The organism is Gordonia caeni, from assembly GCF_039537105.1.
Taxonomy (GTDB): domain Bacteria; phylum Actinomycetota; class Actinomycetes; order Mycobacteriales; family Mycobacteriaceae; genus Gordonia; species Gordonia caeni.
The window spans coordinates 170,741-214,897 of sequence record NZ_BAAAZW010000009.1; the positions used below are offsets into that span (position 1 = coordinate 170,741).

General features: G+C 69.9%; 45 protein-coding genes, 1 tRNA gene and 1 pseudogene (1 of these 47 running past the window's edge). 13 read left to right on the top strand and 34 right to left on the bottom strand.

The window, feature by feature from the left end; genetic code table 11:
- Both ABD732_RS15465 and ABD732_RS15470 read right to left on the bottom strand, forming a co-directional pair.
- A protein-coding gene (locus tag ABD732_RS15465) for a hypothetical protein (RefSeq protein ID WP_344785333.1) crosses the window boundary here: on the bottom strand, window positions 1-96 show its 5' portion. 561 nt of this gene lie to the left of the window's left edge; the window shows 96 of its 657 coding nt (coding positions 1-96); it begins with the start codon at window positions 94-96; its stop codon lies beyond the left edge, outside the window.
- Between the two features lie 56 nt (window positions 97-152).
- Window positions 153-620, bottom strand: coding sequence for a M15 family metallopeptidase (locus ABD732_RS15470; protein WP_344785424.1), 468 nt, complete (start codon window positions 618-620; stop codon window positions 153-155).
- A gap of 264 nt (window positions 621-884) precedes the next feature.
- On the opposite strand from ABD732_RS15470, the gene ABD732_RS15475 reads away from it, so the two are divergent.
- Window positions 885-1,694: an ABC transporter ATP-binding protein gene (locus ABD732_RS15475; RefSeq protein WP_344785335.1), complete on the top strand. Its 810-nt coding sequence runs from the start codon at window positions 885-887 to the stop codon at window positions 1,692-1,694.
- Window positions 1,695-1,715: 21 nt separating this feature from the next.
- On the opposite strand, the pseudogene ABD732_RS15480 reads toward ABD732_RS15475, so the two are convergent.
- Window positions 1,716-3,306: pseudogene (locus ABD732_RS15480) on the bottom strand (ATP-dependent DNA ligase).
- A gap of 105 nt (window positions 3,307-3,411) precedes the next feature.
- On the opposite strand from ABD732_RS15480, the gene ABD732_RS15485 reads away from it, so the two are divergent.
- From ABD732_RS15485 to ABD732_RS15495, 3 genes are read left to right on the top strand one after another with little or no spacing between them, the layout of a single operon-like run.
- Window positions 3,412-4,245: an alpha/beta fold hydrolase gene (locus tag ABD732_RS15485; protein WP_344785337.1), complete on the top strand. Its 834-nt coding sequence runs from the start codon at window positions 3,412-3,414 to the stop codon at window positions 4,243-4,245.
- A 29-nt stretch (window positions 4,246-4,274) separates the two neighbouring features.
- Entirely contained in the window at window positions 4,275-5,045 is a 771-nt protein-coding gene (locus ABD732_RS15490) for a uracil-DNA glycosylase (protein WP_344785338.1), read from the top strand.
- Complete coding sequence (locus ABD732_RS15495; protein ID WP_344785340.1) at window positions 5,042-5,407, top strand: DUF488 domain-containing protein; 366 nt, start codon at window positions 5,042-5,044, stop codon at window positions 5,405-5,407. Before ABD732_RS15490 ends, ABD732_RS15495 begins: the two co-directional genes overlap by 4 nt.
- On the opposite strand, the gene ABD732_RS15500 is transcribed toward ABD732_RS15495, so the two are convergent.
- A complete protein-coding gene (locus ABD732_RS15500) occupies window positions 5,367-5,882 on the bottom strand; it encodes a hypothetical protein (RefSeq protein ID WP_344785342.1) in 516 nt (171 codons plus the stop codon). The genes ABD732_RS15495 and ABD732_RS15500 overlap by 41 nt on opposite strands.
- A 74-nt stretch (window positions 5,883-5,956) precedes the next feature.
- On the opposite strand from ABD732_RS15500, the gene ABD732_RS15505 reads away from it, so the two are divergent.
- A complete protein-coding gene (locus ABD732_RS15505; protein WP_344785344.1) occupies window positions 5,957-6,358 on the top strand; it encodes an NUDIX hydrolase in 402 nt (133 codons plus the stop codon).
- Window positions 6,359-6,400: 42 nt separating this feature from the next.
- Here the strand turns inward: ABD732_RS15505 and thiD are convergent, their stop codons facing one another.
- Window positions 6,401-7,225 carry a bifunctional hydroxymethylpyrimidine kinase/phosphomethylpyrimidine kinase gene (gene thiD, locus ABD732_RS15510; RefSeq protein WP_344785346.1) on the bottom strand — a complete coding sequence of 275 codons (825 nt, stop codon included), beginning with the start codon at window positions 7,223-7,225 and terminating at the stop codon, window positions 6,401-6,403.
- A 116-nt stretch (window positions 7,226-7,341) separates the two neighbouring features.
- On the opposite strand from thiD, the gene ABD732_RS15515 reads away from it, so the two are divergent.
- Window positions 7,342-7,788 carry a VOC family protein gene (locus ABD732_RS15515; protein WP_344785348.1) on the top strand — a complete coding sequence of 149 codons (447 nt, stop codon included), beginning with the start codon at window positions 7,342-7,344 and terminating at the stop codon, window positions 7,786-7,788.
- 49 nt (window positions 7,789-7,837) lie between these two features.
- Here the strand turns inward: ABD732_RS15515 and ABD732_RS15520 are convergent, their stop codons facing one another.
- Window positions 7,838-8,965 (bottom strand): PQQ-dependent sugar dehydrogenase, encoded by a 1,128-nt coding sequence (locus ABD732_RS15520; RefSeq protein WP_344785350.1) that lies wholly within the window; start codon window positions 8,963-8,965, stop codon window positions 7,838-7,840.
- A 141-nt stretch (window positions 8,966-9,106) separates the two neighbouring features.
- Here ABD732_RS15520 and ABD732_RS15525 point away from each other — a divergent pair, with 141 nt between their 5' ends.
- Both ABD732_RS15525 and ABD732_RS15530 read left to right on the top strand, forming a co-directional pair.
- Complete coding sequence (locus ABD732_RS15525) at window positions 9,107-9,766, top strand: HEAT repeat domain-containing protein (protein WP_344785352.1); 660 nt, start codon at window positions 9,107-9,109, stop codon at window positions 9,764-9,766.
- Complete coding sequence (locus ABD732_RS15530) at window positions 9,753-10,760, top strand: HEAT repeat domain-containing protein (protein ID WP_344785425.1); 1,008 nt, start codon at window positions 9,753-9,755, stop codon at window positions 10,758-10,760. The genes ABD732_RS15525 and ABD732_RS15530 overlap by 14 nt, the downstream gene beginning before the upstream one ends.
- 9 nt (window positions 10,761-10,769) lie before the next feature.
- On the opposite strand, the gene ABD732_RS15535 is transcribed toward ABD732_RS15530, so the two are convergent.
- Together ABD732_RS15535 and ABD732_RS15540 are read right to left on the bottom strand one after the other, a co-directional pair.
- A complete protein-coding gene (locus ABD732_RS15535; protein ID WP_344785354.1) occupies window positions 10,770-12,314 on the bottom strand; it encodes a fatty acyl-CoA synthetase in 1,545 nt (514 codons plus the stop codon).
- A gap of 80 nt (window positions 12,315-12,394) precedes the next feature.
- Window positions 12,395-13,168: a YggS family pyridoxal phosphate-dependent enzyme gene (locus tag ABD732_RS15540; protein WP_344785356.1), complete on the bottom strand. Its 774-nt coding sequence runs from the start codon at window positions 13,166-13,168 to the stop codon at window positions 12,395-12,397.
- A 73-nt stretch (window positions 13,169-13,241) separates the two neighbouring features.
- Here ABD732_RS15540 and ABD732_RS15545 point away from each other — a divergent pair, with 73 nt between their 5' ends.
- The gene (locus ABD732_RS15545) at window positions 13,242-14,414 is read left to right on the top strand and encodes an alkaline phosphatase family protein (RefSeq protein WP_344785358.1); all 1,173 of its coding nucleotides are present in this window, start codon (window positions 13,242-13,244) and stop codon (window positions 14,412-14,414) included.
- Window positions 14,415-14,433: 19 nt separating this feature from the next.
- On the opposite strand, the gene ABD732_RS15550 is transcribed toward ABD732_RS15545, so the two are convergent.
- Entirely contained in the window at window positions 14,434-15,702 is a 1,269-nt protein-coding gene (locus tag ABD732_RS15550; RefSeq protein WP_344785360.1) for a helix-turn-helix domain-containing protein, read from the bottom strand.
- 290 nt (window positions 15,703-15,992) lie between these two features.
- Between ABD732_RS15550 and ABD732_RS15555 the strand changes: the two genes are divergently transcribed.
- Entirely contained in the window at window positions 15,993-16,820 is an 828-nt protein-coding gene (locus ABD732_RS15555) for a siderophore-interacting protein (protein ID WP_344785362.1), read from the top strand.
- 73 nt (window positions 16,821-16,893) lie between these two features.
- Here ABD732_RS15555 and ABD732_RS15560 read toward each other — a convergent pair whose 3' ends face one another.
- Both ABD732_RS15560 and ABD732_RS15565 read right to left on the bottom strand, forming a co-directional pair.
- A complete protein-coding gene (locus ABD732_RS15560) occupies window positions 16,894-17,097 on the bottom strand; it encodes a cold-shock protein (RefSeq protein WP_344785364.1) in 204 nt (67 codons plus the stop codon).
- Window positions 17,098-17,278: 181 nt separating this feature from the next.
- Window positions 17,279-18,307, bottom strand: a complete 1,029-nt coding sequence (locus ABD732_RS15565; protein ID WP_344785366.1) for a fused (3R)-hydroxyacyl-ACP dehydratase subunits HadA/HadB — start codon at window positions 18,305-18,307, stop codon at window positions 17,279-17,281.
- Between the two features lie 184 nt (window positions 18,308-18,491).
- Between ABD732_RS15565 and ABD732_RS15570 the strand changes: the two genes are divergently transcribed.
- Together ABD732_RS15570 and ABD732_RS15575 are read left to right on the top strand one after the other, a co-directional pair.
- Entirely contained in the window at window positions 18,492-19,772 is a 1,281-nt protein-coding gene (locus tag ABD732_RS15570; protein WP_425553067.1) for a lipase family protein, read from the top strand.
- A gap of 63 nt (window positions 19,773-19,835) precedes the next feature.
- Window positions 19,836-20,327 (top strand): hypothetical protein, encoded by a 492-nt coding sequence (locus tag ABD732_RS15575; RefSeq protein ID WP_344785368.1) that lies wholly within the window; start codon window positions 19,836-19,838, stop codon window positions 20,325-20,327.
- Between the two features lie 2 nt (window positions 20,328-20,329).
- Here the strand turns inward: ABD732_RS15575 and ABD732_RS15580 are convergent, their stop codons facing one another.
- The 13 genes from ABD732_RS15580 to ABD732_RS15640 form a co-directional block, all read right to left on the bottom strand.
- A complete protein-coding gene (locus ABD732_RS15580; protein WP_344785370.1) occupies window positions 20,330-20,932 on the bottom strand; it encodes a class I SAM-dependent methyltransferase in 603 nt (200 codons plus the stop codon).
- 4 nt (window positions 20,933-20,936) lie between these two features.
- On the bottom strand, window positions 20,937-22,148 hold the full coding sequence (locus ABD732_RS15585) for a cytochrome P450 (protein WP_344785372.1): 1,212 nt from the start codon (window positions 22,146-22,148) through the stop codon (window positions 20,937-20,939).
- Between the two features lie 129 nt (window positions 22,149-22,277).
- Window positions 22,278-23,114 (bottom strand): helix-turn-helix domain-containing protein, encoded by an 837-nt coding sequence (locus tag ABD732_RS15590; protein ID WP_344785374.1) that lies wholly within the window; start codon window positions 23,112-23,114, stop codon window positions 22,278-22,280.
- Window positions 23,115-23,157: 43 nt separating this feature from the next.
- Entirely contained in the window at window positions 23,158-23,319 is a 162-nt protein-coding gene (locus ABD732_RS15595; RefSeq protein WP_344785376.1) for a hypothetical protein, read from the bottom strand.
- Between the two features lie 8 nt (window positions 23,320-23,327).
- Window positions 23,328-23,404: transfer RNA gene (locus ABD732_RS15600), tRNA-Pro, on the bottom strand.
- 67 nt (window positions 23,405-23,471) lie between these two features.
- Window positions 23,472-23,738, bottom strand: coding sequence for a GlsB/YeaQ/YmgE family stress response membrane protein (locus tag ABD732_RS15605; protein ID WP_344785379.1), 267 nt, complete (start codon window positions 23,736-23,738; stop codon window positions 23,472-23,474).
- 30 nt (window positions 23,739-23,768) lie between these two features.
- Window positions 23,769-25,211, bottom strand: a complete 1,443-nt coding sequence (gene der, locus ABD732_RS15610; protein ID WP_344785381.1) for a ribosome biogenesis GTPase Der — start codon at window positions 25,209-25,211, stop codon at window positions 23,769-23,771.
- Window positions 25,204-25,896 (bottom strand): (d)CMP kinase, encoded by a 693-nt coding sequence (gene cmk, locus ABD732_RS15615; RefSeq protein WP_344785383.1) that lies wholly within the window; start codon window positions 25,894-25,896, stop codon window positions 25,204-25,206. Before cmk ends, der begins: the two co-directional genes overlap by 8 nt.
- On the bottom strand, window positions 25,893-26,927 hold the full coding sequence (locus ABD732_RS15620) for a pseudouridine synthase (RefSeq protein ID WP_344785385.1): 1,035 nt from the start codon (window positions 26,925-26,927) through the stop codon (window positions 25,893-25,895). Before ABD732_RS15620 ends, cmk begins: the two co-directional genes overlap by 4 nt.
- A gap of 11 nt (window positions 26,928-26,938) precedes the next feature.
- Window positions 26,939-27,694: an SMC-Scp complex subunit ScpB gene (gene scpB, locus ABD732_RS15625; RefSeq protein ID WP_344785387.1), complete on the bottom strand. Its 756-nt coding sequence runs from the start codon at window positions 27,692-27,694 to the stop codon at window positions 26,939-26,941.
- Window positions 27,691-28,557 carry a segregation and condensation protein A gene (locus ABD732_RS15630; RefSeq protein WP_344785389.1) on the bottom strand — a complete coding sequence of 289 codons (867 nt, stop codon included), beginning with the start codon at window positions 28,555-28,557 and terminating at the stop codon, window positions 27,691-27,693. Before ABD732_RS15630 ends, scpB begins: the two co-directional genes overlap by 4 nt.
- Before the next feature lie 9 nt (window positions 28,558-28,566).
- Window positions 28,567-29,463, bottom strand: coding sequence for a ParA family protein (locus tag ABD732_RS15635; protein ID WP_344785391.1), 897 nt, complete (start codon window positions 29,461-29,463; stop codon window positions 28,567-28,569).
- A 126-nt stretch (window positions 29,464-29,589) separates the two neighbouring features.
- The gene (locus ABD732_RS15640) at window positions 29,590-31,155 is read right to left on the bottom strand and encodes a class I adenylate-forming enzyme family protein (protein ID WP_344785393.1); all 1,566 of its coding nucleotides are present in this window, start codon (window positions 31,153-31,155) and stop codon (window positions 29,590-29,592) included.
- A 152-nt stretch (window positions 31,156-31,307) separates the two neighbouring features.
- On the opposite strand from ABD732_RS15640, the gene ABD732_RS15645 reads away from it, so the two are divergent.
- A complete protein-coding gene (locus ABD732_RS15645; protein WP_344785395.1) occupies window positions 31,308-32,738 on the top strand; it encodes a serine/threonine-protein kinase in 1,431 nt (476 codons plus the stop codon).
- A gap of 32 nt (window positions 32,739-32,770) precedes the next feature.
- Here ABD732_RS15645 and xerD read toward each other — a convergent pair whose 3' ends face one another.
- From xerD to ABD732_RS15695, 10 genes are all read right to left on the bottom strand, one after another.
- Window positions 32,771-33,697, bottom strand: coding sequence for a site-specific tyrosine recombinase XerD (gene xerD, locus ABD732_RS15650; RefSeq protein WP_344785397.1), 927 nt, complete (start codon window positions 33,695-33,697; stop codon window positions 32,771-32,773).
- A gap of 7 nt (window positions 33,698-33,704) precedes the next feature.
- A complete protein-coding gene (locus tag ABD732_RS15655; RefSeq protein WP_344785399.1) occupies window positions 33,705-34,331 on the bottom strand; it encodes an NUDIX domain-containing protein in 627 nt (208 codons plus the stop codon).
- A gap of 14 nt (window positions 34,332-34,345) precedes the next feature.
- Window positions 34,346-36,079 carry a CTP synthase gene (pyrG, locus tag ABD732_RS15660; RefSeq protein WP_344785401.1) on the bottom strand — a complete coding sequence of 578 codons (1,734 nt, stop codon included), beginning with the start codon at window positions 36,077-36,079 and terminating at the stop codon, window positions 34,346-34,348.
- Between the two features lie 83 nt (window positions 36,080-36,162).
- A complete protein-coding gene (locus ABD732_RS15665; RefSeq protein WP_344785403.1) occupies window positions 36,163-37,089 on the bottom strand; it encodes a copper transporter in 927 nt (308 codons plus the stop codon).
- Entirely contained in the window at window positions 37,089-38,273 is a 1,185-nt protein-coding gene (gene steA, locus ABD732_RS15670; RefSeq protein ID WP_344785427.1) for a putative cytokinetic ring protein SteA, read from the bottom strand. The genes ABD732_RS15665 and steA overlap by 1 nt, the downstream gene beginning before the upstream one ends.
- 108 nt (window positions 38,274-38,381) lie before the next feature.
- Window positions 38,382-40,145, bottom strand: coding sequence for a DNA repair protein RecN (gene recN / locus ABD732_RS15675; protein ID WP_344785405.1), 1,764 nt, complete (start codon window positions 40,143-40,145; stop codon window positions 38,382-38,384).
- A 7-nt stretch (window positions 40,146-40,152) separates the two neighbouring features.
- Window positions 40,153-41,124 carry an NAD kinase gene (locus tag ABD732_RS15680; protein WP_344785407.1) on the bottom strand — a complete coding sequence of 324 codons (972 nt, stop codon included), beginning with the start codon at window positions 41,122-41,124 and terminating at the stop codon, window positions 40,153-40,155.
- Between the two features lie 26 nt (window positions 41,125-41,150).
- Window positions 41,151-41,975 (bottom strand): TlyA family RNA methyltransferase, encoded by an 825-nt coding sequence (locus tag ABD732_RS15685; protein WP_344785409.1) that lies wholly within the window; start codon window positions 41,973-41,975, stop codon window positions 41,151-41,153.
- Between the two features lie 24 nt (window positions 41,976-41,999).
- On the bottom strand, window positions 42,000-42,251 hold the full coding sequence (locus ABD732_RS15690; RefSeq protein WP_344785411.1) for a hypothetical protein: 252 nt from the start codon (window positions 42,249-42,251) through the stop codon (window positions 42,000-42,002).
- 27 nt (window positions 42,252-42,278) lie between these two features.
- A complete protein-coding gene (locus ABD732_RS15695; RefSeq protein ID WP_344785412.1) occupies window positions 42,279-44,036 on the bottom strand; it encodes an HAD-IIA family hydrolase in 1,758 nt (585 codons plus the stop codon).
- Between the last annotated feature and the right edge of the window lie 121 nt (window positions 44,037-44,157).

Sequence of the window (44,157 nt, forward strand, 5' to 3'; positions counted from 1 at the left end):
CGCGATCGCCGAGAACGCCGCGCCGATGCGTGCTTCGGTGACCGCTACTTCGAAGAAGTTGCGTCCGAACTCCTCGTACGACACATACTCAGGCACCGGTCCATCCTTCCGCATCGCTCATCGATTGACGAAACATCACTGAAAGTGGCCGATCAGCGGCGCGGCACCGAGGCATCGGGGACACGCGGCGGGCACGCGGTGCCCGGAAAGGTCGACAGCTCGAAGTGCCACCACTCGTTGTCGAAGGTCCGGCACAACCCGTAGCGGTGGCCGTTGCGCTGCAGCCACGCGGCACCGGCCCGCGGCCCGACGTCGACGGCCTCGCCGGTGACGTGGGTGGATTCGCTGGGCGGAAGCACCCAGCGCCGTGCCGCCGCCGGGCTGCCGTAGGTGGCGACGCCCTCGCGCCAGAGCGCCGCCTGCTCGGCCCGGCTGCGTTTGCCCGAGTTGATGCGCAGGGGCACTCCCGCCGCCCGAGCATCTCGCGCCGCCACGGTGTACGCCACGGCGAGTTCGGTCTTCAGTCCGGAGGTTCCCGGCGCCAGCGGAATGCCGAGCACCTGCGCGCGGGAACCGGCCGGTGCGGCCGCTGCGGTCGGGGCGGTGACGGCGGGAACCATCACCGCTGCGGTGGCGCAGAGCCCTGCCGCGGCGACGGCGAGCCGGCGCCGCGTGGCCGGCGTGGTGGCGGTGTTCAGCACGATTCCCTCCGAATGCTCCCTTGCGCCGTACTTCTGCCCGGATCTCGTTCCGGCGATGACGCGTCAGGGACTCATTCTGCCAGCCCGGGCACCGCACGACCGCCGGAGAGTGCCCTGCCGGGCGCGCGCTTCGCCCGATTGATCCCGATGTCGCCGCGGCGGACTGCTCGCTACGGTGATCCCGTGTCCATCCCTGTCGCTGCCGATCGGCCCGCCGTCCTCGAGTTCGAGGAGGTCGACTTCGTCCGGAACGGCCGCACAATCCTGTCCGGGGTCGACTTCACCGTCCGGGCCGGCGAGCACTGGGCGCTGATCGGCCCGAACGGCGCAGGCAAGAGCACCATCCTGAGTATCTGCGGTGCCGCCGCCCATCCCACTCGCGGCAGCGCGGCGGTCCTGGGCCGGCGACTGGGCGCGGTCGACCTGCGTGAACTGCGGCATTCGATCGGCCACGTGAATCCCCGCCACCCGCTGCGCTCACCGCTCACCGTCTTCGAGGTGGTGCTGACCGGTGCCACCGGCAGCAACGACCTGGTCCCCCGCTGGACCCCGCCCCCGGCGACGGTGGCGCGCGCCGAGGACCTGATCACCCGCCTCGGACTCGACCCGATCCGGGAGGCCTTGTGGCCCAACCTCTCCCAAGGTGAGCGCGGACGGGCACTGATCGCCCGGGCCCTGCTCCCCGACCCGGACCTGCTACTGCTCGACGAGCCGACCACCGGGCTCGACGTCGCCGCCCGCGAACACTTTCTGCGCACCGTCGACCAGCTCCACGACACCCATCGCGATCTCGCCACGGTGCTGGTGACGCACCACCTCGAAGAGCTGCCGGTCAGCACCACCCACGCCATGCTGATCGGCGACGGGCGACTGCTCACGTCCGGACCGGCCGATCAGGTGCTGACCACCGCGAACATCAGCGACTGTTTCGATTACCCGATCGAGATCAGCCGGCACGACGGGCGTTGGCAGGCACGCGCTTCGAGCGAGTGAGGGTGGTGCGGCAATGATCGATCAGCGAGATGGCCGTTCGCCGGGCAGGCGGCTGCGCAACTGGTCCACGGTGTCGGCATCGCCTGCCGGTTTGCCGTGGTCACCGGTGCGGTAGCGCTTCACGCGAGCGAACCTCAGCGCCACTCCGGCCGGATACCTGCTCGACCGCTGCACCCCGTCGATCGCGACCTCGACCACCACCTCGGGCGCCACCGACATCACGTACCCGTCGTCGGCGGTGGCGATGGTCGGAAAGAACTCGGTCTGCCAACGCAGCAGGTCGTCGGTCAGGCCCTTGAACGTCTTGCCGACCATCACGAATCCGCCGGGCTCACCGAACCGCCCCTCCGGATCCCGGGCACCCAGGTGCAGGTTCGACAACCAGCCCGAACGGCGTCCTGAACCGCGTTCCACCGCCAGGACCACCAGGTCGTAGGTGTACACCGGCTTCACCTTGACCCAGTCCGCCCCGCGGCGGCCGGCCGCGTACACCGAGGCCAGCGACTTGATTATCACGCCTTCGTGACCCGCGGCGAGGGCTTCGTCGAGCACCCGCTGCGCCACCGCCGGATCGGGCACGCCGCCGTCGACGGCAGCCACCTCGACGCCGCGCACCACCGCCTCACCGGCCACCCGCAGCAGTTCGGCGCGCCGCACCCGCAGCGGCTCATCGATCAGGCTGCGGTCGGCGTAAAGCAGATCGAAGAAGCTCACCGACAGCGCAGCACGCCCCTCGGTCGCCGTGTCCGCCGAATCGGCTCATCGTCTCCTGGAACGGACGCGCCCGGCCGCTCTCGTCGAGCGTCAGCGTCTCGCCGTCGAGGACCAGGTCGCCGCCGGGGAACCCGGCGACCAGGTCGACGATCTCCGGGACCCGCTCGGTGACGTCGGCCAGACTGCGCGTGTAAGCACGCACCTGTCCGGCGCGGCGGTGCACCTGCAGGCGGGCCCCGTCGAGTTTGTACTCCACCGAGGCGGGTCCGGTCACGGCAACGGCCTCGTCCACGCCGGGTGCAGAGGCGGCGAGCATCGGCTGCACCGGCGTTCCCGGGGTCAGGTCGATCCGGGTCAGGTCGTCCCCGGCCAGGGCCGCCCGCGCGGTGGCCCCGAGGTCCCCGGTCAGCATGGCCGCGCGCCGCACCCGGTCCTTGGGCAGTCCGGCGGCGACGGCGATCGCGTCGGTGAGGACCCCGGCGAGCGCACCGGTGCGCACCTCACCGGTGAGGACCCGGATCAGGAAGTCCTGTTCGCCGGACACGGCCCGGGCCAGCAGCCCCGACAAGGCAGCCGACCGGCGCGTCACCGACCCCGGCCCGGCGGCGTTCGCCAGCACGGTGAAGGCTGCGTCGACGTCGCCGATCGTCAGCGAAGCCTCCGCTGCGGGCTCCCCCGACTCGTTGCGCACCGTCCGCCAGCCGACGCCGAGCCTGCCCTGCACCGGCCGGCCGAGCAGGAGCCCGACGGCGATCGGGGCCTCGTCGGGGGCCAGTTGCGTGAGCAGCCCGGCGAGTGTCGCGGTCTTGGCCGTGCGCGAGGTGGTGCCGGCCGCTGCGGCAGCGGCCCGCACCACCTCGGCGAGTGCCGTCGGCGGACGCGGCGCGGGTGCGGTCATAGGTGCCGAGTGTAGGCGGCGCCTACGACTCCCTCCGCCGAACGAGGCTCGCTGACGTGCGGTTTCCCCCTGTCGCCCGCCGTCCGCGGCGCGTAGCATCGAGCCATGCGCGACGGGTCCGTCCCCCACGACGGCCACCGGGACATTCCGACGGTCGTGGGGAACCTGCACGTCCGGATCGTCGGCGCCGGCCCGGTCGCGGTGCTCTGGCCGAGCATGTTCGCCGACAGCGCCATGTGGGACCGCATAATCCCCGCGTTGAGCGCCGAACGCCGGCTGGTGCTGATCGACGGGCCTAGTCACGGGTGGAGCGACGCTCTCGACGGCCGGTCGTCGATGCCCGAATGCGTCTCGGCCGCGGTCGAGATCCTCACCGCACTGGACGTGACCGATCCGGTGGACTGGGTCGGCTGCGCATGGGGCGGCCACGTCGGGCTGCACCTGGCCGCCGGCCGCCCCGGACGCCTGCGCACCCTGGTCACCTTCAGTTCGCCGATCCAGCCGCTCTCTCGCGCGCTACGCCTGCAGGTGATCGCCTTGAAGCCGCTGGTCCGGATCATCGGGATGCGCGGTCCCGTACGTTCGGGGATCGTCGACGGTCAACTCACCGAGGCCTCGCGCGTCGACGCCGAGGTGATGGGGGTCGTCGACGCGATGCTCGACGCCCTGCCCCGGGCGGGTCTGATCCACGCGGTCGACTCGTTCATCCTGGACCGCACCGACATCGGCGACCTCCTGCCCCGGATCGACGTCCCCGTCCTCTACGTCGCGTCGACCGATCGGGGCGAATGCACCCCCGAGCAGGCGGCCGCCGCGGCTGCCCGGACACCGCACGGCAGCAGCCTGGGGGTCGACGGCGCCCGCACGCTGGTCCCGCTCGAACAGCCCGGTGCGACCAGCGAGACGATCCTCGGCTTCTGGGCGGCGCATCCGGCCTGACCGGCCCCGCCGGTCGCTACCGTGGAGGAATGGCTTCCCGTGGCAGCACCGCACCGGAGCGCGCCCGGTCGATGCGCGACCTGGAGCAGTTGGATCGCCTGATCATCTCCTGCCGCGCCTGCCCCCGACTGGTGGCCTGGCGGGAGGAGGTCGCCACGGTCAAGCGCGCCTCGTTCGCCGGCGAGAAGTACTGGGGCAAAGCAGTTCCCGGATTCGGTCCGGCCGATGCCTCGATCATGATCGTCGGGCTGGCCCCGGCGGCGCACGGCGCCAATCGGACCGGCCGGATGTTCACCGGCGATCGCAGCGGCGACTTCCTGTTCGCCTCGATGCATCGGGTGGGTCTGGCGAGCCAGGCGACGGCGTCGTCGATCGACGACGGCCTGGAACTCTTCCACACCCGGATCTCCTCCCCGGTCCGGTGCGCACCCCCGCAGAACAAGCCGACGCCGACCGAACGCCGGACGTGCTCGCCGTTTCTGGCCCGTGAACTGGAACTGATGGCGCCGACGATGAAAGCGACCGTGGTGCTCGGTGCGTTCGGCTGGCAGGCCCTGTTCAGCGTGCTGGCCGAGAGCGGCTGGCAGGTGCCCAGGCCCCGGCCCGCATTCGGGCACGGCGCGCAGGTCGTCGTGTACCACCCGGACGGCCGGCGGCTGACCGTGCTGGGGTGCTTCCACGTCAGTCAGCACAACACGTTCACCGGGCGCCTCACCCCTGACATGCTGGATGCGGTGCTGACCACGGCGAAGCAGACCGCCGGCATCGCTCCCACCGTCGACGAAGGAGACGAGAGATGAGTGAGAAGTCGCAGGTGCGCGTGCGGCGGGTCTACGACGATCCCGATTCCGACGACGGCGCCCGCGTCCTGGTCGACCGGCTGTGGCCCCGCGGCGTGAGCAAGGAGCGCGCCCATCTGGACGAATGGTGCAAGACCGTCGCTCCCTCGACGGACCTCCGCAAGTGGTACTCGCACGACCCGGCAAAGTTCGACGGGTTCGCGGAGCGCTACCGCACCGAACTGGAGACCGACGACGAGCAGAGGGCCGCGCTCGATCACCTGCGCGAGCTCGCCGCCGCGGGCCCGCTGACCCTCCTGACGGCGACCAAGCAGCCCGAGATCAGCGAGGCCGCGGTGCTGCGTCAGGTGCTGACCGACTGAGCGCATCCACCCGGGAACGGGTCCACCGGACCCCGCCCTCCCGGACCGCGACGCCGATCAGGCACACCACGAGCACCAGCGAGGGGCGCAGCTGAACGGTCCCGGTTCCGGGATCGGCCCAGTACGCGGCGAGAAAGACCAGCGCACATCCGGCCGCGGCCGCTGCCACCCCCGCGATCCCCATCGTCCACCGCCGCGTGAGCACCGCCTCGGCGACCGCGGCGAGCACAGTCACGACGAGCCCGACCAGCGCTGTCGTCGCCAGGATGTTGTGTTCGACGAACGTATCGTCCAGCAGCGGGGTGTAAGCGGTCCAGCCGGTGTCACCGGACGGCAGGTACTCGGCGTAGCGCCGGGGCATTCCGCCTTCGATACCGGCGATGCCCAACAATGAGGCGACCAGGAACGTCCACCAGCCGACATCCCCCAGCACCCGAGCCCAGGCGAGCGGCGCCCGGGCCGCGTGCATCCGCATGGCCGAACCCTATCCGGCCCGCCGGCTCACCGCGGCGGCGCCTGTCGACGGTGCCCACGGTCTACGGTGGACGGGTGAAGATCGTGCTCGCCGCCAGCGCCGTCATCGTCGATCCGGACGGCCGGATCCTGCTGGTCAAGCGCGGGCACGAGCCGCAGAAGGGCCGCTGGTCGGTGCCCGGCGGCCGGCTCGAGCCCGGCGAGACACCCGCGCAGGCGGCCGTGCGGGAGGTCCGCGAGGAAACCGGTCTCGATGTCCGCATCGGAGAGCAGTTGTGGACCGACACGGTGCCGTTCGGCGACGATCACCTCTACCGCGTGCACGACTTCGCGGCCACCGTGATCGGCGGCGAGCTGCGCAGCGGCGACGACGCCGACGACGCGCGCTGGTTCTCCGCTGCCGAGCTGGAGGCCCTGCCGCTGACCCCGGGCCTGACCGATTGTCTACGCGGAGCCGGGGTCATTCCGCCGGCGTGATCGCCGCCGGGTTTCGGTCGCGGGGCCTTCAGTCGCGGGGCCTCAGTCTCCGGGGCCGAGCTGCAACTGCTGGACGTAAGCACCCTGCCACACCGCGTCGATCGGGGTGTGGCAGCCGAGCCGGTCGGCGATTCCGGCGGTCACGAACTCCTTGGCGAAGGCCACGGCGTCTTCGATACCTGCGCCCGAGGCCAGTTCCGCGGTGATGGCGGCGGCCAGCGTGCAGCCGGCACCGGCGACGCGCTCGTCGCCGATCTTCGGCGTGCGGAAGACGGTGACCTCCTCGCCGTCGTACAACACGTCGACGGCCTCGTCGCCTGGCAGATCGATGCCGCCCTTGACCACCACGTACTCGGGGCCGAGCGCGAAGATGCGCTGGGCGGCCTCGGCCAGGTCGGTCTCGGTGGTGATCTGATCCATGCCGGACAGGATCTGCGCCTCGAACAGGTTCGGGGTCACCACGGTCGCCAGCGGCAGCACCTTCTCGCGCAGGGCGGTGTCGGTGTCGAGGGCGTCGCCGGGTTCCTGGCCCTTGCAGATCAGCACCGGGTCGAGGACGATGTGGCGCCACCGCTGACGGCTCAGCGATTCGGCGACCACGTCGATGGTGGCCGGGGTGCCCAGCATGCCGATCTTCACCACGTCCAGGTCGTGCGCGGCGGTCGCGGCCTCGATCTGGTCGGCGATCACGTCCGGCGCGATCGGTACGAACCGGTGCCGCCAGCCGTCCTTCGGATCGAAGGAGACGATGCAGGTGATGGTCCCGACGCCGTAGACGCCGAGTTCCTGGAAGGTCTTCAGGTCGGCCTGCAGGCCGGCGCCGCCGGTCGCTTCGGAGCCGGCGATGACATATGCGAGATCTACCACGGCTCCGAGGATACGTGCCCGGGCCTGCGGCGCGCCTGTTCGGTCGGCGCCCGAGTCGGCACCCGGTGCACCTCGAAGGCGAACCTCCGTCGGACGTCACGGTTATCGTGGCGATCATGGCCGTCCATCGCATGGATCACGTGAGCATCGTCGTCACCGACCTCGACGCCGCTGCCCGCTTCTTCACCGAACTCGGGCTCGAACGCGAGGGGGAGGCGACCGTCGAGGGCGACTGGGTGGACGGCGTCAACGGCCTCGACGGGGTTCGCGTCGAGATCGTGATGATGGCCGTGCCGTCGCCCGGCACCGGACGGCTCGAGCTGACACGCTTCCTCCATCCACCGCTGGTCGACGACCAGCCGGAACCGGCGCCGCCCAACACCCTCGGTCTGCGAAGCATCATGTTCGCCGTGGACGACGTCGACGGCACCGTCGCACGTCTGGCCGGGCACGGTGGCACGCTGCTGGGCTCGGTCGAGCAGTACGAGAACGCCTACCGGCTCTGCTACGTCCGCGGACCGGGCGGGATCATCGTCTCGCTCGCGCAAGCCCTGACACCGTAGGCCCGGCCCGCGGGGACAGCGCTCACCTCGCCCTACGCGCCGATGTGGATCACCGAGATGGTGCGGCGCCGTCGCGGCTGAGCCGCTGCAGCCGCAGGATCTTGTCGTCCCCGTCGGACGGGTCCCCGCGCCCGTCGGTGTTGTTGGTGAGCACCCACAGCGAGCCGTCCGGGGCCACTGCGACATCGCGCAGGCGCCCGGCCTCGCCGTCGAGGTATTCGGCCGACTCCGCGGTGTCGGCCAGCGGCACCGCACGCAGCCGCTGTCCACGCAGGTTCGCGATCACCAGCTGGTCGCCGAACACGGTGATGCCGCTCGGACTGGCCTCCGAGGTACCCCACTGCTGGACCGGATCGATCAGGCCCGTGCGCCCGGCGGCGCCCTCGGCCTGCGGCCAGCCGTAGTTGCCGCCGGCGGTGATCTCGTTCAGCTCGTCCCAGGTGTTCTGACCGAACTCCGCGGCGTACATGGTGCCGTCCGGCGCCCACGTCAGACCCTGCGGATTGCGATGCCCGAAGCTGTAGGTCAACTGCCCGGGGAACGGGTTGTCTTGCGGCACCTCACCGTCCGGAGACATCCGCAGGATCTTCCCGCCGAGCGAGTCACGTTCCTGAGCCAGTTCCGGATCATTCGCGTCACCTGTGGTCGCGTAGAGCATGCCGTCGGGTCCGAATGCCAGCCGGCCGCCGTTGTGCACGTGCGCGGCCGGGATCCCGTCCAGGACGGTCTCCGGGGAGCTCAGCCGCAGCGCTCCCGGCTCCCCCTCGATCGCGAAGCGCTCGATCCGGTTCTCCCCGTCCCCGGTGTAGTAGGCGTACACGTGGTCCTCGTGCACGGCGAGACCGAGCAGACCGCCCTCCCCGCCGGCCTGCACGCCGTCCAGACGTGCCACCTCGCGCTGGGCGCCGGAAGCGTCGAGCTCGACGATGCGCCCGGAATCACGTTCGCTGACCAGCGGTGTCTCCCCGTAGAAGACGATCGACCAGGGTGCCTCGAGAGCGGTCGTGATCACCGTCGGCTCCGCGGGAGCTCCCGGGGACGGCGCGGTGGCCGCGGAGGATTCCGCGGCGGAGCCCGCCGTACTCTCCGGGGCGGTGTCCCCATCGCCGCATGCGGTCAGCAGCGCACCCAGCAGGAGCAGGATCGCCGCGCCGACGGGTCGGATCCGGATCGTCATGGAGTCAATCATTCCTTCTCGGCCGACACACGTCAGGAGAAAGCACTGTCCGGCGGCTACCCGGAACTCGCCCCTTGACCTTCACACGGTGTCAGGGTCTTGAGTAGGGAGCAGCAACAGCGATCAGAACGGAGGTCCGCGATGACCACCACGACACCGCCCGAGCAGCTCCGTCGGGCACTGGGCGCGCCCGGCTCCTCCGGCCGACTGCGCGCCGCACTGGGCGCCGGCTCGCAGCCCGATCCCGATTACGCCCCGGTCCTGGTGGAGCGTTGCGCGGTGGAACCGGACTTCTTCGTCCGCGACATGCTGACCTGGGCACTGGTCCGCCACCCGGTAGAGATCACCGTGCCGCTGCTGGTCGAGGCCGCGCGCCGCGGCCCGGTACGTGCGCGAAGCCAGGCGCTGCACACCCTGTCCAAGATCGGCGATCCGCGCGGCTGGTCGGCGATCGACCGGTCGGTGCTTCTCGACGCCGACGACGACCTCGCCCGCAGCGCCTGGCGCGCCGCCGTCGTGCTGGCTCCCGACGACCGGCGTGAGCAGCTCGCCGCGACCCTGGCCACCCGGCTGGGGACCGGCGACTCCCAGCTGCGACGCAGTCTCAGCCGCGCCCTGGCCGCTCTCGGCCCGGCCGCCGCCGGACCGCTCGCGTCGGCGGCCACCGACGACGACCCCGCCGTTCGGGCGCACGCCGCCGCGACCGCCGCCCTCCTCGACGATCCCGACGCCGATCTCGGGGCAGCCGCCGGTGAAGTGGACAGATACTTCGCGACCGGTGGCGGCCATGCGGATCGGTGAGGTGGCGCGGCATTCCGGGGTGAGCACCCGCATGCTGCGTCATTACGACACGATCGGGCTGCTGGCCCCCTCCGGCCGCACCTCTGCGGGCTACCGCGAGTACTCCACCGGCGATCTGAAGCGCCTGTTCCAGGTCGAGAGCCTGCGCAGCCTCGGACTCTCCCTCGCCGAAATCGGAACGGCGCTCGACGATCCCGGATTCTCCCCGGCCGTGCTGCTGGACCGGCTCCTGGTTCGGACCCGCGAGCGCATCGCCCGGGAGGAAGAGCTCCTGGCGCGCCTGGGCGACATCCGCGACGGCGCCCCGGCCGAATGGGCGCAGGTCTTGCATCTGATCCCGCTGATACGCGGCCTGCAGTCAGCGCTGCCGGCCCGGCGCCAGTCCAGCGCGCTGGCCATGACCGGCAAGGATGCCGCCGCGCTGGCCCGCGCACTCACCGAGGCGCTGCTCGCCGAGCCCGAGCCGAACGCCGCCGGTGCGCTCAAGTGGGCACTGCGCCGCGCCGGCGATGCGGCTTTCGGGCCGCTGACCTGGGCGCTGGGCTCCCCCGATGCGCGCGTGCGGTACCGCGCCGTCGACGCGCTGGCCGACCTCGACACCCCCGAGGCGAGCACCGAATTGATTGCGGCACTGAACCATTCCGATCCGGCAGTCCGGCGGCGCGCCGCCCTGGCCACCGGTTCACGTGGGTTCGGAGACGCGCTGCCCGAACTGCTCACCATGGTGATCGACGGGGATCGCGACGTGGAAGCGGCGGAGACGATCGGTGCACTGGCACGCAGCCGGGAACTGACCGACGAGATCGCCGGAACCATTCTCGCCGAGCTCGACGGCCTCGACGATCCGGGCGCCCGGCTGCGTCTCACCCAGGCGCTGGCCGAACTGCCCGGTGAGACGTCGGCGGCCGCCCTGTCACGGTTGACCGCCGACGCCGATCCGAATGTCGCGCGCTCGGCGACTTTCCTGGCCGGTCTCGCCGGCCGGGACGGGTGAACCCCGGAATCAGCCGGCGCGCAGTTCCCGCTTCAGGAGCTTGCCGCTCTGGTTGCGGGGCAGGCTCTCCACGAACCGGATCGCCTTGGGCACCTTGAACGGGGCGAGCCGCTCCTTCACGTGCGCGATGAGCTCGGCTTCGGATGCCGCGGCGCCGTCGCGTAGCACCACGACCGCGGTGATCGCCTCGATCCACTTCTCGTCGGGCACACCGATCACTGCGACCTCGCCGACCGACTCGTGGGTGTACAGCGCATCTTCCACCTCGCGCGAGGCCACCAGAATGCCGCCGGTGTTGATCACGTCCTTGATCCGGTCGACGACGGTGAGGAACCCTTCGGCGTCGCGGGTCACCAGGTCGCCGGAGTGGAACCAGCCGCCGGCGAACGCCTCCCGCGTCGCCTCCGGGTTGTCCCAGTACCCCTGGCACAACTGCGGTGAGCGGTACAGGACCTCCCCCGGTTCGCCGTCGGCGACGTCGTCGCCGTCGGCGTCCACCACGCGCGTCTCGACGAACAGCACCGCACGCCCCGCCGACGACGGGCGTTCGTCATGCTCCTCCGGGCGCAGCACCGTTGCCAGCGGGCCGATCTCCGACTGCCCGAAGCAGTTGTAGAACCCCAGCTGCGGGTACCGCTCACGCAGGCGGCCCAGCACCGTGACCGGCATGATCGACGCTCCGTACTGGGCCTTCCGTAGCGAGGACAGATCCCGCGTCTCCAGGTCGGGGTGACTCGCCAGCGGCACCCACACGGTGGGCGCCAGGAACAGCGAGCCGATCCGGTCCTGCTCGACGATCCGCAGAATCTCGGCGATATCGGGGCCGGGCAGCAGCGTGATGGTGGCGCCGACCGCGAGGTACGGCAGCGTGAACACGTGCATGCCCGCCGAATGGTAGAGCGGCATGCACACCAGCGGTTTGTCATCGGCGGCCAGGTCGAGTCCGACGATGCTCGAGGTGTACTCGTGGACCAGTGCGCCGTGAGTCATCATGGCGCCCTTGGGTTTCGAGGTGGTCCCCGAGGTGTAGAGCAACTGGACCAGATCGCCGGCGGCGGCCGCCGATCCCAGATAGGGGACCTCACCGGTCGTGGCTGCTTCCAGCAGTGAGCCCGCCCCGTCGCGCAGCGGCACCACCTGCTCCACCGAGGTCTCCGGCAGCACCGCGTCCAGGGCCTCGCGCAGGGCCGGATCCACCAGCGCGGCGCGCGCGCCGGACTGGGCCAGCAGGTAGCTCAGCTCATCACCGGAGAGCGCGTAGTTGATCGGCACGTGCACCAGCCCGGCGCGCGCGGCGGCGAGATAGCCGATCACATAGGCATCGGAATTGGTGCCGTAGGCCGCGACCCGATCGCCCCGTGTCAGCCCGAGTCCCAGCAACGCGGCCGCGGCGCGCGTGACCGCGTCGTCGAGCTCGCGGTAGCTCAGTTCACGGTCGCCGAATCGCAGTGCGATGCGCCGCGACTGCACCGCCGCACTGCGGCGCAGCACGCCGTCGACGGTGTTCGCGCGAGCGTCACCGGTCTGCGCGGCTCGAATGTCGGTCTCCGTCATAGCGCGGCCCTTCTGATATCTCGATCACACTGTCGGGCCCACATTAACGTTCGGCCGCGGCGGCCGCCCGCGGCCCGGCACTACCGGCCGGTCGTGCTGTCCGGCCAGTAGTGACTGTCCGGGGTGGCGCGGGCACCGAAGATCGCCTGCCCCACCCGGACGCAGGTGGCGCCTTCTTCCACGGCCACTTCGAAGTCGCCGGACATGCCCATCGACAACTCACCGGGCCCGATCAAGTCGGGGTCGGTATCGCGGGCACGGTTCCGGGTCTCGCGGAGCGTCTGGAAGCAGCGGCGGACCCGAGCGGTGTCAGTGGTGAACAGAGCCAGTGTCATCAATCCGCGCACCCGCAGCGTCTCGAAACGCGGGAGTTCCCGCAGGAAGCCGGAAACGGCGTCGGGGTCCAGTCCGTACTTCTGTTCCTCGGCCGAGGTGTTCACCTGGACCAGTACGTCCAGAGATCGTCCCGCCGCCTGCAGCCGCCGGTCCAGCGCCTCGGCGACGCGGAGGCTGTCGAGGGCTTGGAACTCGTCGGCGAAGACGACGACGTCCTTGGCCTTGTTGGTCTGCAGGTGCCCGATCAGCGACCACGCGACGTCGACGTCGGCGAGCTCGGCCGACTTGCGTTTGGCCTCCTGCACCTTGTTCTCACCCAGTCGGCGGCACCCGGCCTCGACGGCGAGGCGGACCCGGTCGGCCGGCACCGTCTTGGACACCGGGAGCAACCGCACCGCGGCCGGGTCGCGTCCCGCACGCTCGGCGGCGGCGTCGATCCGGGCTCGGACCCGCGCCACATTGGCCCGGAAGTCACCGACCGTCGTCGCCCCTGGGTATTCATCTGCCGAATCGTCCATTCCACCATTGTGGCTCACTCGGGCAACCTGATTCCCTCGCCATCGGCCGGTCGGACACCGTAGCGTTCATGCCATGGGCCCTCTCGACCAACTCCCACCCGAGGGCTGGACCTCCGGCCCCACTCTCGCCGACCTGATTCCGTCGGTATCGGCCGCCCTCGGCTACGGCCAGGGCAGACGGTTCGAGATACCCGACAGTCACACCGTGGTGGTGCTCATGGTCGACGGGTTGGGCGACGTTCTGCTGCAAGAGAATTCGGTGTTCGCCCCCACCCTCACGGCGAACCGCTCGGCCACCTTGCGAGCCGGCTTCCCGTCGACCACGGCGACGAGCCTCACCAGTCTGGGCACCGGGCTCCCCTGCGGCGAACACGGGATCCTCGGTTACAGCTTCGCCCCGCGTGACCTCGATCCGGACATCACGCACACGCTGAACACGCTGCGCTGGACCCTCGACACCGCTGACGGCCGCGATGCGGGAGCCTTCTTCCCGCCGGCCGATGTGCAGCCGATGCCGGCGGCGTTCGACGAACTCGGCCAGGCCGGTGCCGGTGTCACCGTCCTGATGGCCGGCGACTTCCGCGGCTCGGGCCTGACTCGCGCCGCCTACGGTAACCCGACGGACTATCGCGATGCGTCGTCACCGGCAGCGGTACGCGATCACCTCCGCGAGATCCTCGCGCACGGCGATCAGGGCCCCCGGCTGATCTACGGGTACCTCCCTCAACTCGACGCCGCCGGACATCGCTGGGGTCCGGGCACCCCGGAGTGGCGCGAACGGCTGCGCGACATCGACGACCTGGTCCGGGAGGTGATCGATCTCCTTCCGCCGGGCGCGACGCTGCTCGTGACCGGCGACCACGGCATGATCTCCGCAGGCCGGCGCATCGACATCGACACCAGTCCCGAACTCACCGAGCGGGTACGTGCCGTCGCCGGGGAGGCCCGGATCCGGCACGTATACGCCGAGCCGGGTCAGGCCTCTCGGGTACGCGAGGTGTGGGAGGCCGAGCTGGACGGCATCGCGCGGATCGCCACGCGGGAGCAGGCTGTCGACGAGCAGTGGTTCGGCGCCGGTACCGCGGCCCACGTCGTCGATCGCATCGGCGACGTGGTGGCCGTCCCGTATCGGGACACCCTCCTGACCCGCAGTCTGGCCGAACCCCTGGAGACGATCATGCCGGGCCATCACGGCGGCTGGACCGTCGCCGAGCTGCTGGTACCGCTGATCGCCGCGACCGGCTGACGCGCGGACGACACACCCGCTACCCGGCCTTCCGCGCGGTGCACCGCCCCGGGGGCGCACCGTGCACCGCGCAAAAAGCGCGCGAGAACCCGGACACGTGGGCGTACCCGAGGTCGCGCGCCACTTTGCCTACCGACCCCCCGTGCAGCAGACGGCTGCGCGCGCTGCTCATCCGGGCCAGCCGCTGCCAGTGGGCGAATCCCATCCCCGTCGCCTCCCGAACCGCGCGCCGGATCCGGCTCTCGCTGACGCCGAAGGCCGCGGCCCACTGCCCCAGCGCTCGATCCTGCGGGTCGTCACCCCACGCGAGGGCATTCGCCAGGTCGGCGAGAAGACGGTCGTCCGCGGACGCGGGTTCCCACTGCGCCCCGGAGAGGACCAGATCGACGCCGTCGGCGGCGCCGCGCACGGGCAGCCCCGTGTAGCAGGCCACCGACGCCTCCAGCAGACGCCATTGCTCCTCCGGCCCGAAGTCGGCCGGTCGCACGGTCGCGCCGACTCCCCCACCGCCCGGCCGGAACCCGACCGGGATCACCAGCGACTCAGCGCCCGTCCGGATCCTGTTGGGAACTCCGGCCGGCAGCACCAGCGCGTGGCCGGCCCGCAGATGATGACACCGCTCCCCGACGGTGACCGTCGCCTGGCCGCGGGCGACCCAGACCGCGACCGCTGCACCGTTGACCCGCGTCCACGTGCGTTGCGCGGGTAGCGGCGGCGCGGGCTCGTCGCCGTGGCCGTGGCCGCCACCGTCCGACCCTTCCGGGCGCCAGCGCCCGGGGGTCACCCCGGTCCTCGCCGAGAACACCCGGCTGAATCCACTCGCCGTCTGATATCCGACCCGATGCGCCACCCATTCGGGGTCCCGGCCTGCGGCCAGCAGGTCGGCGGCCACGCCCAGCCGCGCCCGACGCACCCACTCGGTCACACTGAGTCCGGTCTCGGCGCGGAAGCGCCGCTGCAAGGTGCGAACGCTCCATCCGGCCCGCGCCGCCTCCTCCGGGAGGGAGCTGAAACCGGCGACGTCGGTCAGCACCCGCCGTGCCACCTCGACCGCGGCGGGGCAGACCGGCATCGGCGGCATCGCAGCCGGCCCGCGACCGCTCTCGCGCAGGCGTGCTTCGATCACGGACGCCGCCGGTGTCCGGTCCAGATAGCCGAGCGACTCGCCGTAGGCGTACAGCAACCATCCGTTCCAGGCCTCCGGCACGTCGATCACCCGCGGTGTCGTGACTCCGTCCGGATCGATGCCGCCGATGGGCACCACCACCGCTCCGTCATCGAGCGCCACTGCGGTATCGACTCCCCGTGGTACCCAGATCGCCTGGTGCGCAACCGCATCGAGCGTTGTCGTGCCGCAGAGCAGTCGAAGTCTGCCGTGAACCACCCAGTGCAGGACGGGGTCGTGGACGGTCCGCGGCGACGCTGACGCCGACGCGGGGCGCGGCGAGGAAGGAAAAGGTAACACCGTGACGCTCTCCGACAACGACAGTAAGTAAGGGTTCACTAACTTCGATCCAGTATAGGTTCGCTCGTCGCCCGGCGGTTCCGCCCGTCCGGCTACTCACAGGAGGCTGTCTGATGACCGATCGACCACTGCACCGGAACGCGGCCCTCGCGTCCGACGACCATAACTCGGGACTTCAACTGCACGCCGGCACCGTCACCGCGATCGAGGAGGTCAGCGAGCACCTGTGCCGGATCACGCTCACGGCACCGCAGGTCGCCGTCGATCCCACCTGGTCCGTCCCCAACGTGGCCGTGCGACTGCAGATCGGAGGCGACGGCGACCCCCTGAACCGGGTTTACACGATCCGGTCGTGTTCGGTGGAGGACGCCACCGTCGACATCGACGTGGTCCGGCACGGCCATGCGAGTCCGATGATGCGGTGGCTCGGCGCACTCGAGACCGGCCATACGGTGGACTTCGTGGGACCTCGGCCGAATTTCGTCATCCCTTCGGCGCAGGGGCGGCCGGCCGCCTTGTTCGCCGACGATTCGGCGCTTCCGGCGCTGTACGCGATCCTGCAGCAGCCGCCGACGGGGCTGCACGGAGTCGCCTGGGTCGCCACCGACGATCACGTCGCGTTCGCTGATCTTCCCGATCTACCGGGTCTTCAGCTGCGGCGGATCGCGGCGGGCCACGGATTCTCCGCGGCGCTGGCCGGGCTGGATGCAGCCGACGGCATGGTGGTGTGGGCCGCCGGTGAACGCGACGACATGCGTGAGATCCGCAGGCACTTCCGCACTGCGTGCGGGCTGCCCAAGGACGATGTGGCGGTGTTCGGCTACTGGAAGCGCGGCACCAGCACCACCGCGATCGACGAGGTGCGCCTGCGCGCCTACCGGAAACTGCTTGCCGAGGGCGGCTCGCTCAGCGATATGGACGATCTCGCGCTCGAGATCTAGCGGGTCGATCGATCGCGAGAAACACCAATGCCCCGGTTGAAATCAACCGGGGCATTGGCGAGAAAAGCTCTTGTCAGACCGCTACGACATTCGTCGCCTGCGGACCCTTGGGGCCCTGCTCCACGTCGAACTCGACGCGCTGCGCCTCTTCGAGGTTGCGGAAGCCGCTACCCGAGATCGCGCTGTAGTGGACGAAGACATCTTCGTTACCACCGTCGGGGGCGATGAAGCCGAAGCCCTTTTCGCCATTGAACCACTTGACGGTTCCCTGTGCCATGCTACTTTACTGCCTTCTTCAGATTTCACGATGACACGATCTGTCACCGCCCCACTACTATGTCACACCGGAGAACAGGTGGGAAACCCTCTGGCGCAAAAACTTTCCGCCAGCGCCTCTTCTGCGGCTCTCCCGGGGCCATTCCAGCCGATCACAGCCCTGCCAGGACAAGCCGGCACCGTCAGGAGAAGCGGAGCTCCAGGGTCGCCATGCCGAAGATCTTCTTCTCATTCGACTTCGCGGTCAGGATTACGACCCCGCTGCGCGTGGCCTCGTCGAGCGACTTGATCCGGCCGCCGTACTCGATGTCGCCGCGGCCGTCGGCCGGAACGATCGCCGGCGCCGACAGCCGGACCGAGTACTTGGAAACCGCCCCCGGATCGCCGGACCAGGCCGAGACCACGCCGGCACCGAGCCCCATCGTCAGCATCCCGTGCGCGATCACGTCGGGCAGCCCGGCGAGCTTGGCGATGCTCTCGTCCCAGTGGATCGGGTTGGCGTCGCCGGAGACTCCCGCGTAGTTCACCAGGTCGCCGCGAGCGAGTCCGCAATGCCGCACCGGAAGTTGATCACCCTTGGTCAGGGTGTCGAAGTCGAGCGTGACCACCGGACGCTGTGCGCCGACCTGCGACTGCGCGGGGGCCTCTCCCTCACGGATGGCCTTGACGTAGTCGGCCGCCGCCGCATCGACCGAGAGGATGTCGACGTCGTGCATCATCACCTTGCGGACCGCCGTATTGATGGCGGGATCCACTTCGTCGCCGGTCACGCCGACGACGGTGGTGTGCATGGTGTGCACCGTCTCGCCGTGCTGGTCGACGAAGGTGTTGGTGATGGTGATCATGTCCTTGCCGGCGATCCGCCGCACCGAGGACAGCTCGACGTCGGTGATCAGCACGTCGCCGACCACGATCGGGCGATGCTGGCAGAAGACCTGCTCGGTCTGCACGTAGGTTTCGTAGCCGACCACCACCTCCTGCATCAGCTTCTGGTTCGCGGCCATCGCCGGAATGGAGGTGAAGGTCAGCGGCGCCACCAGCCCGGAGTACCCCAGCTCGGCGGCGGCCTCGTCCTCCCAGTGCGCCGGGTGGTAGTCCTGGACCGCACGGGCGTACTCGCGCACCTTCTCGCGGCCCACCTCGTAGGTGTGATCGGCCACGTAGTAGTGCCCGACACGCTCCATCAGCGCACTGTTGTCCGACGTCGTCATCAATTCTCCAAACGGTTGATCCCGTCGGAATGGTAGTCGCGCACGAGGTGAAACCCCCATACGGCCCGTCGTTCGGCTCATCAGCGCCGCCCTGATGAGCACCGACTACGTCGAGCCGCTTCCGGACAGCCACCCGGTGACTCGAGTCACGATCCACGGTTACTGTGCAGTAACATACCGGCTCGTGAACAGTATTCGGGGTTTCTCTTCATCGTCCCGGGCGGTCAAACGCCTCATCGGCACCGTGGTGGTCGGTGCGACCGTCGGCGCCGGTCTGACCGCCGTCGCGCCCGCCGCGTCGGCAGCGGAATTCTACACGCCGCCGGCGCGGTTCTCCACCGAACCGGGATCGATCATCCGCAGCCACCACACTCCGCTGCTGCTGCAGATCCCCGGCATCCAGCAGCAGTGGCCCGGCAAGGCCACCAAGGTGATGTACACCTCGCGCCTGCAGGACGGTGCCCCCGTGGCGGTGACCGGCACCGCGGTGGAGCCGACCGCGGCGTGGGCCGGTGCCGGGCCGCGGCCGACCGTGGTGGTCGGCCCCGGAACGATCGGACAGGGCGACCAGTGCGCCCCGTCGAAGATGATGGGGCTGCCGATGTCGGTGGACCTGAGCAAGCCGAGCATCGGCGTCAACTACACCGCGCCGGAAATGTACTACCTGCTGGCGAATGGCGTGCGCGTGTTCGTCACCGATTACATCGGCATGGGCACTCCCGGCATCCACACCTATGTCAACCGCGCCGAGACCGCACACGCCATGCTCGACGGTGCCCGTGCCGCCCTGAATGCGGCGGGCGCACCCGGCGACACTCCCATCGGCTTCGCCGGCTACTCACAGGGCGGCGGCGCTGCGGCCGCGGCCGCCGAGTCCGCGTCCACCTACGCACCGGAACTGAACGTGAAGGCCACCTACGCGGGCGCGCCGCCGGCCGACCTGTCGAAGGTGATCGACACCATCGACGGCACCACCATCGTCGGCGGCATCGGCTTCGCCATCAACGGCCTGGCGGCCCGCCACCCGGTGATCGAGAAGGTGGTGCAGGCCGAGACCAACGCGGTCGGTCGCGCCAAATTCAAGCAGCTGTCGCAGCAGTGCATCGGCGACATCATCATGAGCTCTCCGTTCCAGCAGACCAAGGACTGGACGCGCAGCGGCAAGCCTCTGGGCACGGTGATCCGTCAGTACCCGGAGATCATGGAGATCCTCGAGCAGAACCGGATCGGCCAACTCAAGCCGAACGCGCCGGTCCTGGTCGAGGGCGGAACCGCAGACGACGTGATCCCGTACGGACAGGTGGCCACGCTGGTCGCCGATTGGCGCAAGCAGGGCGCCGACGTCGAGTTCGTCACCGACTCGACGCCGCCGATCCTGACCAAGTCCATCGTCAACCACGTCATCCCGATGCTCGCGACACTGCTGCCCGGGATGGAGTTCCTGCTGACCCAGTTCCGTCGCTGACCGACTCCTCCCGGCTCCGGGCGTTCGGCGACCATCACGCCCGTAGCGGCCTAGCATCGGCCCATGCCCGGGACCCTGGAGAACTGGAGCGAGTTCAACGTCGCCATGGCCGGCGCGAGCGCTGCGCTCGCCGGCCTGGTGATCGTCGCGGCCAGTGTCAACATCGGCAAGATCGTCCAGGCCGGCAGCCTGACCGCCCGCCTGGCATCGGCGATCGCCGCCCTGGTGCTCGCGCTGGTGGCCTCCGCCGTCGCCCTGGTACCCGATGTCGATCTGCTCTGGTACGGCGTGGTGATCCTGGTGGGCACCGTTGCCGCCGGCGCCTTTCAGGTCCACGCCACCCGGATGATCATGCGCGACCCACTCCCCTCGCACGGTGCGCGAATCGGCAAGTCCGCACTCGGATTCCTGCCGATCGCCGGGTACCTGGCCGCCGGGATCGCCCTGGTCGGCGACCATCGCAGCGGCCTGCCGCTCACCGCGGCGGGTTGTCTGCTCGCGATCGTCTCGGCGATCGCCGTGTCCTGGGTCGCGCTGGTGGAGGTGCTGCGGTGAACTCAGCCGGCACGGGTGGCGCGGATCGCACCGTGAGGCCGGGCACCGTCGTCGTGCCGCGACCATGTGCCGGCGACGGTGAATCCGGCGCCCTCGATCCGGCGGGTGAGTTCGGGAATCGGCCAGAACCAGGCGGTGGTCACGGCGTGGTCGAACGGCGCGAGATCCGGGCCTTCGAAGAAGCCCACCAGCAGACTCCCGCCGGGCACCAGTACGCGGGCACACTCGAGCAACGCGGCGTCGAGATCAGCCGGAGGCAGGTGGATCAGGGAGTACCAGGCGAGGATCGCGCCGACGCTCTCCTCGTCCACACCGAGGTCGTCGACCCGACCGAGCCGATAGTCCACGTCCGGGTAGCTGCGGGCGGCGTGCTCGACGAACGCTTCGACCGGGTCGATCCCGACCACCTCGGCCCCGGCCGTGTGCAGAAAGGCGGTCCAGTGCCCGGGACCGCAGCCCACATCCAGGATCGGCCCGTCGGCGGCGCCCGCCCAATCGGCAACGAGTGCCCGGTCGACCGGGCTCGTGTCGTCGATGGAACCCAGCAGGTCGATGTACTCGCCCGCCCTGGCCCGATAAGACTCGCGCACCTCGTCCGTCGTCATCGATTCACGCCCGACGCCATTGCACCGGCAGCGCATTCGGGCCGCGCAGCGCCACCCCGACCTGGCTGGTCACCTTCGCCGCGTCCTCGCTGCCCTGGACCAGCGCCAGGTCGGGCAGACGCTCGAGCAACACCCGCAGCGCGGTGGTGAGCTCGGCGATCGCCAGCCAGTTTCCGGCACAGCTGTGCACTCCCTGCCCGAACGACAGCATCGAGGTCTTCCGCCGGGTGATGTCGAAGTCATCGGGGCGCTCGTAGACCGCAGGATCGCGATGCGCGGCGTTGATGGAGAAGATCATCGGGGTCAGCGCCGGAATCGAGATCCCGCGCCATGCCACCGCTCGCGGGCAAGCGCGGGGCAGCAGTCCGACCGGCGGTTCCCAGCGCATGCCTTCCCAGATCGCCCACTGCGTCCACTCGTCGGGGTCCGAGCGCAGCAGAGCCAACTGCTCGGGGTGGGTCAGCAGCGCGGACAGCGTGTTGCCCAGGGCGAGCATGGTCGTGTCGGCGCCGGCCGGGAACAGTAGCCGCAGGAACGACAGAATCTGCTCGTCGTCGAGGAACTCCCCCTCGGCCGACTCGGTGACCAGCATGGAGATCAGATCGTCTCCCGGATCACGCCGCCGCGCCTGCAGGATCGGCACGACGTACTCGGTGAACTCCCGCGACGCCCGCATCGCCGCCTCCGGATCGAGCGGAAAGTAGAACAGATCGTGCGCCCAGCGATGGACCGTCGCCTCGTCGGCGACCGGCAGGCCGAGCAGGCGGCTGATCACCAGCACCGGATACTTGGTGGTGAACTCGGCGACCAGGTCGGCGGAATCGTCGCCGGAGAATCGGTCGATCAGTTCGTGCGCCAGGGGCTCGAGCAGGGGCTCCACCTGACTCGCGACCATCTTCCGCCGAAACGGCGGGGTCGCGACACCGCGCGCGACGCGATGCTCCTGCCCCTCCATGCACTGCAGCGTCTTCCCCAGTACCGGCCCGGTCGTCATCTGATAGATGGCGGCAGCCGGGAAGGTCGCCTCATCCTTGAAAGCGGCGCTGACGAGCTCGTCGGTGAGCAGCAGAACGGCCCGCACGCCGGCGAACGGCACGACCGCGTAGTCACGCCGGGCACGAAGCGTTGCGAGCGTGGCGTGGATGTCGGGGTCGTCCTGGAATGCGAAGTCGACGCCCTCGATGTCGACCTGGTCCAGCACCGTCGTCGGTGACATGACTTCTCCTGACACAGATAGTCGTATCTATCGACACAGATACTGACATCCGAATCGTAAAGGGAACTCAGGTCGCGGCGCAAGGCCCAGGGCTGTGCCGCGTGGGCCGTCACCGACTCCGAGGCCGGGTCAGCGCAACTCGGCGAGGACCCGCGCCGCCGCGGTCACGGCCGCCAGGTAGCGATCCCGCTCCGGCTTGGCCACCGCCGCCCGCATCGGACCGACGAGGAGCTCGGCCGACGCCGTTCCGTCGGGATCGAGCACCGGGACGGACACGTAGCTGATCGGCAGCGCCGCCTCGGAATCCAGTTCGCCGGGACGATAGGCCGCGCCGCTGATCTGCCCCAGAAGGGCGAGCACGCGTTCGCGCAGTGTCCGGCTGACCGGATCATGCGCCAGATGCTCGACGACGTCGGCGAGGACGTCGAGCGTGGCGACGCTGCGTGAGTCGACACCCCAGACCGCTGCGCCGAACTCGTCGATGTCGGCCAGCAGTTGCGCGTACTTCCCGCGTTCGGACGGCTCGGCCGCCGCCAGCCACGCCTCACGCGACGGCCGGTCCGCGTGGGCGATCACGGTCGCCGCGGCCGGCGGGATGAGCGGCAACCTGGTCCCCACCGAGATGCCTGCGGGGATACGGCCGCGATTCTCGACGACGGCGGTGAATCTGACCTCGCCGCCGTCGACGACGGTCAGCGCCACACCGCATTCCACCTCGCGCGCAAGGTCTTCCAGGGCGCGTTGACGGGCGGGGTCGGCCGCGAGCCTGGACCGTTCGCGCTCGGCGATGCGCAGCAGGGCGGGGCCGAGTTCATAGGTCAGGTCGTCCCGCCGACTGACCCACTCGCGGGCCTGCAGGGCGGAGAGCACGTTCCCGATCGTCGAGCGGCTCAGCGCCAATCGGTCGGCGATCTGGGCCGACGTCTGCGGCCCGTCCGCGGCGGCGAGAAGCTCGAGCACCGACACGGCTCGATGGGTGGGCGGTGACGCCTCCCCGGCCCTCGCCTTGTCAGCCGACAACCGAATCTCCCACCTCGCGGCCAGTATGAATACTCACATCGTACGACACCGAAAAGGCCTCATCACGAGTCCGCGAGGCAAAACGAAACAGATCCCCGCCGGTGGCGAGGATCTGAACGGTGTCGTCGATTGCGGGCTCGTGACCACGCATGCACGGAATGGTCGGACTGACAGGATTTGAACCTGCGACCCCCTCACCCCCAGTGAGGTGCGCTACCAAGCTGCGCCACAGTCCGGTTTCCCCTTGCGGGGAGGTGCTCCGCAAGCGGAGCGAGGACTACATTAGCGCACACCCGATCGGGTTCACGAATCGGCCTGGCGGCGGTCGGCCCACACCCAGATGGCAGTCACGATGAGCGCACCGATCAGCGATCCGATGATCCCGCTGGGGCGGAAAGCGAAGCCTTCCCCGGCGATCAGGCTGCCCAGCAGGCCGCCGATGAACGACCCGAGAACACCGGCCCCCAGGGCCATCCCCCAGTTGACGCCCGAACCCTTGGTGGCACCCAGGATCCACTGGGCGGCAGCGCCGATGAGCATTCCCCACAGGATGATTCCGATGATCAGCATGACCGGAAGTATTACACAGTGCGGCGGGCTCTACCGGCGCCGGTCACGCTTGTCGCGGACCCGGACGTTCACCCGCACCGGCGAACCGTCGAAGCCGAACTCCTCACGCAGCCGGCGCTCGATGAACCGCCGGTAGCCGGCCTCCAGGAAGCCGGTGGTGAACAGCACGAAGGTCGGCGGACGGGTCGCGGCTTGCGTCGCGAACATCACCCGCGGCTGACGGCCGCCACGCACCGGCGGAGGCGTCGCCGCGATGACTTCCTTCAGCCAGTTGTTCAGCCGGCCGGTCGGCACCCGCCGGTCCCACGAGTCCAGCGCCTGCTCCATGGCGGGCACCAGCTTGGTCACTGAGCGGCCCGTCTCGGCCGAGATGTTGATCCGGCGCGCCCACGGCACCCGCGCGAGTTCGCGGTCGATCTCCTTGTCGAGGTCGTAACGCCGGTCCTCGTCGACCAGGTCCCACTTGTTGAAGACCACCACCAGTGCCCGGCCGCTGTCGATGATCATCGACAGCACGCGCAGATCCTGCTCGGAGATGGTCTCGCTGGCGTCGATCAGCAGCAGCGCCAGTTCGGCGGACTCCAGGGCCGCCCGGGTGCGCAGGGACGCGTAGTACTCGTGACCGGTCGCGGTGCGCACTTTGCGTCGCAGTCCGGCGGTGTCGACGAACTGCCACGGTTCGCCGTCGAGTTCGATGACCTCGTCGACCGGATCGACGGTGGTGCCGGCGACGTTGTCGACCACCGAGCGCTCCTCCCCGGCCAGCCGGTTGAGCAGCGAACTCTTGCCGACGTTCGGCTTGCCCACCAGGGCGACGCGGCGCGGTCCGCCGGCGACGTAGCGCTCGCGCGGGGTCTCCGGCAGGGCTTCCAGGATGGTGTCCAGCAGATCGGCGGTCCCGCGGCCGTGCGAGGCCGAGATCATGTGCGGCTCCCCCAGCCCGAGCGACCACAGCACCGCCGCATCGGCTTCGGCGCGCTCGCTGTCGACCTTGTTGGCCGCCAGCAGCACCGGCGTCTTGGCGCGCCGCAGGGTGCGTGCCACGGCCTCATCGGTGGACGTCGCCCCCACGGTGGCGTCCACCACCAGAACGATCAGATCGGCGGTGCGCATGGCGAACTCGGCCTGAGCGCTGATGGATTGCTGCAGCCCCTTCGCGTCGGGCTCCCACCCGCCGGTGTCGGTCACCATGAACCGGCGGCCGATCCAACTCGCCGGATACGACACCCGGTCGCGGGTGACGCCGGGGACGTCTTCGACCACCGCTTCGCGGCGGCCGATGATCCGGTTCACCAGGGTCGACTTGCCGACGTTCGGCCGTCCGACGATCGCGACGACGGGCAGCTTCTCGGTCGCCGCCGCCTCCTCCTCGCCGATCAGCTCCGACAGCTCCCAGTCCGCCTCGTCGGACCACGTGCCGTCGCCGGGCAGTTCACCGTCGGCAAAGGCCTCGCCGGAGATCTCGTCAGACATCGCGTACTCCGATCCGCTCGCCGACGAGTCCGGTCAACCGGTCGAGCACTTGATTCAGGGTCAGGTCGCTGGTGTCCACGTGCACCGCGTCCTCGGCGGGGCGCAGGGGGCTCATCGCCCGCGTGGAGTCCAGATGGTCGCGCCGGTTGACGCTGGCGAGCACCTCGGCGAGGTCGCTGGGCCGCCCGGCCGCGAGGTTCTGCCGGTGCCGCCGGTCGGCACGGGCCTCCGGTGTCGCGGTCAGGTAGATCTTGAGCACCGCGTTCGGGAAGACGACGGTGCCGATGTCACGGCCCTCCACCACCAGGAAGGCATCCTCGGCATGGGCGCGCTGCAGGTCGACCAGCTTGGTGCGGACCACCGGGTTCGCCGAGATCGCCGACACCGCGGCGGTCACCTCGGCGGTGCGGATCTCCCGCGACACGTCCTCACCGTTCAGGTAGACGACGGTGTCGCCGCCACTGCCGATCTCCAGCACGATCTCGGCGCCCTCGACGGTCGTGGCGACCGCGTCGACGTCGTCGGGGGCGGCGCCGGCGCGCAGCACGGCCAGGGTGGCCGCGCGGTACATCGCGCCGGTGTCGAGGTAATGCGCACCGACTCGCTCGGCCAATTGCCCGGCGACCGTGGACTTCCCGGTTCCGGCGGGGCCGTCGATCGCGACCACGTCCAGCGCGCCGCTCACATTCCCACCGCCTTGTACAGCGCCCCGACGTCCTTGCTGTCGAGTGCCCGAAGACTGCCCGGACGCTGATTGCCCAGCGCGATCGGGCCGATGTCGGTGCGCACCAGGCGCTGCACCGGGAAGCCGACCTCGTCGAGGATCCGGCGCACGATGCGCTTGCGGCCTTCGTGCAGCACCAGCCGCACCAGGCTGCGGCCCTCGTGCAGTTCCAGCACAGTGAACTCGTCGACCGAGGCGGGACCGTCGTCCAGTTCGACGCCCTTGCGCAGCACGCGGCCGAGGCCGCGCGGCACCTCGCCGCGCACGGTCGCCAGATAGGTCTTGGGCACCTCGAAGGACGGGTGCATCAGCCGGTGCGCCAGTTCGCCGTCGTTGGTGAGCAGGATCAGGCCCTCGGTGTCGGCGTCGAGCCGTCCGACGTGGAACAGCCGCTGCCCGGACATCACCCGTTCGGCCACCAGGTCACCGATGCAGGGGCGCCCCTGCTCGTCGCTCATCGTCGACTGCCAGCCCTTGGGCTTGTTCAGCGCCAGGTACTGCTTGGTCTCGTCGATGATCACCCGGGCGCCGTCGACCTTGATGATCGCGGTGTTCGGGTCGATCCGCAGGCCCTGCTCGACGACGATCTCGCCGTCGACCTCCACGCGTCCGGCGGCGATCAGCTCCTCGGCCCCGCGCCGCGACGCGACACCGGCCGCGGCCAGCACCTTCTGCAGCCGCATGCCGTCGTCGACGTAGGTGGCACCGTCGCCGGCGGAGGCGCTGGTCTGGTGGCGGGCCGGTTTGGCGTTGTTGAGGCGGACGCGTCCGGAAGCGACGTCCGGCCGCGATCCCTTGCGATGCGGTTTGCGACTCGACGGCTGCTGCCCCGGTGCGCCCTTGCCGGCACGCTTCTTGCCCCCGGCGCCCTTACCTCCGGCAGGTCTCCCCCCGGCGGCCTTACCCCCGGATGCGTTGCCCTTGCCCGTCGAGCGGGAACGACGGTCGCCGTCTCCCTGTCCCGGTCTGCCGTCTCGGCTAGCGGTTCCCATGGAATCTTCCTTCAGTTGTCGTTCGTGCCCTCGTCGGCGTCACGGATGACTTCCGCCGAGGTGTCTGCGTCCGATTCTGCCGTCTGAGCACTCAGTTTGGCGAATCGCGGATCGTCGAGAAGTTCCTCGCCCAGATCGTCGATCACGTCGACGTCGGGCAGCAGCGGCGCCAGGTCGGGCAACTCGCTCAGCGAGGCGAGCCCGAGGCGCTCCAGGAACAGTTCCGTGGTCTCGTACATTGTGGCGTGGGTCTGTTCATCGGTTCCCGCCTCGTTGATCAGGCCGCGGGCCAGCAGCGTACGGACCACGCCGTCGACGTTAACGCCGCGGATCGCACTGACGCGCGCGCGGGTGACCGGTTGCCGGTAGGCGATCACCGCCAGTGTCTCCAGCGCTGCGCGCGTCAGTTTGCTGCGGGCGCCGTCGAGTAGGAGATTCTCCACGTAGGGTGCGAATTCGGCGCGGGTGTAAAACCTCCAGCCGTCGCCGGCGTAGCGCAGGTCGATGCCACTTCCCGCGGCGGTCAGCTCGGCGGCCATCTGTTCGACCATCGCGCGGACCCGCACCCGGTCCTGGTCGACGACGGTCGCCAGTTCTTCGGTGGAGATCGGTGAATCGACCACCAGCAGAACCGCTTCCAGCGCTCCGCGGAGGTCTGCGTCGTCGAGGTAGCGCTCCCCCTCCGCGTCGATCGTGAGGTCGCGCTCGGGCTCGGCAATGATCGGCTCTTCGGCGGTCTCCGTCGCGGCCTCCGGTTCCGGTGTCATGAGTACTCCCCTGCCCTCTCCAACTCTTCTGCCTTCGCCAGCGCCTTCTCCAGTTCGGCCTCGTCGGTCTCGCCGGTCCAGGCCACCTTCAGTTCGCCGAGCGCCTCGGTCTGGTCGAAGGCCACCGCCTGCTCCCGGTAGAGCTCGAGCAGCCCGAGGAAGCTCGCCACCACTTCCAGCCCGTTGGTGCACTCGGCCACCAGTTCGCCGAACGTCAGCATCCGGCCCTCGGCGGCAGTCAGCAGCACGCTGAGGCGCTTGGCCTGCTCGGGTACCGACACGGCCGAGCCGTGCAGATGATCGAGTCCGACGACGGGCGTCGGCTTGGGCACCATCGCCGCCGCCGCGATCTGCGCGAACCCCATGGGGTCCACGCCCAGCGTCACCTCGGGAAGCAGCTCGGCGAACCGCTCCTCCAGCGATACCGCACGGGGATAGCGTTGCAGCGCAGTCGCTTCCAGCTCCGCGAACAGCGATGCCACCTGCTTGTAGGCGCGGTACTGCAGCAGCCTGGCGAAGAGCAGGTCACGCGCTTCGAGCAGCGCCAGATCTTCGGGATCGTCCACCTGCCCGGACGGCAGCAGCCGGGCGGCCTTCAGGTCGAGCAGGGTCGCCGCGATCACCAGGAACTCGGTGGTCTGGTCCAGGTCGGAATCGGGGCCCAGCCCCTTGGTGTAGGCGATGAAGTCGTCGGTGACCACATGCAGTGCCACCTCGGTGACGTCGAGCCGGTGCTGACTGATCAGATTCAGCAGCAGGTCGAACGGTCCGGTGAAGTTGGTCAGCGTCACCTGGAAGCCGGTCGGCGCCTCGCCCTCGGGCCCGACGTCCTCGTGCCCGTCGGCAGGCTCAGCGGACGACATCGGCTCCGCTTACGGCTCGTTGCGGGCGATGACCTCGCGCGCCAGGTTCCGGTAGGCCTCGGCACCGGCGGACTTCGGGGCCCACGAGGTGATCGGCTCCCCGGCCACCGAGGTCTCCGGGAACCGGACCGTCCGGCTGATCACGGTGTCGAAGACCGCGTCGCCGAAGACCTCGACCACGCGCGCCATCACATCGCGGGAGTGCAGCGTGCGCGAGTCGAACATGGTGACCAGGATGCCGCCGAGGGTCAGCCGAGGATTGAGACGGTCGTGCACCTTGTCGATGGTGTCGGTCAGCAGCGCCAGGCCGCGGAGGCTGAAGTACTCGCACTCCATGGGGATGAGCACGTTGTCGGCGCAGGCCAGCGCGTTGACGGTGAGCAGTCCCAGCGACGGCTGGCAGTCGATCAGGATGTAGTCGTAGCGGTCGGCGACCGGATGCAGCGCGCGCGCCAAGGCCTGCTCGCGGCCCACTTCGCTGACCAGCTGGATCTCGGCGGCCGAGAGGTCGATGTTCGACGGCAGCAGGTCGAGCCCGTCCACCCGGGTGCGCTGCAGCACGTCGTCGGTAGCCGCGTACGGGGCGACGAGGAGGTTGTGCACGGTCTGGTCCAGCTCGTGGTGGGGCACTCCGAGTCCCGCCGACAGTGCGCCCTGGGGGTCCAAATCGACCAGCAGCACGCGCCGGCCCGCTTCGGCGAGCGCGGCACCCAGGTTGATGGTCGACGTGGTCTTGCCGACGCCGCCCTTCTGGTTGCACACCGCGATCAGGACGGCGGGGCCGTGCTTGTCACGGGGGCGCGGGTCGGGGATGTCGCGGTACGGGCGTCCGGTGGGACCGAGTTCGACCTCTGCGGCGCCGTCGAGTGGTAGCTGACCAGCGGCTTCGGGCGTATCTGCGCTCACCTGTCCGCTGCTCCTCCCCGACGGGGTCCCCGCCTGACGACACCGGGCGCCGACCGCCCGCACCTGCTTCACCCTAATGCTATCGGCCCGCCCGGCGGGGCCCGGGCCGCAAAGCCGTTCTCGCGGTCAGTCTTCCCGGCGCACGCGCTCCTGCAACTCGGCCTTGCGGATCTTGCCGGCCGGGGTGGTCGGCAGTTCGTCGACGATCTCCACGTGCACCGGCACCTTGTAGTCGGCCAGCCGGCCGCGGCAGTGGTCGATCAGTTCGGCCGCCTCGGCGGCACCGGGCGCGGTGAGGATCACGAAGTAGTAGCCCACCTCGCCGCGCACCGGGTCGGGGGCGCCGACACCGGCCGCGGCGACCACCGCCGGATGCTCCACCAGGAGGTTCTCCACTTCGACCGGATAGACGTTGAAGCCGCCCTGAATGAACATCTCCTTGCTGCGGCCGCGCAGGGTGACGTGACCGTCGCCGGACATCGTCACCATGTCGCCGGTCGCCAGCCAGCCGTCGCGGAAGGTCGCCGCGGTCGCGTCCGGGCGGTCCCAGTAGCCGTCGGCGATCAGGTCTCCGCGAAGTTGCAGTTCGCCGTCGACTCCGGCCGCCACCGGATTCCCGTCCGGATCGACCACGCGCGCCTCGACGCCGGAGAGTGCGGTGCCGATGGTGGCCAGCAGCGTCGCTTCGTCGTCGTCGCGTCCCGACATGACGGCGGCGCCGGAACTCTCCGACAGTCCGTACAGGTTCATCAGCCGTGCCTGAGGGGCCGCCGCCGTGATCGCGCGGAGCAGGGCGGGCTCCACGTTGGACCCGCCGGTCACCGCGAGCCGGATCGGCAGGGTCTCCCCCGGCGCCAGCTCGGTGAGTATCAGCTTCATCATCATGGGCACGCCGGTCAGGATCGTCACCCCGTGGCGGCGCACCAGGTCTACCGCGGCCGCCGGGGAGAATGCCGGCAGCAGGATCACCTGACCACCGCCGAGCAGCATCGACAGCAGCGTGCAGGTGACACCCCCGACGTGGTTGAACGGCAGGATGCCGAGAACGCTGTCGTCAGGGCCGAACCGGGTGCGGTCGACCTGTCCGTTCGCGGAGGCCAGCAGACTGCGGTGGGTCAGCACCGCCCCTTTGGGAGTGCCGGTGGTTCCCGAGGTGTACAGGATCAGCGCCGCCGTTCCCGGATCGACCGGCGGGTGTGCCCCGGCCGGCTCGGACGCCGCGAGGTCGCCGAAATCGGCCGGCCCGGTTCCGGAGGGAGCGTCGACGTAGATCACCTCCCGCAGGCCGGGCAGCCGGTCGCGGATCGAGGCGTGCAGGGGCGGAAAGTCGAAGTCACCCACCCTCGCCTCGCTGATCAGCAGCTTTGCACCCGAGTCTTCGAGCATGAAGAGCAGTTCGGTCTCCCGGTAGCGGACGTTGAGCGTCACCAGCACGGCGCCGAGCCGCGCGGTCGCGAAGAACGCCTGAACCCACTCGAGTCGGTTGTTGAGGGCGATCGCCACCCGGTCGCCGGTACCGATTCCCCTCGCCGCCAGGCCGGCTGCGACTCGGTCGACGCCGTCGAGCAGCTCGGCGAAGGTGGCGGTGCGCTCTCCGTCGACGAGGAAGACGGAATCTCCGGACGAGTCGGCGCGCTGGGCGAGTGTCGAGTACAGGTCGTGCGCGGGTGCGGAGATCACGAGATCGGACATGGGAAAGTCCTCCAGACGAGTTCGGTCCCCCGGTGAGCGTTACCCCCGTCACGCTAACAAAGTAATAGAGCGATCGCTAAGTATTGGGAGACTTGCGCGATCTGCGTCGTTTCTTCGGGGGACGCTGATCGCGGTCTGACAGACTTCAATCCGTGGATCTGACAGCGATCGCCGGTTACCAGGTCATCCGGCAGCTCGGCGCAGGGGGTATGGGCCAGGTGTTCCTGGTACAGCACCCTCGCCTTCCTCGGCGAGATGCCCTCAAACTCCTCGACGCAGGGGTATCGCGCAATGACGACTTCAAGGCCCGCTTCCAACGGGAGGCCGACCTCCTCGCGCAGCTCTCACACCCGAACATCATCACGCTCTACGACCGCGGCGAGTACGACGAACGCCTCTGGATCACGATGGAGTTCGTCGACGGGACCGATGCCGGTGATCTGCTGCAGCGCCACGGACCGTTGCCGGTTCACCTCGTCGTCGCCCTGATCGGCGGGTCCGGCGCCGCGCTGGACTACGCCTGGCGCAAGCAGCGGATCACCCACCGCGACGTCAAACCCGCGAACATCCTCGTGGCCCTCGCCGGCGACGAGATCGAAGCGGTGAAACTCGCCGACTTCGGTATCGCGAAAGCCGCGGGCGAGTCGATGTCGCTCACCGCGACCGGCTTCGCCGTCGGCACGATGAACTACATCAGCCCGGAAGCGATCGAAGGCCTAGACGTCGACCACCGCTCGGACGTCTATTCTCTCGGCTGCACCGCCTACCACCTCTTGTCCGGCGAGCCCCCGTACACCGCGCCGACGATGACGTCGCTGATGGCCGCGCACCTGAACCGTCCGATCCCGGCGATCACCGACGTCGCCCCCGACCTGCCCGAGGCGCTGAACGGCGTGTTCGCGAGGGTCCTGGCCAAGGACCCCGACGAACGCTTCGCGACCTGCGGGGAGTTCGTCTCGGCGTTCGCCGAGGCCGTCGGCGGCGAGTCGTCGTCCCCCGCCCACGCCAGAACCCTTCCTGCCCGGACCCTCCCTGCTGCCTCCGTGCCGCAACGCAAGGCACCGGACACCGATTCGGGCGAGACCCGTTCGGGGACGAAGCCTTCGTGGCCCACCGCCGTGCTCATCGGCGCCGCCGCGGTCATCGCGATGGCCGTCGTCGCACTCGGAGTCTTCCTGGTTCGCGACGATCAGGGCTCCGGAACACCGCACGCCGCTGCTCCGGCGGTGAGCACGACGACGGTGACGCGATCGGTCGCGCCGTCCAGCACGGCGTCGCCGTCGTCGCCGTCGTATGTGGCCACGCCCCCGATGGAGACCGCGACGACGACTTACGAGACCCTCGTCCCGGCGCCGGTCGAAGGTCAGCCCTGCGACCCGTACACCGACACGAGGTCGCCGGACGGACGACTCTCGTGCAGTGGAATGGACAGCGTCTGGCGCGACATGAGCTACCAGACCAATCCGCCGGTCGCATGGAATTCTCCGTGCAGCGAGCCCGGCGCCCGAACTCGAGTGCAGAACACCGATGCCATCGTCACGTGCAAGCCCACTCCGTCGGGCGGATACATGTGGCAGCAGTGATTCTGCGGCTCAGCCGGCCGGCGGGGCGGCGATCAGCGGGCCCGGGGGTGGGCGGTCGCGTAGACCTCGCGCATCGTGTTCACCGTGACCAGCGTGTAGACCTGGGTCGTCGTCACCGACGAGTGGCCGAGCAACTCCTGCACCACCCGGACGTCGGCTCCGCCGTCGAGCAAGTGGGTGGCGAAGCTGTGCCGCAGCGTGTGCGGTGAAACGTCCTTGTCCACCCCGGCACGGGCGGCCGCGTCGACCAGCACCTGCCACGCGCTCTGTCGCGAGAGCCGGCCGCCGCGGATGTTGAGGAACAGTGCAGGCGTGCCCCGCTTGGCCAGGGCCGGTCGTCCCCTCACCAGATAGGCGTCGACGGCGGCGATCGCCGGCCGTCCGACCGGCACGATCCGCTCCTTGCCGCCCTTGCCCCGCAGCACCACCGCCCGATGTTCGGTGTCCAGATCGTCGACGTCCAGCGCGGTGACCTCGGAGATCCGTGCACCGCAGCTGTAGAGCAGTTCCAGCATCGCCCGATCGCGCAGGGCGCGTGGATGATCCGGGGCTCCGGCGGCCTCCAGGATGGCCAGCACCTCGTCCACCGAGAGAGCCTTCGGCAGGCGCCGTGGCGCCTTCGGCGGGCGGACGGCGTGCGCCACGTCTTCGGCGACGATGCCTTCGGCGGCGGCGAACTTGTGAAAACCCCTGGTGGCCACCAGGGTTCGCGCCACCGACGAGTCGGCCAACCCCGGCACACCGTCGTCCCGGTCTCCTTTGCGCAGTGAAACCAGGAACTCCCGGACGTCGGTCTCGGAGACCTCGGCCAGCGAGTGCACGCCCCGGCCGGCGAGGAATCCGGTGTAGCGCTCCAGATCCCGGCGATACGAGGCGACGGTGTTGCGCGCCGACCCCCTCTCCACCGTCAGGTGGTCGAGGTAGCGCTGCACCACGTCCGGGGTCGAGACCTGCGTCATCGCGCCCCTAACCCCGGGTATCGAAGCGTCGCGGACGGTCTGTCCAGGCCGCGTCCGGCGCGCGCAGAGCACTCGCGCCCCGATCGGCCACTGCGGTGGCCAGGATTCCGGCGACCGCGATCGCGTTGACGATCTCGCCGGTGAACACCGCGGCCACCGCCTCGTCGAGGGATCGCCAGGTGAGCACCAGGTCCGCTTCCTCGTGAAGCTGCTCGCCGGTGTCGACGGCGCGGAGCCCCTCGGCCAGGAAGACGCGGACCGCCTCGTCGGTGAAACCGGGCGACGAGTCCAGGTCGACCAGAGTGCGCCACGACGTCGCCGCCAGCCCGGCCTCCTCGGCCAGCTCGCGCTGTGCCGCCTGCACCGGCGTCTCCTCGGGGCCGCCGTCCAGCAGCCCGGCGGGCAGCTCCAGCAGTCGCCGGCCGATCGGGTGGCGGTACTGGCGCAGCAGCGCGATCTCGCCTGCGTCGTTGCGGGCGACCACGGCGACCGCACCGTGCTTCTCGACCACCTCGCGCCGCGCGGTGGTGCCGCCCGGCATGGTCACCTCGTCGGTGCGCAGCGCCAGGATCGCCCCCGCATAGACCGTCTGTGAATCACGGACGGTGAACTCGTGGGATCCGGGGGCCGGCATCGTCGCGATGACCCCTAGTCCGATTCTCCGTCGACAGCGGCATACATCCCGGAGGGGTCGTAGCCGTCGAGTTCCACCGGAAGCCGTTCTGCCGCCTTGTATTTCAGCGCCGCCTCGATGAAGGCCGAGAACAGCGGATGCGGTCGCGTGGGTCGGCTCTTGAGCTCCGGGTGCGCCTGCGTGGCGACCAGGAAGGGGTGCGTCTCGCGCGGGTACTCGACGAACTCCACCAGCGTGCCGTCCGGCGACGTCCCCGAGAACCGCAGCCCCGACTCGGCGATCTCGTCCCGGTAGGAGTTGTTCACCTCGTAGCGGTGCCGGTGTCGCTCGGTCACCTCACCGGCTCCGTAGGCGCGGGCCACCTGGCTGCCCGGCTCCAGAACCGCCGGGTACGAGCCCAGGCGCATGGTGCCGCCCAGATCGGCGTCGCCGGAGACCGCCGCCTCCTGATCTGCCATGGTCGCGATCACCGGCTGCGTGGTCTCCGGATCGAACTCCGTGGAACTCGCGTCGGTGAGTCCCACCGACCGCGCGGCCTCGATCACCACGCACTGCAGGCCCAGGCACAATCCGAGCAGCGGTACTCCCCGCTCGCGCGAGTAGGCGATGGCCCCCAGCTTGCCTTCGATACCGCGGATACCGAAGCCGCCGGGGATCATGATCGCGTCCACGTCGCGCAGTGCGGCGTCGGCGCCCTCGGGGGTGGCGCAGTCGTCGGACGGCACCCACACGATCTCGGTCCGCACGTGGTGCGCGAAACCGCCGGCACGGATCGCCTCGGTCACCGACAGGTAGGCGTCGGGCAGGTCGATGTACTTGCCGACGATCGCGACGGTGACCGTCTCGCGGGGTGAGTGGACGCGGTCGAGCAGGTCGCCCCACACGGTCCAATCGACGTCGCGGAACGGCAGCCCGAGCTGGCGCACCACGTAGGCGTCGAGCTGCTCGGAATGCAGCACCTTGGGGATGTCGTAGATGGATGGTGCATCGGGGGTGGAGATCACGCCGTCGATGTCGACGTCGCACATCAGGGCGATCTTCTTCTTCAGCGCCTCGGGCACCGGGCGGTCGCACCGCAGGATCAGCGCGTCGGGCTGGATGCCGACGCTGCGCAGCGCGGCCACCGAGTGCTGCGTCGGCTTGGTCTTGAGCTCACCCGAGGGGGCCAGGTAGGGCACCAGCGAGACGTGCAGGAAGAAGACGTCGTCGCGGCCCAGATCGTGCCGGATCTGTCGTGCCGCCTCGATGAACGGCTGCGATTCGATGTCGCCGACGGTGCCGCCGATCTCGGTGATCACCACGTCGGGGGCCTCACCGCTCGCGTCCGGCTCGTGCATGGCCAGCATGCGCGCCTTGAGCTCGTCGGTGATGTGCGGGATCACCTGAACGGTGTCACCGAGGTACTCGCCGCGACGCTCCTTGGCGATCACCGTCGAGTACACCTGACCCGTGGTGACATTGGCCGAGGCGCTGAGATCGCGGTCGAGGAAGCGCTCGTAGTGACCGATGTCCAGGTCCGTCTCGGCGCCGTCCTCGGTGACGAAGACCTCGCCGTGCTGGAACGGATTCATGGTGCCCGGATCCACGTTCAGATACGGGTCGACTTTCTGCATCGTCACGCGCAGACCGCGCGCGGTGAGCAACTGTCCGAGACTGGAGGCCGTCAGCCCCTTGCCCAGGGACGATGCGACACCTCCGGTGACGAAGATGTGTTTTGTGCCTGGCTGCCCATGGCGCAGTGATCGCAAACTGGTGCTCCCGTCAAGGCTGAATACCTACGGGACTTCAGCCTAACAGCATCCGGGCCCGGTGCAGAACGACACTCTGCGGATCAGGGCTTGCGCTCGGTGACTGTGATCGACGACGCTCCCGCGCCGGTCCCGTAGGCGCCGGAACGGCCGTCGGTCTCCGCGTCGAGCGCCAGGATCACCGTGACGCGCCCGGTCTGCTCGTTCACATCGTCGACCGTGGACAGGGTGTTGCCCAGCCCCGGGTCCGAACGGATCACCGCGACCGCCGATCCGCCGTCGGCCGAGCCCTCCCGCCCGGCCAGCACGCCGCCCTGGCCGCGCTGGGCCATCGCCGCGGCGACGCGCCCCACCAACTGTCCCTGTGCTCCGGAATCTGCGGGCAGTGCGCCGCCGGTGAGGACGACCACCAGATCTGCCGGCTTCACGGTGCCCGCGGCGTAGTCGATGAAGCCGCCTTCACCCAGGGTCTGCAGCACGGTGGCGCGTTCCTGCTCGGCCACCGGCCGCGCACCGTCGCGCAGCAGCAGTGTGGCGCCCAGCAGATCACCCACCCGCGAACCGGAGTCGGTGTAGTCGGTGCGCAATTGCTGCCCCTGCGGAATCGACTGATCGATCACCGTCGCCAGTTTCGCCGCGTTCTCGTCGCGCACCAGGTCGGTGGTCAAAGCGATCTGACCGGCGAAGTCCGCCCCCGCGTCGCTCAGCAGCCCCTTGACCGCTTCGACGTCGGCTTCGCCGGCGTTCGGCGCGGTCACCAGCAGCACCGATTCGCCGTCCAAACGCCCCCCGATCAACGCCGGGGTGACCCCGTTGATGAAGCCGTTGTCGGTGTTGACCTGCCGAGACAGCGCATCGCGCTCCTCTTCGACACTGCCGAGCCGGTCCCGATCGGACCCGGTCAGCTGATTCACCCGGTCCCCGATGAAGCCTGAGCCGAGGAACAGCCCGAGTGCCAGGGCCAGGAACACTGCGATCAGCGAGATCGCGTGCTGGCGCAGCGAAATCATCAGCCGCTGGTCCCCAGGCCGCCGATCCAGCCGGTCAGGTGGTCCCACTGGACCGAGAACCAGTCTCCGACGCCGGCGTCACCGGTGGTCAGCACCAGCGCGACGATCAGCACCAGCAATGCGGCCAGGAGCAGCATCGCGATCACCGCGCCGCTGATCCGGCTGCGGTACAGCGTGGAGACGGCCTTGGCATCGACCAGCTTCTGGCCCACCTTGAGACGAGTGAGGAAGGTCGACGGGATCTGGTCGCGCCTGCTGCGGTCGAAGAAGTCGTTCAGTGAGCCGCCGAGACCGACCGTCACGATGAGGTCCGCACCGTGGAAGTCAGCCAGCAGCAGCGCGAGGTCGCCGGCCGAGCCGACCGCGGGGAAGGTGGTGGCGCCGATGCCGAGGTCCTGGATGCGTTCCAGGCCGGCGGCGTGACCGTCCGGGTCGGCGGGCAGCACCAGTTCGGCGCCGGACTTGAGGGTGGCGGTCTTGATCTCCTCGGGGTCGCCGACGATCACCGAGGGCCGATGACCGGCCTTCATCAGGGTGTCGGCGCCGATCCCGACGCCGATCATGATCGGCTGATACTCCTTGATGAACGGTTTGAGGGCCTTGAGGTCGGCGGCACGGTCGGAGCCGTCACCGACCACCACCACGTGGCGGCCTTCCAGCCGTACCGTGAGGTCCGGCACGCCCACGCCGTCGATCAGCAGCGGGGATTCGCTGCGGATGAACTCGATACTGTTGCCGGAGAAGGCTTCCAGGTGATCGACCAGACCGGCCTTCGCCTCCAGCATCCGGGCCGCCACGGCCCGCTCGTCGAGCTCGGTGCCGCGGGCCACCACGCGGTCACCCAGATACAGGCGATCGTCGTGCAGGCGGACCTTCGCGCCCTCCTTGACCCGGGAGAAGACTTCCGGTCCCACCGCGTCGAGCAGCGGGATCCCGGAGGCCGCGAGCACCTCGGGGCCCAGGTTCGGGTAGCGGCCGGTGATCGACGGCGCGGCGTTCACCACCGCGGCCACGTCGGCCTCCACCAGTGCGTCAGCGGTGAGCCGATCCAGGTCCATCTCGTCGAGGACGACGATGTCGCCGGGCCCCGCGCGATCGATCAGGCGTTTGGTCTTCTTGTCGATGCGTGCGATACCGGAAGTTCCGGGCAGTTCGTCGGCGCGGCGCGAGAGCAGGGCTGGCATCCTCATGGCCACGATCTTGGGCCGCCGCGACCGGGATCACACGGAGGCGCGCCGTAACAACATCAACTTTTGTCACATGTGCAACGCAAACACCGTGAATCCCAACTGTCACGTCAGTCTCCGGGTCCGCGCCGCCTCAGCCGTCTCGAGCAACTCCTCCGCGTGCGCCCGGCCGGTGTCCGAGTCACCCAGGCCGGCCAGCATGCGGGCCAGCTCTGCGACCCGCTCACCACGATCGAGTGCCGTCAGAGTGGACGTCTGCTTGCCCTTCGCACCGCCGCCGACCTTGCCGATGACCAGATGATTGTCGGCGAACGCGGCGACCTGCGGCAGGTGGGTGACCACGATGACCTGGTGCCGGCGGGCCAGCCGGGCCAGCCGCGCCCCGATCTGGACCGCGGCGGCGCCGCCCACACCTGCATCGACCTCGTCGAAGACCATGACCCCGCCCGCGTCGGGCTCGGCGAGGACCACTTCCAACGCGAGCATGACGCGCGAGAGTTCACCGCCGGATGCGGACTTGGCGATCGGCAGCGGCCGTGCTCCCCGGTGGGCGACCAAGCCGAAGTCGACGCGGTCGGCGCCGTCGCCACCGGCGTGTGCGCGGTGACCGTCGACGGTGATCGCCAGGCGGTCGTCGTCGGCGGGCGCCAGCTCGACGCCGACCGCGAGTTCGCTGCCGCCCATCGCCAGACCGGCCAGTTCCGCGGAGACGCGGGTGCCCAGTTTTCCGGCGGCGGTGGCGCGGACCTTGTGTAGCCGGCCGGCCAGTTCGGCGACCTTGTCGCGCTCCCGCTCGGCGCGGGCTTCGAGCTCCTCGATGGATCCTTCCGGGTCCTCGAGCTGTGCGAGTCGGCTGCGGGCCTCGTCGGCCCAGGCGATGACACCGTCGACGTCGGCGGCGTACTTGCGGGTGAGTTGCTTCAACTCCCCCTGCCGGGTCAGCAGCGAGTCGAGGTCGGCAGCGTCGCTGGGCAGCCCCGCCAGATAGCCGGACAGCTCGTCGGCGATGTCGGTGACCACCGCCAGCGCTTCGGAGACCCGGGGCAACAGTCCCTGCAAGTCCTCGTCGTCGGCGCCTTCCAGCAGTGAGCGCGCCGAGCCGAGGCCTTCCACCACGCTGCCGTCCATGCCGCCGTCGCCGGCGACGATCTGCCGCGCGCCGGCCGCTGCGGCCCGCAGGTCTTCGAGGTCGGTGAGTCTGCGCACGGTCGCGATCAGTTCGGCGTCCTCCCCCGGTTCGGGTTTGGCGGCGTCGATCTCCTCGAGCCCGAAACGCAGGCGGTCGGCTTCTTGCGCCAGTTCCCGGGAGTCGGCGCGGCGCCGGTCGAGCTCGTCGAGGGTGTCGATCCAGCGGGTCCGCGCGGTCCGGTACTTGGCCAGTAGATCTGTCGCCTTGGCTCCGGCGAACCGGTCGAGTGCGGCGCGTTGCTGGTCGGCGCGCGCCAGGCGCAGCTGGTCGTTCTGGCCGTGGATCGCCAGCAGTTCGCCGGTGAGTTCACCGAGGGTCGCGGCCGGCACCGATCGTCCGCCGAGGTGTGCACGCGAGCGTCCGTCGGCACCGACGGTCCGGACGGCGATGATGGTGTCGTCGTCGTCGAGCACAGCGCCGGTGGCCTCGATCACCTCATCGATCTGCGGAGCCCGTTGCCCGGGCGGCGGCAGCCGGAAGCGCCCCTCGACGACGGCGCTGCCGTCGCCGTTGCGCACGCGGCCGGCGTCCGCCCGCGCTCCCGAGAGCAGCCGCAGGCTGCTGACGATCATGGTCTTGCCGGCGCCGGTCTCGCCGGTCAGCACGGTGAAGCCGGGCGAGAACTCCGCCGACGCGGACTCCAGAACCCCGAGCCCACGAATCGACAGCTCTTCGAGCACGGTTGCTTCAGCTCCTTCCGCGCCACCCTGTGACGGGCAGCGAGAACTTGGTCACCAAACGATCGGTGAACGGTTCGGATCCGGTGCGGACCCACCTCAGCGGGGTCTCCGCCCGGGCCGCTTCGATCCGCGCGCCCGCCGGCACTTCCAGGATCCGGCGGCCGTCGCACAGTGCCACTGCGGGGCGGCCGTGCGCATCGACTTCCACCGCGATCCGCGATCGCGGGCTGGTCACCATCGGCCGGGCGAAGAGCGCGTGCGCGTTACTCGGTACCACCAGGATCGCTTCCAGGTCCGGCCACATCACCGGTCCGCCCGCGGAGAAGGCATAGGCGGTGGACCCGGTCGGCGTGGAGATCAGGAGTCCGTCGGCGCCGAACGCCGAGACCGGACGGCCGTCGACCTCGGTGACCAGTTCCAGTACGCCGTTGTGCGACCGGTTCTGGACCGCGACCTCGTTGAGCGCCCAGCTGCGACCCAGGACGCCGCCGTGGTGGTTGTCGAGCACGGTGACGTCCAGGACCATCCGCTCTTCCACCCAGTAGTCGCGGGCGATCATCCGGTCCAGGACTTCGTCGATCACGTGGGCTTCGGCCTCGGCGAGGAAACCGATGTGACCGAGGTTGACGCCCAGCAGCGGCACTCCGGCCGGGTAGGCCAGCTCCGCCGCGCGCAGGAAGGTTCCGTCACCGCCGAGGACCAAGACCAGTTCGCAGCCGACCGCGGTGTCCGGGCCGGCGCGCACCACCTGCAACTCGACGCCGGTGGCGCGCAGGCTCTCGGGGTCGAGGGGATGCCAGGAATGCTCTTGGGACTCCGACGGCTGCCGGGTGTCGTGGTGCAGGACGCGCAACGCGATGCCCGCCTCCGCGCAGCGGCGGCCCACGGTCTCCAGCGTCTGGGTCACCTCGTCCCGGCCGGTGTGAGCGACGACGAGGACGACCCGCGGCTCGGCCGCGGACGAGTCATCGGACGTCATGCGCTTGCCCCCTTCCACCGGAAACGTCATTGCGGGCCGCGCGCGACGGCCGCCTCGATCATCTCAACGGTATCGCCTGCTTCCGACGCGGCCGCGGGGACGTCCGGCTTGTGCAGCCAAAGGAAGTACTCGACGTTGCCGGACGGCCCGGGAAGTGGGCTGGCCTCCACCGCGCGAGTGATCAGGCCCAGCGCGGCGGCGGCCGCGGCGACGTCGCCGACGGCCTCGGCCCGCAGGCCCGGGTCGCGCACCACTCCGCCCGCGCCGACGCGGTCTTTACCGACCTCGAACTGCGGCTTCACCATCGGCAGGTAGTCGCCTCCGGGACGCAGGCAGGCCGCCAGGGCGGGCAGCACCAGCGTGAGGGAGATGAACGACAGATCCGAGACGATCAGGTCCACCTGACCGCCGATGTCGTCGGCGGTGAGGTGCCGGACATTGGTCCGATCGTGCACGTGGACGCGCTCGTCTGTCTGCAGACGCCAGACCAGCTGGCCGTAACCGACGTCGACCGCTTCCACCTCCCGCGCCCCGCGCCGCAGCAGCACATCGGTGAATCCGCCGGTGGAGGCGCCGGCGTCGAGGCAGCGGCGCCCCTGTACGGTCAATCCCCGCGGCTCGAAGGCCTCGAGAGCGCCGAGCAGTTTGTGCGCACCGCGTGAAGCCCAGTCGTCGGTGTCGGCTTCGGTCACCAGCACGGGGGTGTCACGGGCGACGTTGGTGGCCGCTTTGGCGGCGACGGTGCCGTTCACCTTCACCTGACCGGCGTCGATCAGCGCCCTGGCCTGTTCCCGCGAACGGGCCAGGCCGCGGCGCACCAGCTCGGCGTCCAGCCGCGCACGGGCGGCCATCAGCGCGCACCGCTTCCCGCCGCTTCAGCCACGGCCGACGTCTTCCAGGGCCGCGGCGAGCGTGTCGTGCGCGGTGGCCAGCAGTTCGGCCTGGCGACCGAGGGCCGCGAGATCGAACTCGCCGTCCACGGTCTCCCGGATCGCGGCGACCTGTTCGAGCACCTCGCGCACCTCGGCGGTCGCCGGGTGGTCGGCGGGGTCGCCCGGCCCGGCGTTCAGCCGGGCGGCCCGCGCAGCGAGCTCGGCGGGTGACGGGGCGGAATCGGGTGTGGTCATGACCAGCTCAGGCTAGCGCACGGCAGGTCAGCGCGACTCGGTCAGGCCGAGCCCGGCCAGAGCCGTCGCCGTCTGTGCGTCGGAGGAGCTGATCCGCAGGTCCAGGTCGCCGACGTCGGCCGTGAACACCGCGTGAGCCAACGCCGGCAGCAGCGTGGTCGGCTCGAAGGCCCCCTTCGGCTCCACCGAGACCCGGTTCTCCAGGACGGTCACCTGCCAGTCCGCCTGCGGCCCGATGCGCAACGCACCGGCCGCCGCGTCCAGATCAGTCAGTCCCGCGGCCACATAGGTGGGACGTCGCTCGGCGGGTGCGGCCAGCAGCGACCGTGGAGAGGTGACGCCGGTGAGGACCAGCAGACTGTCGATGCCGACCGTGTTGGCGCCTTCGATATCGGTGTCCAGGCGATCGCCGATCATCAGCGGCCGCCGGCTCTTGCTCCGGGCCAGCACTTCCCGCATGATCGGCGCCGCCGGTTTGCCGGCGACCACCGGATCGGCTTCCGTCGCGGTGGCGACGGCCGCGACCATGGACCCGTTGCCCACCAGGAGTCCGCGTTCGGTGGGCAGCGTGGTGTCGGTGTTGGTCGCGATCCACAGTGCGCCGCCGCGCACAGCCAGCGCTGCCTCGGACAGTTGCGCCCAGCCGGTCTCCGGCGAGTGGCCCTGGATCACCGCGGCGGGATCGTCGTCGGCGGTGCGCACCGGGACGAGGCCCACAGCTGCGATCTCGTCGCGCAGGGAGTCCGAGCCGACCACCAGGACGGCGGATCCGTCTGGTACCCGATCGGCCACCAGACGAGCACCGACCTGCGCACTGGTGATGATCTGCTCCGGGCCCGCAGCGAAGCCGAGCGCAGCGAGGTGCTCGGACACCTCATCCGCCGACCGGCTCGCATTGTTGGTCACGTAGTACGACGCGTCCGGGTGGGACCGCACCAAGTCCTCCGCGCCCGGCAGTGGCGTGTGTCCTTCGTACAGGGTGCCGTCCAGGTCGAACAGCAGAGCGTCGTACTCGGCCGGCAGGGACCGATCGGCACTGACGTCGTCACCGCGAGTCTCCCCGACCACCTCGTCGACCCCGTCGGCGAGAAGTTCCTGCAGCGCGAACTCGGCGTCGGTCGCGTCGTCGACATCGGCGGCGGCGGCGTTCTGGTACCAGAGCAGCGCCTCCGCTTTACGCCCCGCAGCCGAGAAGGCCGACGCGTAGGCGCTGAAGAGCCGAGCCGCATCGGTGCCCGTCTCGCCGGCCCGCGGATTCAGCGCCGCCAGGACCCGCACGGCTTCCTCGGGATCCCCGAGATCCATGTGGGCGCCCGCTTCGACGATCGCCAGTTCGACGGCGTCCGTGCCCGACAGCGCGCGCCCCTCGGGGCTGCGGGCCAGTTCCACCGCGCGTTCCGGACGGCCCAGGCCCCGCTCGCAATCGGCGATCAGCGGAACCAGTGCGTCTCCGTCACCGGAGATGCGCCGAGCGGCCCGCAGTTCGGAGATCGCTTCCTGCCACTCACCGGCGTAATACGCGGTGATCCCGGCTGTCTCGCGGACCACTCCCACGCGCGCTGCGCGAGCCCGTGCCGCACGAGCGTGCGCCAATGCCAGCTCCGGATCGCCGGCCAGGGCGTCACCGGCGGCGACCAAATGGCGCGCCACCCGGTCCGCCGTGCTCCTGTCCAGGCTCTGCAGGTCGCGCCGCACGTCCGGGTCCAGGTCCGCGGCTTTGATGTCGTCGGGGATATCCGGATCGCCGTCGCCGCGACCCCCCTGCTTCACACCGCGATCACTCATGGCTTCCAATCTATTCTGCCCCGGTCCTCAATCCGAAATCTCCGGCAGCCCCAGGCCGGCCCACGCATGCGAAAGACCCCCTGAACTGGTGTGTTCAGGGGGTCTTTCAAGTGGTGTTCGG

Excerpts from the sequence above, each read along its gene's own strand:
- ABD732_RS15530 (WP_344785425.1), top strand. The coding sequence starts at position 9,753 with ATGCGGATCGGTGAGGTGGCGCGGCATTCCGGGGTGAGCACCCGCATG.
- ABD732_RS15560 (WP_344785364.1), bottom strand. The coding sequence starts at position 17,097 with ATGGCACAGGGAACCGTCAAGTGGTTCAATGGCGAAAAGGGCTTCGGC.
- ABD732_RS15525 (WP_344785352.1), top strand. The coding sequence starts at position 9,107 with ATGACCACCACGACACCGCCCGAGCAGCTCCGTCGGGCACTGGGCGCG.
- ABD732_RS15595 (WP_344785376.1), bottom strand. The coding sequence starts at position 23,319 with ATGCGTGGTCACGAGCCCGCAATCGACGACACCGTTCAGATCCTCGCC.
- ABD732_RS15605 (WP_344785379.1), bottom strand. The coding sequence starts at position 23,738 with ATGCTGATCATCGGAATCATCCTGTGGGGAATGCTCATCGGCGCTGCC.
- ABD732_RS15540 (WP_344785356.1), bottom strand. The coding sequence starts at position 13,168 with ATGGACGATTCGGCAGATGAATACCCAGGGGCGACGACGGTCGGTGAC.
- ABD732_RS15545 (WP_344785358.1), top strand. The coding sequence starts at position 13,242 with ATGGGCCCTCTCGACCAACTCCCACCCGAGGGCTGGACCTCCGGCCCC.
- xerD (WP_344785397.1), bottom strand. The coding sequence starts at position 33,697 with ATGACGCAGGTCTCGACCCCGGACGTGGTGCAGCGCTACCTCGACCAC.
- ABD732_RS15495 (WP_344785340.1), top strand. The coding sequence starts at position 5,042 with ATGAGTGAGAAGTCGCAGGTGCGCGTGCGGCGGGTCTACGACGATCCC.
- ABD732_RS15490 (WP_344785338.1), top strand. The coding sequence starts at position 4,275 with ATGGCTTCCCGTGGCAGCACCGCACCGGAGCGCGCCCGGTCGATGCGC.
- ABD732_RS15620 (WP_344785385.1), bottom strand. The coding sequence starts at position 26,927 with ATGGGAACCGCTAGCCGAGACGGCAGACCGGGACAGGGAGACGGCGAC.
- ABD732_RS15665 (WP_344785403.1), bottom strand. The coding sequence starts at position 37,089 with ATGATTTCGCTGCGCCAGCACGCGATCTCGCTGATCGCAGTGTTCCTG.
- ABD732_RS15695 (WP_344785412.1), bottom strand. The coding sequence starts at position 44,036 with ATGAGTGATCGCGGTGTGAAGCAGGGGGGTCGCGGCGACGGCGATCCG.
- ABD732_RS15585 (WP_344785372.1), bottom strand. The coding sequence starts at position 22,148 with ATGTCACCGACGACGGTGCTGGACCAGGTCGACATCGAGGGCGTCGAC.
- ABD732_RS15630 (WP_344785389.1), bottom strand. The coding sequence starts at position 28,557 with ATGTCGTCCGCTGAGCCTGCCGACGGGCACGAGGACGTCGGGCCCGAG.
- ABD732_RS15500 (WP_344785342.1), bottom strand. The coding sequence starts at position 5,882 with ATGCGGATGCACGCGGCCCGGGCGCCGCTCGCCTGGGCTCGGGTGCTG.
- ABD732_RS15515 (WP_344785348.1), top strand. The coding sequence starts at position 7,342 with ATGGCCGTCCATCGCATGGATCACGTGAGCATCGTCGTCACCGACCTC.
- ABD732_RS15640 (WP_344785393.1), bottom strand. The coding sequence starts at position 31,155 with ATGTCCGATCTCGTGATCTCCGCACCCGCGCACGACCTGTACTCGACA.
- ABD732_RS15520 (WP_344785350.1), bottom strand. The coding sequence starts at position 8,965 with ATGACGATCCGGATCCGACCCGTCGGCGCGGCGATCCTGCTCCTGCTG.
- ABD732_RS15485 (WP_344785337.1), top strand. The coding sequence starts at position 3,412 with ATGCGCGACGGGTCCGTCCCCCACGACGGCCACCGGGACATTCCGACG.
- ABD732_RS15690 (WP_344785411.1), bottom strand. The coding sequence starts at position 42,251 with ATGACCACACCCGATTCCGCCCCGTCACCCGCCGAGCTCGCTGCGCGG.
- steA (WP_344785427.1), bottom strand. The coding sequence starts at position 38,273 with ATGCCAGCCCTGCTCTCGCGCCGCGCCGACGAACTGCCCGGAACTTCC.
- ABD732_RS15470 (WP_344785424.1), bottom strand. The coding sequence starts at position 620 with ATGGTTCCCGCCGTCACCGCCCCGACCGCAGCGGCCGCACCGGCCGGT.
- ABD732_RS15655 (WP_344785399.1), bottom strand. The coding sequence starts at position 34,331 with ATGCCGGCCCCCGGATCCCACGAGTTCACCGTCCGTGATTCACAGACG.
- ABD732_RS15575 (WP_344785368.1), top strand. The coding sequence starts at position 19,836 with ATGCCCGGGACCCTGGAGAACTGGAGCGAGTTCAACGTCGCCATGGCC.
- der (WP_344785381.1), bottom strand. The coding sequence starts at position 25,211 with ATGTCTGACGAGATCTCCGGCGAGGCCTTTGCCGACGGTGAACTGCCC.
- ABD732_RS15685 (WP_344785409.1), bottom strand. The coding sequence starts at position 41,975 with ATGGCCGCCCGTGCGCGGCTGGACGCCGAGCTGGTGCGCCGCGGCCTG.
- ABD732_RS15680 (WP_344785407.1), bottom strand. The coding sequence starts at position 41,124 with ATGACGTCCGATGACTCGTCCGCGGCCGAGCCGCGGGTCGTCCTCGTC.
- scpB (WP_344785387.1), bottom strand. The coding sequence starts at position 27,694 with ATGACACCGGAACCGGAGGCCGCGACGGAGACCGCCGAAGAGCCGATC.
- ABD732_RS15535 (WP_344785354.1), bottom strand. The coding sequence starts at position 12,314 with ATGACGGAGACCGACATTCGAGCCGCGCAGACCGGTGACGCTCGCGCG.
- ABD732_RS15580 (WP_344785370.1), bottom strand. The coding sequence starts at position 20,932 with ATGACGACGGACGAGGTGCGCGAGTCTTATCGGGCCAGGGCGGGCGAG.
- ABD732_RS15565 (WP_344785366.1), bottom strand. The coding sequence starts at position 18,307 with ATGACGACGTCGGACAACAGTGCGCTGATGGAGCGTGTCGGGCACTAC.
- ABD732_RS15555 (WP_344785362.1), top strand. The coding sequence starts at position 15,993 with ATGACCGATCGACCACTGCACCGGAACGCGGCCCTCGCGTCCGACGAC.